Origin of the sequence: Pseudarthrobacter sp. H2, assembly GCF_050157045.1 — a bacterium.
In the GTDB taxonomy this organism is placed as follows: domain Bacteria; phylum Actinomycetota; class Actinomycetes; order Actinomycetales; family Micrococcaceae; genus Arthrobacter.
The window spans coordinates 1-56,619 of record NZ_CP189594.1 but is presented as its reverse complement, the minus strand read 5'-3'; the positions used below and the strand labels follow the sequence as shown (position 1 = coordinate 56,619).

The window sequence follows — 56,619 nt, the reverse complement described above, 5'->3', positions numbered from 1 at the left end:
TGTTCCCGGAGAACAAGCACCTGCACCGCTGGATCGACGCCGCGCAGGAACGGGTGGAGTTCGAAGGCCTGCCGGCCCGGATCTGCTGGCTGGGCTACGGCGACCGCGCCAAGGCCGGGCTGCTGTTCAACCGGCTCGTCGCCGAAGGAAAGGTCAAGGCCCCCATCGTGATCGGCCGCGACCACCTCGACTCCGGCTCCGTCGCGTCCCCGTACCGCGAGACCGAGGCCATGGCCGACGGCTCCGACGCGATCGCCGACTGGCCGCTGCTCAACGCCCTGCTCAACACCGCCTCCGGCGCCACCTGGGTCTCCCTCCACCACGGCGGCGGCGTCGGCATCGGCCGCTCCATCCACGCCGGCCAGGTCTCCGTCGCCGACGGCACGGACCTCGCCGCGCAGAAACTCGAACGGCTCCTCACCAACGACCCCGGCATGGGCGTCATCCGCCACGCCGACGCCGGCTACCCCCGCGCCGTCGACGTCGCCGCCGAACGCGGCGTCCGCATCCCCATGAACGAAACGAAGTAACAGCTGCGCTGTCGGGCTGACCGTGATCAAGCCGGTCAGTCCGACAGCTGGCTACCACCGACTGCCCCATCTGCCCGAAGGATTCGCATGAACGCCGCCGCCTCACCAATCCCCACGCTCGAGGGCGCATTGTTTGAGGAGATCCGCAAACCGTGAGCCGCCCGCCCCGCCATCGGCACGCCCAGCAGTGTGTGGCGGCTTCGCACCGATACCTGGGACTTCCTGGCCTACACCACCAGGCAACTGATCATCGCCACTGCTTCGGAAACAACCCGAGGGGGCCTGTTCACTGAAACCTTCAGGCTCCTGGACATCCTCGACTCCATCGAGATGTACTTCGCCGCCCCCGGGCTACAGCACATGGCGGATCTGCGCATGAGCCTGACGACGAAGGACTTCCGGCTCGCCGCGGAGCTCATAGAGGCGGCCCGCAGCCCGCTGGCAGACACCGCTGCCGCCAACGCCGAACCTCCCGCAGCATCCGGATCCCGGGACGCGGAGACCCCGCAGGTTCCTGCCGGGGAAACCAGACGGCGATTCGAAGTCCTGGTCATCGACGACATCTCCCCAACGGAGCGAGAGTCCTTAAAGTCTGGCCTGCTCAGCAGGCGTCGCAACGACGACGAATTTGTCTACGACGTCAATATCGTTCCCAGCTTCGAGGACGCCCTCATCGCGGTGCTGCTCAACCCGGAAATCCAGGCCTGCGTCATCCGCCCCGGCTTCACCGGCGTGACCCGGCAACACCTCGGACATGATCTGCGTGGCTTTCTGGACGCCTTCGCGGGCGACAGTCCGGGCCCGCTGCATCCTGTCCAGCGGATCCTGCGGCTGGCGAAGAAGCTTTCTGAGCTACGCCCCGAACTCGACCTGTATCTGATCGCCGGGGTCGCCATCGAAAAAGTCGCCGGATCCCTGACCAGCCACTTCCGCCGCATTTTCGCCCGCGAGGATGGCTTGGAAATACACCTCTCCCTCCTCCGCGGAATAGCCGCCCGCTACGACACCCCTTTCTTCACGGCCCTGCAGGAATACAGTAAACGGCCCGCAGGAGTGTTCCACGCGCTGCCCATATCGCGGGGCGGATCAGTGGTGAACTCCCGATGGATCAAGGACATGGCCGACTTCTACGGCCTGAACCTGCTGCTCGCGGAAACCTCCGCCACCTCCGGGGGCCTCGATTCGCTGCTGGACCCCCACGGCACCATCCGGGACGCGCAGAAACTCGCCGCACGGGCCTTCGGCGCCCAAAAGACATTCTTCGTCACCAACGGCACGTCAACAGCGAACAAGATCGTCCACCAGTCGATCATCGCACCCGGAGACGTCGTCCTGGTGGACCGGAACTGCCACAAATCCCACCACTACGCCCTCATGCTGGCCGGCGCCCGGGTCGCCTACCTGGACGCCTATCCCCTTGACGCGCACTCGTTCTACGGCGCAGTCCCGCTCCGGAGCATCAAGCAGACCCTGCTGGACTACCGCCGCGCCGGGCGCCTGCAGGACGTTAAAATGATCACCCTGACCAACTGCACCTTCGACGGAATCGTCTATGACGTGGAACGGGTCATGGCCGAATGCCTCGCCATCAAACCCGACCTCGTCTTCCTCTGGGACGAGGCATGGTTCGCCTTCGCCGGCTTCCACCCGCTCTACCGCCGGCGGACCGCCATGGCCGCCTCCCGGAAACTCGATCAGGACCTCCAAAACCCCGCCCACGCACGGAAGTACACCGCACAGGCCAGGGAACTCCACGACCCTGTAACCGGGGAACCAGCCCCGGACGCATCATGGCTGAACACCCGTCTCATCCCGGATCCCACCAAAGCGCGTCTCCGCGTCTACGCCACCCAATCAACCCACAAGACCCTGACATCCCTCCGGCAGGGGTCCATGATCCACGTCTACGACCAGGACTTCAGCCGCCACAACGAAGACGCGTTCCGAGAGGCGTACATGACCCACACCTCCACCTCCCCGAACTACCAGATCCTGGCCTCCTTGGACATCGGACGCCGCCAAGCCGAACTCGAAGGCTACGAGCTCGTCCAGCGTCAGGCCGACCTGGCGGTGAGCATCGCCCAGGCCGTCGCCCGCCACCCCCTGCTCCGGAAATACTTCAGAATCCTCACCACCGGGGACCTCATCCCTGCCCAGTATCGGGACACCGACCGCCCGATCCCCCTGCGGGACGGACTCTCAGCCATGGATGAGGCCTGGCGCAACGACGAATTTGTCGTCGATCCCTGCCGGCTGACCCTGGACATCGGACTAACCGCAATGCCGTTCGGTTAGGCGTTCGGGTCCAGGGTCAAGTCCCGTCGAATCGGCGTGTCCGTGGGGATATGGGTGTGGCTCCTGCTTGAGTAGTTCGGTCCACCAAGACTGATCCACCCCCACGGGAGCCACTATGCCCGATTCTGCCATCAATCACGCTCCGGGGGTATTCGCACCCGGGCATCTGGGCGAGCTGACCCGTGTCGTTCCCTTCGACATGGTTGATGCCGCGCTCGAGGCCGCCGGAGGCCGGGAACGCCGGGTGCGCAGGCTGCCCTCACGGGTGGTGATCTACCTGCTGCTCGCCGGGGTCCTGTTCGCCGACCAGGGCTGGAAGCAGGTCTTTTCACGCCTGGTCACGGGGCCGCCGGCACCGGTGAAGACACCTTCGGCCTCATCCTTGAGCCAGGCCATGCGCCGGGTGGGAACGGCCCCGCTGCGTGAGCTGTTCACCCTTCTCAAGGGCCCTGCGGTGTGCGGGTCCCGGCAGGTGACCCGGTTCGCTGGCCGGCTGGTCGTGGCCATCGACGGCACGCAGATGGCCGTGGCCGATACCGAGGCCAACCGGGCCAGGTACCCCAAGCCGCGCGGCGGCGTCAACGGGGAGGCCGGGTACCCGATGATCCGGCTGGTTGCGATCCTCACGGCCGGGACCCGTTCGGTGATCGACGCGGCCTTCGGCACCGACGCCGTGGGCGAGCTGACCTACGCCCGGCAGCTCATCTCCTGCCTGCAACCGGGCATGGTGCTGCTCGGGGACCGGAACTTCGCCACCTACGGCTTCTTCCGAAGAAGTGGCCGAAACGGGCGCGGACTTCCTTTTCCGCGCCAGGACCGGTCTCAGCGCCATGAAACTGCCGGTCCTTCAGCAGCTGGCCGACGGTTCCTACCTCTCCCATGCCGCCGGCCAACGCGTACGGGTCATCGACGCCGAACTCACGGTCACCACCGAGGCCAAAACGCTCACCGCCGAATACCGGCTGGTCACCACGTTGCTCGACCCGATCCAGGCTCCCGCCCTGGGACTGGTCAGGCTCTACCATGAGCGTTGGGAGATCGAAACGGCCTACTGCGAATTGAAATCACGCATCCTGAACGGCCGGGTGCTGCGCGGCCGGCACCCTGCCGCGGTCATCCAGGAGACCTGGGCGCTGCTGTCCTGCTACCAGGTGTTGCGCACCGCGATGACCGATGTGACGCTGCGGCATCCCGAGATCGATCCGGACCGCCTGTCCTTCACCATCGGACTGAGGTCCGCCCGCGACCAGGTGGTCCAGGCCCGCGGGATCCTCAGCGGAACCGTGGTGGACCTGGTCGGTCGCATCGGGGCGGCCATGCTGGCCGAACCGTTGCCCGCCCGCCGCATCCGCTCCCGGCCCCGGGTGGTCAAACGCGCGATCTCCAAGTACCGCGCCAAGGAACGGGATGTCGACCGTCGGACCTATCCCGCGACACTCGACACCAGGATCTTGACACCGGATCCCGGCCCCTAACCGAACGGCATTGGGACTAACCGGGGTCGACGGGGACACCTTCAAACACGTCCACCTCATGGACCGGTTCGGCATCCAGGTCAACAAGACCTCCCGCAACAGCGTCCTGCTCATGACCAACATCGGAACCTCCCGCAGCTCCGTCGCATACCTCATCGAAGTCCTCGTCAAACTCGCCGAAGCCTTCGAACATGACCGTACCTGCGGGAGCCCCGCTGACCAGGAAGCAGGCCGATCCAGGGTCAGGGCACTAACCACCGAACCTCCTCCGCTGCCGGACTTCAGCCACTTTGCCGAACGCTACCGCAGCGCCCCCGACACCCCTGACGGCGACCTCCGCACCGCCTACTTCGACACCTACCGGACTGACAACGTCAGCCACCTCTCCCCGGCCGAGCTCACCAGACGCGTCACCGCCGGGGAAGAAATCATCTCAGCCGGATTTGTCACGCCCTATCCGCCCGGATTCCCTGTGCTGGTCCCCGGCCAGGTCATCACCCACGCCATTCTGGCATTCATGGCAGCTCTGGACACCCGCGAGATTCACGGCTTCAACCGCCAGCACGGCTACAGGGTCATGGCCGGCCCGAAACGCCCATCCCTCACAAATAACCACCAGTCCGCGCGACAGCCCGGCTGAGCAAGGGCGCAGACACCGCTCCCCCACAATAAACGCGAAGACTCCAGCAGCATGCTCCCATCATTTTTCAACCACCTGAAGGAAAAGATGATCCCCTCCCCGACTGAGGCAACACACATCAGATCGCCCCGGAGCTACCTGCTCCCCGGAATCAGCCACGACCCACCCCGGCCACAGGGCCTCGCCGCAGAAACGTCCTGCCCCGACGATTGCCACTACTGCACCGGTCCTGAAACAGACTAAAACCCGCACACAAAGGAGATGTAATGACCACGCTAACTTCCGTAATCCATGCGACCTCCAAAGCCGATCTGGAACAACAACTCGACCGTGCCGTTGCATTGGCCCTGACTAAAGCCACAGAGCAGCGCCAGGGAATACTGGTAACGCGCCACAGTCACATCCGCTTCAGCGTGGCAGTCAGTTCCGAGGTCCCATACGGCGAAACCCACGAACGGGACGCCGCCTAGCGTTCCTTGGGGGTCAGAACTTTGATGTTTGTCTTGAGTTTTAGGCAGCCTTTTGGATTCGGGCATCGTCGATGTAGTTGTTGACGTGGCGGTCGATGGTTGCCAGGGCTTGGCGTAGTGGTGTTGGCGCGGGGACGTTGTCGGCTGCCAGGAGGGGTCGCAGGAGCCGGTTGTGGACCTTGGTGTAGAACAGGGCGACTCGTTGGCCGTCGGCGGTCAGGGTGTAGGTGTTGCTGTGAGGCCGGCGTTCGATGAGTCCATTGCGGCGAAGGCGTGCGAGGTCGTAGCTCATTTGGTTGCTGCTGTAGCCGGTGCCCAGCAGATGGTTCACCCGGGCACGCAGGCTCCGATGGGTGAATCCGAGGGCGGTAAGGCTGACACATAAGGCGCCGAGCAGGGCCATGACCCGGGGGTCGCCGAACCGCAAGGCCGGAGCCCTCTTCCCGTCCGCGGTAAGCGTGGGGAGCGCGACCCGCTCAAAGGCTGGGCTCGCAAGGACACAGCCCTGCCCGACACGTTCAGTATCGAGCAGCCTGCGGTTGATGTCACGGGCTTTGGTCTGCAGCTCGGGCAGATGTTCCAGACGGCGGTGGCAACGCAGGTCATCGGGCGAGTTCACGACGGTTTCGATACGCAGTGCACGGCCGTCTTTGAGGTACTGCTTCACGCGGGAGTGCTTGTAGAACGCGTTGACGGTGACGTCGGTATCCCGGGTGACAATCTTGGTCTTGCAGAGTCCGGGGACGGGCGGGCGTCCGGGACGGCTGTGGGGCGCATGACCGGTGAAGATGAGTTCGACGCTGTCGGGCCGGCCGATATCGAGGTTGTCCGCGACGAGTGCCTCAAAGAAGCCCCGGGCCCGGCGGGGAGCGTCAAAGACCAGGGTCCTCGAGATCTCGACCTGGCGCATGGACAGCTCCCACCAGTACCCGGCGTCCGCGTCGTGATCGGTCAGCGGCAACGGGAGCACGGCGAGCCAGCGTTGGAAGAAAACCTCGATGGTGCCCGGGCCGAGCCGGTCACAGATCTCCTGCAGCGCCTGCGGATCCTCGCAGGCTGCGAATCCGTTGGAGAGTTCAGTGAAGGCGATCCCGGCCTTCACGGCCTGGCGCTTGGCCCACTCGTGGCCATTGATCCAGACCTTGGCCGGATACGGGAAGTACGCGCAGACCTTGACGAACGCCGGGCCGAAGTCGGTATCCCAGAGATAGAAATAGAAGCACGTCACCCGCCGGTCTGCCTTATGGAAGCCAAAACACGGGATTCCATTGGTGCCCTGGCGCTGGGTGGAGGCGAAGACATTCTGGTATTCCTGGGCAACTCCGATCGCTGCGACCCCGGACCGGCCGGTCTTCGCTTGGGCGGCCAGGTACCGGCGCATGACGTCGATCTTCCGGTCCTCCTTGCCGAAGCGGATCAGAGGGACGTGGTTGATCTCGGAGAAGGAATTCACCGATCGGCGAAAGCTCGTACCGATCTTTTCCAGGATTGCCGGGGAAGGGATCCGATAGCCCAGATGCCTGGTCATGAACGAAACGACCTGACCGCTGACCTGCAGGGTCGGGACGTAGCCGTTGAGATAGATCCGGTCCAGGCACTGAATATCCAGGGCCACGTGGCCTTCGAGGAGATCATTGACATTAGCCACCACAATCACCGCGTCCCCTCTACGAGCCTCCGATACACCACCAGAATGCACCGCAGCGGACCGGCCGTCATCAGCGACAGCCAACCACCCACCTCGGCGGTCAGAGGCGAAGCCTCCCTGGGAGTCTGCTGAATTAGGGCGTTTTTGGCGGCGTTGTCCGGTTCCTTGGCTCGCGCGGGTGCGGATGCTTGCCCCTTTTGGCCCGGTTCCTGCGGTTTCCGTCCGCCGCCCGGGAAAGCCCGGCGGGGGTGCTGGCGGCCGTGGCTGCGGGCGGGGTGCTGGCCTCAGGGGCGGCTGGTCCTTCAGGCGAGTACCCAGTTCCCGTTGTTGTCCCGGAGGCCGAGGTTGAGGAGTCTGCGCAGGTTCAGTCCGGTGATCCGCAGCTGCAGCCGGGCGTTGTTCCTGCTGATGCCGCGGTGGGGCGCCCGTCGGTTGCGGCGGGTGAGCCAGGCGATGGACCGCTCGACCATGGGCGGGCTCGATGACGATGTGGGCCTTGAATCCGTCCTGCTGACGGGACTGGGCCTTGTGCGCGAGTGCCGGGTGTCCGGTCCACGGTGGAGATCATCCTGTCCGAAGCAACCTGGCGGGCGATCCGCCAGCGGCCGTCCGTTCCGTCAGAGCCTTCGGCAGGTTCAACGTCCTGCCCGGAAACGAGGGCCAGCAACGCGACCGCTTCGGCGGCCTTGCCTTCCAGCGTCCAGGCGTCGATGGCCGAGCAGCGCCAGAGCATCGGCGACCAGGGCTGAGACCAGCTGATCACGGGCATCCGGGTCATCCCACGCGATCGGCGGCTTGCCCGGGGCAGCATAGTCATGGCCGGTGCAGAGCCCGGCAATCAGGCCACTTCCACCGGGCACGTCCCGGCCGACACGCCGGATCGCCGGATCGCCGAGATCAGCTGCGTCACGGTGTCCTGCCGCGCCACCGCATCATCGAGGACTGTCGAATTCAGTGCCCGCCGCTTTTTTGCCCGCCAAACGCACCGGTGGGGCCACCACTTCGGCGACCGCTTCGAAGATGCGGTCCGGGCTGCTGCTTCCGGCCAGCCGCCGGCGCCAGTACGTCAGCGTCGAATGATGAAAGGCCTTGTCCGTGACCGCGAAACCGCAGGCTGCCTTCCAGCGAAGATCAAGGGTCACAGCCTCGGCCGCTTCCCGGTCCGAGAGCCCGTTCAGGGCCTGCAGCACCAGGACCGTCGCGACGACATCGGCCGGGATCTAGACAATATGAAGGGGTCCCGGTTTGGGGCTGGAACCTCCGGTTCAAATTGATGCGTGGGTTGCCGTGCGGACCGTGGTCTTGCCAACGGTAGAGCCACATTTGAAGGTGTGGAGGTTCCAGCTAAGGCCGAGGATACAAGGTTCGCGGGGTGTTGGGCAGGACGTTTGTTGCCCGGGTTCTGCCCTGCCGATGCGGTCATTGTCGCCGGGCCGGGTCCGGGGCGCCGGCAGGGGCGGGTGTTTGCCGCGGCCCGGTGGGACAGGCGGCGCCCCGGCCCCTTTTGCCCGGCGCTGATGGCCTTTATCGGCAGGGCGGAACGGTCTGCAGGTGTCCGCTGCCAGACTGGGTTTATCCATCATCGGCCGGTGGCCCAAGGAACCACCCCTCGGTTAAGAAGGTCCTGTCATGTTTGAGAGAACAAGCATCGGTTTGGACGTGCACGCCCGCTCGGTCGTCGGGTGCGCCATCGACGGGGACACGGGGGAAGTGTTCAGGCGGCGGCTCACCCCGGACTTCGGGGAGATCCTGGCCTGGATCCTGTCGTTGCCCGGTCCGGTGAAATCCGTCTACGAGGCCGGGCCGACGGGCTTTGGTCTCGCCAGGTTTTTGCTGGCTTCAGGGGTTGACTGTGTCGTCGCGGCCCCGTCGAAGCTGCAGCGGCCCTCGGGAGACCGGATCAAGACCGACGTGTTAACCGAACTAACCGGGTCCACCCGGGAGAACCGTAGGCGGTGCCGGTTTGCATCGGCTAGGTTCTGTTCTCATGGGCAACGAAGAGCATGTTCCGCGGGTGCTGTCCGGGTTGGTGGTGCCGCCCTCGGGTGCGCTGAAGGCCACCGGGAACCCCTTCGAACCGTATCGGCTGGTTGACGGCGCCGGGGAGACGATAAGGCCGGCGGCGGCATTCTTCGCCGAGCTGGTGGCGTGCGGGCGGCCAGCGACGACGCTGCGGTCATATGGCATGGACTTATTGCGCTGGTTTCGATTCCTCTCGGCCCTCGAGCTGGCGTGGGATCAGGCAACCCAGGTCGAAGCGCGTGATTTCTGCCGTTGGCTGCAGGTGGCGCTCAAGCCGGTGCGACCGCATTGGCGGTACCCCGATGGCGGCGGCCCGGGTTCCGACGCGGGGCACGGAGCGGATAGGGGGACTCCTGGGCCGGGCAAGGCCCCGGACGGCGACCGATATGCCGCGGTAACCGTTGCGCATTGCGAGAGCGTGCTGCGCGGCTTCTACGATTTCCACCTGGAAGCCGGCACCGGACCGATGCTCAACCCGTTCCCCCTGGCCCGCGCCCGTGGAGGCACCCGCGCGCGGGCGCATCACAACCCGATGGAACCGTTTTCCGGGCAGCGCCGCGGCCGCTATCGGCCCAAGGTCGTGACCCGGGCCCCACGGGCGATCCCCGATGACCAGTTCGATAAGTTGTTTGCGCAGCTGGGCTCGCACCGGGACCGGGCGCTGGTCGCGTTCTGGGTCTCGACAGGTGCCCGGGCCTCGGAGCTGCTGGGGGCCACGGTGGCTGACGTTGATCCCGGGCAGCAATTAATCACCGTGCTGCGCAAGGGCACCGGTGCGTTACAGCCATTGCCTGCCGCGCCGGACGCGTTCCTCTGGCTGCGTCTCTATCAAACACAAGTGTCGGACCTGGTTCCGCCGGGCAGGGACGAACCGTTGTGGTGGACGTTGCGGCGCCCGTTCCGTGCCTTGACCTATGACGCGGCGCGGGCGATGTTCGATCGGGCGAATGCATCGCTGGGCACGGACTGGTCCCTGCACGACCTTCGCCACATTATCTCTGCTTAGTTCCCGTGTTGCGATAAGCCTTTGAGGTGGGCGCTCCCTCGGTGTCTGGGCTTTGCGTCACGGTGTGTGGTGTTTCTATTGTCAGCTCTGTGATTATGAGTTTCTTCTCGTCGCGGGGCTGGGAGTCCTGGGATATCGAGTACAGGCCGGTGATCCCGGAGGGGATGCCGGTGCTGGTCGATGACGACTTGCTGTTCGAGGACGGTCCGGCTGCACCGCGGCCGGCTGCGGTGGTGAACCGGTGGCTGCGCGAGCTCCCGGTCAGCGGGGCCCCGGCACCGAGTTCATGGGAGAACTACGCGCGGGCGGTGAAGGAGTGGGCGGAGTTCCTCGCCGTGCACGGGATCGCGTTGTTCGACTCGCGGGAGCGGCTGAAGGCCGGGTTGAGCCGGTATGCCGAGCATCGGGCCGCGGGTCCGGTGAAGGGCAGGTTCGCGGCGACGACGTGGGGCCAGCATATGAGCATTCTGTCGCTGTTCTACCGGTGGGCGATCGATGAGGGGTATGCGGCCGCCGAGCCGTTCACCTACCGGTCGGCGCGGGCGTTGTTCGCCGGCACCGGACGGGAGGTGAAGGTGAACCTGGCGGTGCGGCGTACTCCGAAGCCGCACGTGACTATCAAGTACCTGGAGCCGGACTTCATCGAGCTGTTCCGCAACGGCCTGCGCGGGCTGGCACCGGACGGCTCGCCCGACACCGGCTTCGCTGGCCGGGAGATGCCGCGCAACGCCGCGATCGGCGACCTGGCGCTGGCCACCGGGCTGCGGCTGGCCGAGTTCACACACCTGCTGCCCTGGGAGATTCCCGCGCTGCCGCCGACACCGACGACTGTGCCGATCCCGTTCCCGGTGCCGGCCGGGATCACCAAGGGCCGCAAGCCGCGCACCACGTGGACCTCCTACGATGCGCTGGCATCCGTCCACGACTACATGGGCCTGGACCGGGAGGCCGCAACCGCCGGCTCGGCATGGCGTCCGCCGCGACGCTGGGGCGAGCCGCTGCTGGTGAGCGACCCCGACGAGCGGGGCGGCCGGATCAATGGCGTCCGCCGGCCGTGGGCGTCGCTGACACCGGCGGAGCGGCGACGTCTGGTCGCGCCCGGGGGCGGATCGTGCCTGCTGGCGGTCAAGAGCGGCGGCGGCCCGTTCACAGCCTGGGCCACGGTGTTCGAGCGGACCTCGGATCGGATCCGGGCCCGGTTCGAACCCAGGTTCCCCCACGTAAACCCCCATCGGCTTCGCCACAGCTTTGCCATGAGAACCCTCGAGTACCTGGTCAGCGGGCACTACCGGGCTGCCGCACGGCTGGCGAAGGACGCTGACGCCGACGCGGCGCTGGTGTTCTACCTGTCGAAGGCCGACCCGCTGCTGGTGCTGCGCGATCTCCTCGGCCACTCGACTGTCTTGACGACGGAGAAGTACCTCAAGCGCTTGGACACCACACGGATCTACCGGCACGCTTACGAGGCCGCCGGGGCGGAGGCGGGGATCCTCGACGCGGCCGCGGCCGAGCGTGAGTCCGATGCGGAGTTTGACGAGCAGGACCAAGCCTGATGCCCACGATGGTTCTCGATGATCCGCTGGGCGTGGTCTGCGTGTTCAGCGACGGTGACACGGCCGAGTTCTCGCTTGAGGGCCTGCCCAACCCGCGCCTGGCCAGGGACCTGGCGGTCGGCTTGGTGGAGCTGATCCATCCGCACGGCACCGTCGATTCGGCAGGCTCGGTCGTTCACTATGTCCGGGCTCTGCGGCGTATGGTCCTGGCCGTGGCAGAGGGGGGCTTCATCGGCGGTGCCGGTGACCTGCGCCGGGGCCAGTTGGCCAAGTTCTGGATGGCCGGTCCGACCCATCTGGAGGCGCAGACCCGGGCGTTGGTGGAGGGGTTCGCCCGCTCCGGCGGCGTCCTGGGCGAGGGGGTGCTGGAGTTGGCCGCGGGACGCCACTTCAACATCCAGCCGAACCGGCAGGCGTTGCCGCCCTACCCGGAGGCCGAGTGGGACCGGTTGGCCTCGGCATGCCGGACGCTGGTCGAGGAATCCTACGCCGCGCACCGCAGAGCCCTGCTGTCAGTGGCCGCAGGCCGACACCCGGCCGAAGGCGGTTGGACAGCGGAGAACTTCTGTTGGCTGCTGGCCCGCAGCGGCCCGATCAGCACGCCGGGCTTCGCCGCCGCGCTGGGCGTCACCTACGACGCTTTCCGCAGCCGCGGCGGCACTGTCCTGTTCCACCAGGCCGTACAGGCCGCGTTCCCGCACCTTGATGCACTCATCGCCTACCGACTGCTGTTCGGCGTCTACTCCGGGATCGTCCCGGACGGTATCGCGGACCTGGGCGTCGGGGATGTCGACTGGGCCGGTGACTCCACGGTGCTGCTGTCCTATGTCAAAGGCCGGACTTCGACGGAGAGCCTGAACCTGCCGCGGGCCGCGGTGCGGCTGCTGGAGCAGTGGCTCTCACACTCGGCGTTGCTGCGGGGCCTGGTTCCCGCCGCCGAGCGCGACAGGCTCTGGCTGGGAATGAGCCTGGTCGGCAATGCCCGCCTGGTCCGGGATGTTGACCGCGTCGCTATCCAGCGCTGGGTCCGCCGCCGGGAGGTCTTCGGCTCGGACGGGCAGCCGTTGAAGATCCACCGGTCGCGGATCCGCACCACCTACCACGCGGTGCGTGACAAGAGCACCTGGAGCGGCAGCGCCCGGGCCACGATCGATCCCAACCACACCCCGTCGGTCGAAGGCGACCACTACCTGACCGCCACGACGCCGGCGCAGCGGCACCTGGTCGAGACGATCGTGGAGGATGCCCAGCACGACATCCTGCGCCGTGCTCACCCGCCCACGGTGATCACCGAGGAGGACGCGGCTGCGCTGGCCAGGGACTACCCGCAGCTGATGGCCGGGCTCGGCCTGGGCGACGCCGCGATTTCCGAACTGGTCGGCGGAGCCCGGGACGTGTTCACCGCAGCCTGCGGCGACCAGCTCTCCGGGCTGCACGGCCCGGCGGGCAAACCGTGCCCGGCCCGTCCCTGGGTCTGCCTGCTCTGTCCGCTGGCGGTGTTCGCCCCGCGCCACGCGGCGAACCTGCTGCGCCTAAAGGCATTCTTCTCCCGCCAGTGGCAGCAGATGCCCACCGCCCAGTTCATGGCCGTTTTCGGCCCCTATGCCGTCCGGATCAGCCAGGTGCTGGACCGCTTCGACCCCGCGGTCGTGGCCGCCGCGGCAATCGCCGTGGCCGGCGCCGACGAGGAGATCCCGCTACGTCCCGAGGAGCGCACCACATGAGATCCGCCGTTTCCCCCATCCAGGCCGATGACCGCCGGGCCGCCCCGTTCACCGGCTCCGACATCTGCGGCGAGGCCGGCTTGACACTCCCGCCCGACACCTACCGTCCGGTGTTCGAGGAGGACCTCTGGGACTTCACCGACGTCGTCGGCCTCCCGGTCGACATGGCTCTGGCCAACCGGCGCTTTGACTTCGCCGCGATCACCGATCCGCGATGGCGCATGGTCGCCAAGGAACTCGTCCTGGCACTGCTGGCCCCGCGGCACGAGGCCGTCGCGCTGCTGCCACGGGCCTACCGCACGCCGCTGCACCTGCGCAGCTGCAACGGACGCCTGAAGGAAATCACCAGGTTCTTCGCCTGGCTCGCCCAGCGCGGGCTGCCCAGCCTGGAACACTTGGAGACCGCCGACTGCGAGGCCTACCTGGGGCATCGGCGCTACATCGTCGATGACGAAGGCGTCGTCGTCGGAGAGCAGAGCCACGGCATCCGACGCACCGCCGCCCAAGTCATCGTCGATCTGGTCAACTACCGGGAGCTGTTCACCGCCGACCGCGTCCGGACAGACCTGCGGCCCTGGGGCGGGGCCACGGCTTCGGCGGTCGCCGAGATGCCCTCGGGCCGGACAGGGAACGCCACAGAGCCGGTCCCCGACCACGTCCTGCAGCCGATACTCGCCGCGGCCCTGCACTTGGTCGGCGTGCTCGGCCCGCACGTGATCGAACTGCAACAGCAAGTACGCGCCGTCGACCGCGTCTCCTCGCTCAAGGCAGCCGGCCTGCGCCACAGCTCCCCGTCCTTCCCCGAGGACATCAAGGCCGTGCTGGCCCAGTACACATCCGCCGGCACGGGGCTCCCGATGATGGAAGACCACGACATCGCCGCCCGGATCGCCGACGGCTGGGCGGCCGAGGACCCGCTGCTGCCACTGGCCACCGGAGCGCTGGCCAGGACGGCCGGTTATAGCCAGTTCTGGGCCCGGTGGATCCCGACCATGCGGGGGCCACTGGAGCAGGCGGTGGCGTCGGTGGGGGTTGAGAAGGTGTTCGGACGCGACGCGGCCGACACCCCGGCCGCCGACGGCTCCGGCACGCTTCCCTGGACACTCCCGCTGCACCGGTCCCAGGCCGTCGCGCTGATCGGAACCGTCCGCACCGCTTCGATCATCGTCCTGGCCGCGGTCTCCGGGATGCGCGCCTCCGAGCTGATGGCCCTGCGCGTCGGCTGCCGCCGCCCGGTCGAGGAACCCATCCCCGGCCTGCACCGCTTCCGGATCGCCAGCAAGATCGTCAAAGGTCAGCCCCTGGGCGGCACCGACGACGAGTGGATCGTCATCGAACCGGCCTACCGGGCGGTCGAGCTCGCCGAACGGCTGCACGAGGACGCCCACGACGGGGCGCCGCTGTTCGGGCGCTTCGCCTTCTCGGTCCGCTACGCCTGGTTCCGGGCCTGGGTCAACTCCCCGGCCGGGGCACGGATCGGCCTGGACCCGATCCCGGAAGGCCGGGTGAACCTCAGAATGCTCAGGCGGACACTGTCCTTGGAGATGGCCTACCGGCCCGGCGGCGTCCTCGCCACCAAGATCCACCTGAAACACATCGCCGTCGCCACAACGGAGGGCTACAGCTCTCGCCCCGGCGGCGCCCAAGCCATGCTGTTAGCCGAGGTCAACAAGAATGAAGCCGACCGGAACCTGGAGCTGGTCCTGGCCGAGTTCCGAAACTACCAGCAGGGCATCCTGCCGGCAGGACCCGGCGCCCGGGCCCTGACAGAGTTCTTCGCCAGCATCGACGGCACCCCTAATGAGGGCTCCGCCCCGGCGCCGACGATCCAGCGCAACGACCGCGACATCCTCAACCTGTTGAGCAAGCGGGCGAAGGTGCTGCACCTGGGGCCGGCGAACTACTGCTGGTTCACCGACCCCTCCCGGGCGCTCTGCCTGAAGCTGGCCGGCACCCCTGCCGCGACGCGGCCGCTAGCCGGAATGTGTGACTCGGCCCGTTGCCCGCAGGCCACCCACCACCTGGCCCACCGCCCGGTATGGGCCGAGCACGCCGCAAGCACCAAGGCGTTCCTCGGCCAGCTCGGCAAGACCCGCACCGCCGAACGCACACGTCTGAGCGGCGACTACGACCGGGCCCTGCGCGTCATCGCCGAGATCGACGTCGCTTCGTCCCAGATCACGAAGGAGGACGACGCGTGAGGATTACTGCCGCGGCCCGCACCGAGAACGAGATGCGCATCCGCGCCGCCATGGACCGCCTGCTGCGCGGCGAGATCCCGCCCGGCGGGAACTGCGACATCAAGACCCTGGCCCGCGAATCCGGCGTCGACCGAACCGCCTTCTACGGCAGCCGCCCCTACGCCCACCTGCGCGCCGAGTTCGAGGACCGACTCAAGCGCCTTCAGGACACCGGGACCACCCCGACCCGAAGATCGCGCAGGTCGATCGACTCAAGACTGAGAACGCCAAGCTCAGGGACCGTCTCACACAGGCGGAACAGGCCATCGCAGAACTCGGCGACTTCCGCGGCAAGACCCTGGCCCGTCTGGCCGCGCAGCACGAGGAGATCATCCGACTCCGCGCCGTCGCCGACACATCGAGCCGCGTCGCCCGTCTCCCGGTACGCCGAGCGAAGACCCCATCGATCGGACCATGCTGAGCTGCCCAGCCGACCCGACAGCATCTGCGCGACAGCGACTCCGCGCCACACGGGTACTCACAACGCGTCCGCAATGTGATCTCTGTCATGGCGTCAGCGGTCGAATGCAACACGCTGGACGATCCACGTCACCATCACATCGTCCTTAACGAACCCGGACCAATGACCACACAAACCCGACCGCACACGGCCTCTGCGGACACAAGCCACACGGCCGCCTACCGGATGGCCCAGGATCCGAAGATGCCGTTGACCGACGTGCAATGGGTCCTGGGTCATGCATTTTTATCGACCACGCAGCGGTATCTGAACCCGGTGACCGAGGACGTGATTGCCGGAGTGCTTGCCTTTCATGCCCGGCAGCTCCTGCGTGACCCGGCGCCCCCGCCGGCACCCGGTTACCGGCCCGAAAGCCTGCGGATCCTCTTCGGAGGGAACCAGCCATGACGGGCAGCGAACAACTGCTCGCCCCGCCGGTGGCCAGCGGTGCGGTGACGGGCAACGCAGTGGGGCAAACCGGGGCGCAGCTGATGGCCGCGTTCCCCGCGCGCGGGGTCGGCCCGTCGTGGCCTTCGACCTGTGATGATCGTTCTGCGGTGCTGGCCCGCGTGCTCGCTGCACCGTTCAGTTTGGAGAATCCGAACAGCCAGCGGATCCGCCGCACGGGAGTGCTGGCTGTCCTGGGCTGGCTGGCCGATTTCCCCGGCGGGAACTGGCAGCAACGGTGGCAGGCCAGCGGCGCGGAGGCTGCGCCCGACTGGCGGGACTTGTTCATCGGCGAGGCCGCCGGCCGGGGGCGGAACGCTCCTGGTGAGCCGGCACCCCACCTGAGCATCGGCCTGATGGTGTTGATCTGCGCTGATGTGATCCGTCCGGGCCTGGACTGGCTGTTGCGTTTCGCCCCGGCGCGCCGGGGATTGGCCCCCGAGATGGCCCGCACCCGCGACAGCAAGGCGTTCGCCGACTTGAACCAGGCCTGCACCGACGCGCACCTGGAACCGCAAACCAGCCAACAGGCCCTGACCCGGATCGCAGTCATCATGGCCGCCAAGGGAGGCCCGATCTCGGCGGTGAGGGTCGGAGACTGCGTTGAGCTGCTTGCGACCGTCACCGGTATCGGCACCAGTACCCGGCTGCAGACAAACGCGCGCAGCCCGCTGTTCTATCAACTGCTGCGCCACCATGTCTGGGGCGAGGATGCGCCCGCCGCCATTGAAATGTTCTCCGGCAACGGCCAACCCACGTGCGAGCAGCTGATCGACCGCTACAACATCAAGTGCCGACCGGTCCGGGACGTGCTCGTGGATTACCTGCGGGAACGCCAGATGGCGATGGACTTCTCCTCATTGCAACGCACCGCCTACCTGCTGGGCAAATTGTTCTGGGCCGACCTGGAAGCCCACCAGCCAGGGATCGATTCACTGAAGTTCTCGTCCGAGGTCGCCGCGTCATGGAAAAAGCGGGTCATGACCCGTGCCCGCACCAGCACCTCTGCCAACGGGGAGCAGATCCAAAGGACGTCGGCACGGCTGGATGGACGCAGCGTCTTTTCTGCCGTGCGCGCCTTCTACCTGGATCTGGCCGAATGGGCCGATGACGACCCTGCACGGTGGGGTCCGTGGGCGGTGCGTTGCCCGGTCAGCGCCACCGATGTCTCCCACAAAAAGACCGGTTGGCCCGTAAATCACGCACGGACCAACGCACCCGCGAACGGCTGCCGGTGCTGCCGGCGCTGGTCTCGTGGGTGCAGGCCGAACGGGCACGCACCAGTGACCTGCTCGCCGCCGGCGAACGCACCACTGCCGGTGAACTTTTCACCGCTGCAGGCCAAACTTTGCGCCGCACGGCCATGAAGACCGAAGCCACAGGCCGGGTCTGGGCCGAGGACCCGGAGGGCGGACCACGCCGCGATCTGACCTTCGGAGAGCACCGTGGTTTCTGGACCTGGGCCATGGTCGAGGTGCTGCGCCACACGGGCATCCGCATCGAAGAGCTCGGTGAACTCTCACACCACAGCCTGATCCAATACCGGCTGCCCGACACGGGGGAACTGGTTCCTCTTCTGCAGATCGCCCCATCCAAGACCGACGCCGAGCGAATACTGGTCATCTCACCCGAACTCGCTGACGTGCTCTCCCAGATCGTCTCCCGGATCCGCGCCGGGCAACCGCATGTTTCGCCGGTAGTGTCCTACGACAAAAACGAACGCGTCTACAACCAGCCCCTGCCCCTGTTGTTCCAATGGCGGCGGCGTCTGGACAACCGGGCAGTTTCAGAAACCGCGTTACGCACATACCTGGACCACGCGCTGGAGGAACTCGGCATCAAGGACGGCGCCGGCAGCCCGATGCGCTACACCTTCCACGACTTCCGCCGGATCTTCATCACCGATGCGATCATGCACGGCATGCCACCGCACATCGCCCAACTCGTCGCCGGACACCGCGACATCAACACCACCATGGGATACAAGGCCGTCTACCCCGAAGAAGTCATCAACGGCCACCGTGAGTTCATCGCCCGCCGCCGCGCGCTGCGTCCGAGCCAGGAATACCGCACCCCCACCGACGAGGAATGGTCCGAGTTCATCGGCCACTTCGAACACCGGAAGGTTTCCATCGGTGACTGCGGCCGCTCCTACGACACGCCCTGCATCCACGAGCACAGCTGCCTGCGCTGCCCCCTGCTGCGGCCCGATCCCACGGCCAGACCCCGCCTGGCACAGATCCGCGATAACCTCATCGAGCGCATCGCCGAAGCCGAGTCCCACCGCTGGCTCGGAGAAGCCGAAGGCCTCAAAGTCAGCCTCGCAGGGGCCCGAGCCAAACTTGCCGAAATGGACCAAATAACCGAGCGCCGAAACACGACCCAACTCGGCATGCCCACCTTCACCCAAGCCGCCGGCCGCACCAACATCAGCCCACCCGGCCCCCGAAACGGACAGTAATATGGACGATTTCCCCGCAATTTCTTAGTTCGGAGAAGACAAGCTCGACGCGCTCTGGCTGGCCAAGCTGAACGAGCGGGGCATGCTGCGCCCCTCGTTTGTCCCGCCCGTCCAGTTCAGGCAACTGCGCGACTACACCCGCCTTCGGACGGACCTGACCGTCGAACGCTCCCGTCACGTCCAGCGCGTGGAGAAACTGCTGGAGGATGCGCTGATCAAGCTCTCGAGCGTGGCCACGGACATCATGGGCGTTTCCGCACGCGCGATGATCGAAGCGCTGATCAACGGCGAACGTGACCCCCATGTTCTTGCCGGCCTGGCCAGGGGCCGGCTGCGGGTCAAACACGCCGCGCTGGTCCAGGCACTCACCGGCCGGTTCGATGACCACCACGCGGACCTGGCCCGGGTCCTGCTGAGCCAGATCGATGCCCTGTCCGGTCAGATCGAGCACCTGAGCACACGGATAGAAGCACTGATCGCAGCAATCCCAGCAGCGCAGGGAGTCGACCCCGACGGCACCACCGGCCCGGACGCAGGCACCGGAGCCGACGCCGCCCTCCTGCCGGCCATCGCACGCCTTGACCAGATTCCCGGCATCGGACCCGGCGCCGCACAAACCATCATCGCCGAGATCGGCCTGGACATGACCCAGTTCCCCACCGCAGGACACCTGACCTCGTGGGCCAAGTTGAGTCCCCGCGCGAATCAGTCCGGCGCCAGGAACCGATCCGGTTCCCCGGGCAAGGGCAACCCCTACCTCAAAGGTGTCCTGGGCGAGGTCGCCTCCGCTGCTGCCAAGACCAACACCTTCCTGGGGCAACGGTACCGCCGCCTGGTCAAACGGCTGGGCAGGCTCAAGGCCCTGGTCGCTGTCGCCCGATCCATCCTGGTCATCATCTGGCACCTGCTCGTCGATCCCACAACCAGCTACATCGACCTCGGCCCCGATTTCTACGACACCCGCATCAACGCCAATCGGCAAAAGCGCAATAACATCCGCCAACTCGAAGCCCTCGGCTACAAAGTCACCCTCACACCCGCGGCCTGACACCCATCCGGCTTCATACCACCGCCAGGCCGCCGGACCACGACGGGGTGCAGCAGTGCGCCCGCCGCAGGCAGGTCACCTCCATTTTCCGATCAGACCAACACCTTCCTGGGGCAACGGTACCGCCGCCTGGTCAAACGGCTGGGCAGGCTCAAGGCCCTGGTCGCTGTCGCCCGATCCATCCTGGTCATCATCTGGCACCTGCTCGTCGATCCCACAACCAGCTACATCGACCTCGGCCCCGATTTCTACGACACCCGCATCAACGCCAATCGGCAAAAGCGCAATAACATCCGCCAACTCGAAGCCCTCGGCTACAAAGTCACCCTCACACCCGCGGCCTGACACCCATCCGGCTTCATACCACCGCCAGGCCGCCGGACCACGACGCGGTGCAGCAGTGCGCCCGCCGCAGGCAGGTCACCTCCATTTTCCGATCAGCGAGTCACGCCAGCACCAACGGGGGCGAAGCGGACAGCCTTCTATCAAGCCATCAGTGCGGGCAGGCTGCTCCCGGGCCCACCGGCCGGACAGGTCGTCTATAAGACACCGCCAGGGGGCGGGTCGATATGAAGGGATTCACGCCCGGCAGTCCCGGAAAGCAGTCTGCCAACCAGCCTCGGGCTGGTCACTACCTATTAAAGATATGACTGGCGGTGGGCCGGGTCCCTGACGAAGCGACTGGAACCCCGGATTCAAAGAGTTCGCGGGTTGCCCGTCCCGGGCCTTTTGCACGTAGATGCGGTCCTTGTTGTCTATGAAGCAGGACCGACGGGATCCGGATTGGCCCGGCTACTGGTAGGTGCGGGCATCGAGTGTCTGGTCGCGGCACCCTCGAAGCTACAGCGGCCGCCCGGAGACCGGGTGAAGACGACGTGCCCGCGATGCTGAGCATCCGGCCCTGTTGGCCCTGCTGGGGCAAATAACACGCCTTCAGCGCACGCTGACGCGCGGGCGGCGGGTGCCGACGCTCCTCAGCTGCTATTGCGTGATTGTCCATCCTCCGTCGACCGGCAGGAACACGCCGTTGATGTAGGAGCCGAGCGGCGAGAGCAGGAACAGTACCGCATAGGCGATGTCATCCGGGCTCGCCATGCGCGCGAGCGGGATGCGCTTGAGAACGGCGTGCCCGCGGTCACTCTCGACGAAGCCCTGCAATCGTGGGGTGTCCGTCATGCCTGGCGCCACGCCGTTGGAGCGGAACTCCGCCGCCCGGTGGGCGGCTGCGTGCCGCACATAACCCATCAGCGCAGCCTTTGAAGCCGAGTACCAGTCGACCTCTGTGCCGACGAGGTTGCCGGCGACCGATGTGGTCACCACCATCGCGGCACCGCTGGGGAGCCCGCCGGCCGCCCACGCCTCGGTGAGCCGGCGTACGCTGCCGACGCTGATGCGCAGCGCGTCGTCGAAAGGCAGTGGCGCGGCCGACGATGGGCCTGCGTTGTTGTGCAGGTATCGTAGCTCGCCCAGTGCGCCGTGCGCGGCCTCGAGGCCTTTCGCGACGACGGTTTCATCGGTGACGTCTCCGACCACCGTGTGCACGTCGCCGCCTGCGGCACGGATCAGCGCAGCAGTCTCCGCTAATCCGGCCGCGTTCAGGTCCCAGGCGCTCACGTGCAACCCGAGCTGGGTTGCCCGCAGCGCCGTCGCGCGGCCGATACCGCTTCCAGCGCCCGTGATTACGATGGCGTCGCCCGGATAGAATCCGAAGTCTGGTGCGGTCATGGGATGCTCCTTTGCATATGAACCAAGCATTTGCTTGCGTTTTACACTATACTCAGCATTGCCCCGTGGCACAGCGACCGCCTGGCCACCTGTGGTACTTCACGAAGGCGAGGAGCACACATGACGGCCGCCCCGACAGCAACTTCGAATGGCGAGAGACGCCCCCCGGCGCATCAGCACACACAACGGCTGAGCTACGCCGACACCGACCCCGCTGGAATCCTCTACTACGCAACCTGGTTCCCCCGCATGGAGGCGCTGCAAACCGAATGGCTGTTCCTTCACGGGTTCCGGCAAGACACGCTTTTGGAGCGATTCGGCTGGTGGACGGTCTCGCGTGCGACGCGCTGCGATTATCTCGAGGCGGCTCGACTCTTCGATGAGATCACGATCGAACTACGCGTTGGTGAGATCGGCACGTCCTCGGTCCGCTTCGACTTCGAGATGTGGCGCTGTGCCGACGACACGCTCGTTGCTACGGCCTCGAACTGGCTTGTCACGGTCTCACCCGATCAGCGACCCATTCGCATCCCCGAGATCCTGCGCGAGCGCCTGGCCGCCGAAGCCTGATGGCCCGGCCGGCGGCCAGGCGGTATTCGGCCCTGGATACATCGCGATCATATCGGTCGCTAGGTGCGTGGGTCAGTAGTGAGGGTGCCGGTTTTTAAAACGCCGGCAGATTAACCGGGGCCGGTTGGGGGTGGCTGGGAGAATCGGGGTATGGATACCGGTTCTTCCGCGCAGGATGGTTTGTTCGACGAGTCGCTCGTGGAGCGGGTCGGGCAGCCCACCGATGTGCCGATGGATGCCAACGGCGGGGTCAACAAACGCTTCAAGGCCTTCGAGCCCGATGCGGTGATGCTGGTCCCGCCGTCGCTGGATGAATGGTTGCCCCAGGGCCATCTGGCCCGGTTCATCGCCGAACTCGTCGACGGGGAACTGGACCTGACCCGGTTTTATGCTTCCTACGCCAAGGCCAAGGGCCAGCCGCCGTATGATCCGCGGCTGATGCTGCGGATCCTGCTCTACGGGTACTGCGTCGGGGTAAGGTCCTCGCGGGAACTGGAAAAATCCTGCACGGACGTGGTCGCGTTCCGCTGGCTGGCCGCCCAGCAGGCCCCGGATTTCCGGTCCATCGCCCGGTTCCGCGAACGCCACCTCGCGGCGCTGGCCAACGTGTTCCTCCAGGCCCTGGAGCTCTGCCGGGCCGCGGGCATGGTCTCGCTGGGCCATGTCGCACTGGACGGGACGAAGGTGCGTGCCAACGCCTCCCGGCACAAGGCCATGAGCTATGCCCGGCTGACGGAGAAACAGAAGGTCCTGGCCGATGAGATCAGCGACCTGATGGCGGAGGCCAAGACCGTGGACGCGGCCGAGGACGCCCGCTTCGGGCCGGGCAAACGCGGCGATGAACTCCCGGCCGAACTGGCCAACCGGGCCCGGCGCGCCGCCGCGATGAAGACCGCCCGGGCATCCATCGAGGCTGAAGCCGCGGACAAGGCGCGCCGTGAGGCCCAGGAGAAGGCCCGGTCCCGCGGGGACGATGACGGGGATGTCTCCGGCAAGGGCGATGCCGCCGCTGCCGCGGCGGTGCCCAAGCCCACCGCCCAGCGCAACTTCACCGACCCCGACGCGAGGATCATGAAGACCGCGGACGGTTCCTACCACTACTGCTACAACGCCCAGGGCGTCGTTGATAAAGATCACCAGGTCATCGTTGCCACCGAACTGACCAACACCGCGGTGGACGTCCAGCAACTGGTCCCGATGGTCAAGAACGCGCAGGACACCCTGGAAGCCATGCCCGGGAAGTGGAGCGCCGACGCCGGGTACTGCTCGGCAGCGAACCTGGAACACGTCAAAGACCTCGAAGCCGGCGCCGGCACCGAGTTCTTCATCTCCACCCGGCGGATGAAACACGGACGCCCGGTCCCGGACTCGCCCAGGGGCAGGATCCCGGCGGACGCGACCCTGGCCGAGCGGATGGCCCGGAAACTGAAAACGAAGAAGGGCAAAGCGGTCTATGCCCGGCGCAAAGCCATCGTCGAACCGGTCTTCGGACAGATCAACACCCGCCAGGGCAAGCATGTCCTGTTGCGCGGGCTGGAGAAGGCATCCGGGGAATGGAAGCTGATGGCCGGCTGCCACAACCTGCTCAAACTCTTCACCTACCGCACCGCCACGGCCTGAACACGGCCGGGACGATGCCCCGGGATCAAACCTGCAGCACCGGACCGCGCCCCGCGGGAGCCTCCCAGGCTTCCTTCCGCGAAAACGCCCGGAGACCGGCCCCCTTCCACGAAAAGGCGGCCGGCCTCTGGACCATCACGACTCAAACCAGCGGAACCGTCAAACCACTACCGACCCACGCACCTAGCCCATTCCGGACCAGCTCAAGGTGCATCTCGGTCTGATGAAGGGCCGAGTGCAAGAAAAAGCCTTCGAGGTGGTCCCAGCCGACGGTCCAGTGCAAGCGCCGCGCGAATTCCCACACCGGGGCGTCGCCCAGCTCCGCAAGCAAGGTCGCGACGGAACGCGTGCGGCGCAGGTGATGTCTGGCGATGGCATCCGCACGCGCGGCAAGACCCCGGAAGCGGAACTCGTGCCCGGGCAGAACCTCGTAGTCGGCGATCGGTCTCAGGGCCCGCAGCGAGCTGAGATAGTCACCGAGTGGCTCATCGCCGGGAAGAGTCCCAAGCCCGATCCCCGAGTAGATCTGCGGTAGAACGTGGTCACCGCTGTAAACGACGGCGCGCTCGTGGTCGACGAAGCACAGGTGCCCTCCCGTATGGCCGGGAGTCGCGACAGCATTCAGCCGGTGGCCGTGCAGCTCCAGCGTGTCGCCGTCGCCCAGGAGCAGGTCCGGCTCGATATCGGAGTACAGCGGGGCACGAGCAAAAGATGCAATGAGCTCCGCACGGCGCCCTTCGGGCACGCCCCAGGAGTCCAGCACCCGGGCGTAGTCCGCCGGATCGCGATGTTCCGGGCTGAGCTGGTGCGCGAGCACCGCGCGTTCCCTGCGGGAGAGCACGATCGTTGCTCCCGTGATGGCCCTGAGTCTGGCCGCGATTCCGAGATGATCGGGGTGGTGGTGAGTGACGATGATCGTCTCGAGCTGCTGCAGCGAGAGACCGATCGCCCCCAATGAGTGACGAAGCGCCTCCAAGTTCTCCGGCGAGTCCCAGCCCGGATCGACAAGGTGGAACCTCGAGCCGACGCCGATCAGAACGTAGCTCAGCGTGTGACTGATGCGCCCCTCGGGTATCGGCGCAGCAATTGCCCACACGTCATCCGCAACACGCTCAGGCCGGGGCAGTTCACCGGCCTGCAGCGCGGTCACCTGCGCGGTACTCGTCGGGCGGATGCCGCTTGCTACTTGGCTACTCATGTCAAGGACTCTAGCAAGCGCTTGGCCAAACCTCCTTAAACCTTTACCCTTTTCGTAGTAAACGCTTGTTCACCAAGGTCACTGAGACGATCGGAAACCACAACATGCCCGGGAACCGCCCCCTAAGCGCCCAGGGACTCGCCATCGCCATCCTCGCCGCGACTGGGATGCTCACCTCATTGCAGTTCACGCTGGTCGTGCCCTCTCTGCCCGCGATGGCCACCTCACTGGACATCTCCACCAATGACGCGGCCTGGCTGATAACGATCACGCTTCTCACGGCAACAGCCGGGACGCCCATTCTTACGAGGATGGCCGACATGTACGGGAGGCGCCGACTCCTCCTGATTTCGCTCACCCTGCTCGTGCTCGGCTCGGTGATCGCGGCCCTCGGGATGACGTTCCCAACCGCACTGATCGGGCGCGCCCTGCAGGGCTTCGCCACCTCGATCATTCCCATCGGCATCAGTCTGTTGCGCGATCAACTCTCGCCCGAGCGTGCAAGCTCGGCCATAGCGCTCATGAGTGCCACGCTCGGCATGGGATCGGCTGCAGGGCTGCTACTCTCTGGCCTGCTCAGCCAAAATCTCGGGATCGCGGCACTCTTCTGGTTCTCGGCGATCGCCGGAACGATCGCCAGCATCGGCGTACTACTCACCGTAAGCGAATCAGGTGCACACACCGGCGGCAGATTCGACCTCGTCGGGGCGATGATTCTGACGATCGCCCTCACCTGCATCCTGCTCGTCATCTCCAAAGGGCTAGTGTGGGGGTGGACCAGTGGCCGGTTCCTCTCGGTTGCCGCAGTGGGAATCGTGGCTCTCATCGTCTGGGTGCCACTGCAGCTGCGACATCCGAACGCCGTCATCGATCTGAGGACCTCGTTTCGACGCCCCGTATTGCAGACTAATCTAGCAACGTTCTTCGCCGCGGCCGGCATGTTCGGCAATCATCTACTCACCGTGCACGAGGTTCAGGCGCCGGTCGGTACCGGAGCCGGGCTCGCCCTGAGCCCGATCAACGCCGGACTCACAATGATCCCGGCGGCCATCGCCATGGTCGCGCTCGCCCCGGTGGCCGGACTGCTGTTGAAACGCTTCGGCGGGCGACCGGTGCTCGCACTGGGCTCGCTAATCATGTCACTGTCCTTCGTTTTCCGACTGCTCACTCATGACGAGCTGACGACCGTGATGACCGGGGCGACATTGGTGGGTGTCGGCACGGCGTTGAGCTTTGCAGCGATGCCCACCCTCATCATGAGTTACGTGCCCCCCACCGAATCAGCATCAGCCAATGGCATCAATTCACTCGTCCGCTCGCTCTCTGGAGCTGCGGCGAGCGCGGTCTTTGCATTACTCGTCTCGGTATTCGCCGTCAGCGCCGGCGGCGCCGAGTTCCTGAGCGATACCGGCCTCACCATCGCTTACACGGTGATTGCGGCGAGCTGCGGTATCGCCGCACTGCTGGCCATCCTGCTGCCGTCCACACGATCGGAATCAGGCAATGTCGCAACCTAGCCGGAGCAAACGCGCGGCCATCGTCGATGCGGCACGGCTGCTGTTCGCCGAGGGAGGCTTTCACGGGGTGACGATCCGCCAGATCGCCGCGGAGGCCCAGGTCTCGCCCGCTCTTGTGATTAAACTCTGCATGAGCAAGGCGGGGCTCTACGCCGAGGCAGGGCTCTCCGAAGTGCCGATTACCGATCTGGATCTGCCGCCCTCCCAACTCGGCGCCGCCTATGTGCGCCGGATCGAACAACGCAGGCGCAGTGGGGCGCCCGAACCCCGGATCAGCCCGTCCAACACGATTCGCAACGCAGAGAACCCTGCCGCCGAACGCGAGAGGATCAACAGCGATTGGGTAGGCGCGCTCGCGGCCCACATCGAGGATGGCACGGAAGACCGCGTTCATGCCGGGGCTATCGTCTGCCTGCTCGTCGGTTTCGCGGAAGGCCTGCGGACCATTGGAGTGGCCGAGAATGACGCGGCGGCCGATACACTCGCCGGGTACTACGGCGAGCTCGTGCAGCAGGCGATCGATCGCGCCGCGGGTGAGTAGTCAGCCGCGCTCCGCGCGGAAGTGCACCGGTGTGCGGGCGAGAAAGCCCTCACGCGCCTGGGCATACTCGGGCCGTGTGAGCAACTGCGACTGAGTCTCAAGCTCCCGTTGCGTGGCCGAGTGCAACGCAGAAGCCTCCGCCGCCCGCAGCAGATGCTTGGTCTCGGTCACCGCCGCTCGGGGTGCGGCGCGCAGCTGATCGGTCACCGCGTGGACACGAGCCACAAGAGTGGCATCAGGCACGACTTCGCCCACCAGTCCCCACTCCGCGGCGAGGGCTGCCGGAATCCGTTCCCCACCGAATGCCATCCGTGCAGCACGGATCCTACCGGCTCCCGCAACGACGGCGTGAGTCGCACCTCCGTCGGGAATCAGGCCAAGGGGCAGGAAGGGCAGTAGAAAGAATGCCGACTCCGCGGCCAACACCAGATCACAGGCGAAGGCGATTGACGCCCCGACGCCGGCGGCCGGGCCATTTACCGCCGCAATGACTGGCGCGGGAATCGCGGCGATCAACAGGACAAGCTCCCCCGCCGCGGCGACGGTCGCCGCGCTGACATCGGTGCTGAGATCGGCGCCGGTGCAGAAGGCACGTCCCACTCCGGTGATGACGATGGCGTCGGCTTCCCTAGCACCGTCAATCGCATCAGCGAGGGCTGCGATGGCGGCGGTTGAGAGCGCGTTGAGCGTGTCCGGTCGGTTGATGCGCAGCCAGGTGACACCCCGGCTGGACTCGATGTTGACATAGGCACCTGTGGATAACATGCGCTTTACCTCCGCTTCCGCTTCGTTGCTGGTTCAACAACGCTACCAAACTAATGCTTGGTATCATTGATCCCATGAACAATGACGTTGACCCTGTACAACCCGAGACCAGGGCACTCTTCGCGCCGCTTACAATTCGCGGCACGACGCTTCAGCACCGTGCGGGGGTCTCTCCCATGTGTATGTACGCGGCCGCCGACGGCATGGTCGATGACTTCCACCTCGCGCATCTAGGGCGTTTCGCCTTGGGCGGTGCTGGTCTCGTGATCGTCGAGGCGACGGCGATCGACCCGCGTGGCCGCATTTCACACCATGACCTGGGCCTCTGGAGTGACGCGCAGATCGACGGTATGCGGCGGATCGCCGGCTTCCTGAGCACGCACGGTGCGGTGCCGGGCATCCAGCTCGCCCATGCCGGCCGCCGCGCCTCGGTACGCGAGCCGTGGTTCGCCGGCGCCCCGTTGGACGAATCGGATGCCGCAGCGGGCCGGGCCCCGTGGCCGGTCATCGGCCCCTCGGCGATCCCGGCCGGGCCCGGGTGGCAGGTTCCGAGCGCACTTGACGCACACGAGATCGCCGAGTCCATTGGCCAGTGGGTTGCCGCCGCCGAGCGCGCTGTCGCAGCGGGTTTTCGCCTCATCGAGCTTCACGGCGCGCACGGATACCTCCTGCACTCCTTCCTCTCGCCGGTGTCGAACACACGCAGCGACGGGTATGGCGGCGATGCCGAGCGGCGCATGCATTACCCGCTCGAGGTGATCCGTGCGGTGCGTTCGGCGCTCCCCGAAAGCGTCATCCTCTCGTACAGGGTTTCGGCCGTCGACGGGGTATCGGAGGGTGGCTTGACCCTCGATGACGTCGCCGAATTCGCCCGGCACGCCGTTGCCGCCGGCGTTGACATTATCGATACCTCTTCGGGAGGTATCAGCGTCGATCGCTCCACTGATACCCGTGTGCGCCGCGGGTTCTCCTTCCACGCCGACTTCTCTCGTCAGCTCAAGGCGCGCACCGGCGCGATCGTCGCCTGCGTTGGCCTCATCGTCGACCCGGAGCAGGCCAGCCGCTTGATCGAGGCGGGCGACGCAGACATCGTGCTGCTCGGCCGCGAGATGCTGGACAACCCGAACTGGGTCCACCATGCGCGTCGCAGCCACGCTGCAGACGAATTCGACCATTGGGATCCGCGTTTCGGCAGCGCACTCGGGCCGAGACTGCGCACACTGCGCCGTCTCGCCGAGACAGGAGAGACTCCCCTGACACGCTTTGCGCAGCACGCGGGCCAATAAGTCGCCCGGACCGCAGCTGTGACTGAGGTCGTGACCATGGAGCAGTCTCCGCCTCAGAGGGCGAAGAGCTCGCGCGCCCATTCGCCGCCCGTAAGCAGGCGGTTATCCCGGCTGGCCACGCGCCAGCCGGCCTCGGTGCGCACAAGATTCCAGCGATTGGCGCTCACACGCTCAGCTACCCAGGTCTCGCTGCGGCGGACGAGCACGATGGAGTGATTCGCAGCGACGGCTGTGTCGCCCTGAATCCGTACCGAGGGCGCGCTGAGGACATGGGCGCAGCCGGCAGCCATCAGCCCGCGGTGTGATTCCAGCTCGACCAGGCCGGCGATGTCGGGATGCTGGAGCCTCGTCGCATCGAAGGTGTACGTTCCGCCATCGGCCCAGAGCGAGCCGATCCCCTCGCCGTTGCCGGCATCCGCGTACGGGCCATAGCTGGCAATGAGTTCGGCGATAGACGCCCGATCCTCCAGCGCCCGAATGCGCCTCTCGAGATCGCTCACCAGTCCTGCCACGGAATGATTGTGCGCAGCGCCGACGAGAAGAGTACCTCCCCCGCTTGCCGCGGGGCGTCGGGTTCGGCACTGATCCTGTGCTCTGCCCGCTGGATCGCCGCAGCGGTTCCAACCGGATCCTCATCGAGATAGAGCACGCGGATGCGCAACTCCCCTGGCTGTTCGGTCAGCGTGCCATCGAAAGGCAATGTGGTGTGCCGCTGCGGGTGACTGAACGAGAACGTCCAACCCCCCGCCACTCCATCGACCTCGAGCAGCTTAGGGATCAGCCGGGTGTCTTCCCAACCGAAGTAGCTGTGCGCGTCTTGTCCGTGCGGCTCTGCATAACGGGTGAGGGTGATGTGCAGCCCGCGGTTGGGCCGATACGGCAGAACATCTGGGTCCACCAGCACTCGGGGTGCCGCATAGCCCTTGACCGGGCGGAAGAAGGCGAGAAGCGAGCGCTGGACGCCGGGAATGATCGGTCCACGACCCCATTGGAAGGACGCCTCACCGAGACGGTCCCATGCCGCGACACTCTCGTCAACCGGAGAGCGGAACCAGTACATCGCCACGTAGTCGGTGCCCCCGAACGTGCCATCGCTCAGACTCTCCGCCTCGGGCCCTGCCAGGCGTGCCCACCGGTCTCCCCACGCCACACCGGGGAGCGCGAGGTTCTCCGGACGATGGTCAAGCTGGTGCCAGCGATTGTATGCACCGTGCTGGGAAGCATCGGCGAGTTCAACGAATGAGAAAAAGGCCAGGTCGGCGAGCATAGGAATCCTTTATCTAGCGCTTGTTTGGTTACTATAGCAAACCTCCATGGAGTCTCTCTGCCTCCGTCGTGTCTGCCCGCCGCGCCGCCTGGCTCGTCGACCGGGGCGACGGCGGCGCGGAGTCGGCACCACTCGTTGCTGCCTGGTGGCATGGGGAGGCCTGCGCGTCGTGCACGCGACCCAGCACTTGCACGGCATATCTGCACTTTTCAAGACGGGACTCAACGGCGGATTGCGGAAGCGCCTCGGTTCGGCGCATGCAGCTACTGACCAGGGGCCCGAATGATTCGTCGTTGGGTTGCAGCGGAGATGGCTGCGGTGCGGTTGTCCACGCCAAGTTTTCCGTAGATGTGCACCAGGTGGGTTTTAACGGTTGCCTCGGAGATGAAGGTCTGTTTTGCGATGGCCCGGTTGGACAGCCCGGTCGCGAGCAGCTCGAGCAATTGGATTTCCCGTGGGGTGAGTGCCGGAGCAGGATTCGCGATCCGGTCCATGAGCAGGGCCGCTATTTTGGGAGCCAGGGCAGTCTGGCCAGCGGCGGCCGATAGAACCGCCTGCCGGATCTGTTCGGGCGGTGCATCCTTGAGCATGTAGCCGCTGGCGCCTGCCTCCACAGCGGCCAAAATGTCCGCATCCGTGTCGTAGGTGGTCAGGATCAGGACCGGCGGGGCCAATTCCAGCAGCCTGATCTGGGAGGTCGCGGTGACTCCGTCCATGCCGGAACCCATTTGCAGGTCCATGAGCACGACATCGACCGGGTCGCCCAAGGTTTGCAGCCGTTTCAGTTCCTTGAGTGCTGCGTCGCCGTCAGCTGCTTCCGCTGCTACTGATATGCCCTCGAATTCGGTGAGCATCGCCCGCAGCCCGGCCCTGACCACGGGATGGTCATCAACCAGCAGAATGCGGATGTCGTTCATCGTTCTTTCCTCTCAGGCACGTCGTGCAGTGGCAGGCGGATAGCCACCACGATCCCTTCCCCATGTGCTGATTCGAGTTCGAGACTACCTTGCAGCTCGGTTACCCGTTCCTGCAGGGACGTTATCCCGAAACCGCTCCCGTCCGTCCGGGCATTCCTATGGGCGGCCAACCCTGCGGGGTCAAAGCCGACGCCATCATCATAGATATCCAGGGTGACTTCGCTGCCCAGAAATGCGACGGTCACGACGGCGTTGCTGGCTTTGGCGTGGTCCCTGACATTGGCGAGGCTGGCCTGGGCGGCCCGGAGCAGGGTCACTCGGTACGGTTGCGGCAGTCCAACGGGGTCACCGTCCAGTTCAAACCGGCACCGCAACCCTGAGCCCCGGGCCGCAGCGCTGGTTTCGGTACTCTCGCAGAGCCGGCGCAGGCTCTCCACCAGAGAGGATTCGTGCAGGTGCGGGGAGGAGAGTCCGCGGACAAAATTCCGGGCTTCGGCCAGGTTCTCCGACGCGGTCTGCTGCACCAGCGCGAAGCGTGCGGCAGCGGTGGCTGCATCTCCGTCGGCAAGCGATTTTTCCCCTGCGCGGGCCACCAGCACGATGCTGGACAGCCCTTGGGCGAGTGTGTCGTGGATTTCCCGTGCCAGCCGCCCGCGCTCGGCCAGGACGCCGGCTTCGTGCTGGGATGCTGCCAGCTCCGCGCGGGTCCGGCGGAGCTCATCGGCTGCACGGCGCTGGTTCTCCGCCTCGCGGTAGAGCGCGCGGTAGGCCAGTCCGGTAACGACAGAGAACGCCGCACCGAACAGGGGACCCAGAACGACTGCCAGATGCGGGACGGTCAGCCCGCTGACAGCCCACTGGGCGGCAATCACCGCCGCCGTCATCATCGCGATCGTCAGCAGCGCAATCCGTCGTGGGAGCAGGTGCAGGTGGAGGAAAAAGAGGGGGAAGGCCAGCCAGGCGAAATCGGCGCTCCCGGCCAGCAAGATGGCCCACAGTGCGGTGACGATTCCCAGCCACAGGACCCCGTAGCGGCCCGGATCGAAACCCGTGCTGCCGGCGGCGAAGCGCTTTTCCAGGATGGTGCCGGTCAGGTAGACCCCAGCCAGAACAAGCGCGGTCCCGGCCCAGACATACCGCAGGGGGTCCCCGCCACCGAATACCAGCAGCCTCAGGATAGCCACGCCCAGCAGGGCGGCGAAGCCGACGTGGAACGTCACTCTCAGGACGCGCAGGATCGCAACGGAAGGTGCAGCGTCCAGGCCGCCGAGCAGGGCGTCGTCGGGTCCTATGGGACCGGCCTTGTCTGGGGGACGGAGTGGTTCTGTGGCAGGCATTGGATCAGCTTATGCGTGCCCGGCCCGGGCTGGATCAACCAAATGGTTGACCCGGGGATCAACCATTCTTCCGCCGCCTATCAACCGACTGCGTGATGGCGCCGGCACCGGCCGGCGGAAAAGTGGATACAAGAGCCTTTCGGCCCGGCTTCACCCAGTGAAAGAAGAGAAAACGTGTTTCTTGCTATCCGCGACATCCGCTTTGCCAAGGGCAGGTTCGCCCTGATGGGCGGCGTCGTCGCCCTGATCACCCTGCTGCTCGTCATGCTCTCGGGACTCACAGCCGGCCTGGGCGACCAGTCAACCTCGGCCATTGACAAACTCGGCACCGTCAACGGCAGCGGCGTCCCGTCCAAGGCAGTGGACAGCATCGTCTTCGGCGCCCCCGGCACCAACGAGCCCAAGGCCTCCTTCACCGAAAGCGAAGTCACCGCCGCGCAGCTCGACAGCTGGAAGAACCGGGCCGGCGTCCAAAACGCCGAAGCCCTAGGCATCAGCCAAACCCGCTTCCAGGCCGTAGCCGGGGACACCGGATCGGGGACCGGCACCACCAACGTCGCCGTCTTCGGCGTCGCCCCGGACGGCCAGCTGGCACCCTCCCGCGTCACCGCCGACACCGTCGTGATCGGCAAAACCGTCGCGAAGGCCCTTTCCCTGAATACCGGGGACAAGGCCAGCGTCGGAGGAACCGAACTGACAGTCAGCGCCGTGGTCGAGGACCAGTGGTACTCCCACACCAGTGTCGTCTGGACCGCGCTTCCCACCTGGTCCAAGCTCGCCCACCTGACCGACCCGGAACAGCTCGGAACCGTCGCCGCCATCACCTACAAGGACGGCGCCACCGTGGACGAGGCCGCCGCCAACACCGCCGCCCACACCGTCAGCGCTTCCCGCACCGGATCCTTCCAGGCACTGGGCTCCTACAAGAGCGAGAACGGCTCCCTGACCCTGATGCAGGCCTTCCTCTACGGCATTTCCGCCCTGGTCATCGTGGCGTTCCTGACCGTCTGGACCGTCCAGCGGACCCGCGACATCGCGGTTCTCAAAGCCATGGGAGCCTCCGGCGGCTATGTCCTCCGCGATGCGATCACCCAGGCCGCGATCGTCCTGCTCGCAGGAGCCGGACTCGGCGGCGGGATCGGCGTCCTCGGCGGCTTCTTCGCAGCCCAGGCAGCCCCCTTCCTGGTCAACCCCGCAACAACACTCCTGCCCATCCTCGGAATCATCGCCCTTGGCCTGGCCGGCGCGGCCCTGGCCGTCCGCCGCGTCACCAAGGTCGACGCCCTCATCGCCCTCGGCGGCAACTAATCTCCAGCGGCCCGGCCCGGCCCGTCCCGTCCGCAGCCCCGCTACAGAATCCTCCCCGAGCACTTTCCGAAAGGAAACACCACCATGTCCTCCAGCCCCGGCCCCCTGAACCTCGTCAACGTCACCCTCGAATACCCGGACGGGGACGGAACCATCAAAGCCCTGGACACGGTGAACCTCACCGTCCGGGCCGGCCAGATGATCTCTCTCGTCGGGCCCTCCGGTTCCGGCAAATCCAGCCTGCTGGCCGCCGCCGCGACCCTCGTCCGCCCCACCCATGGACTGGTGCTCATCGGCGGCACCGACGCCACCGGGCTCGGCGACAAAGACCTCACCGCGCTGCGGCGCGAGAAAATCGGCATCATCTTCCAACAGCCGAACCTGCTCGCGTCCCTGACCGCCGCCGAACAACTCATCATCGGCGACCACCTGCGCGGAAAGTCCGTCAAAGCCGCCCGCGCCAAAGCTGCGGAGTTGCTTGACATCGTCGGACTCGGCTCCAGCGCGGACAAGCGACCGCACCAGCTCTCCGGCGGTCAGCGCCAGCGGGTCAACATCGCCCGCGCCCTGATGGGCGACCCCAAGGTCCTGCTCGTGGACGAACCTACCGCGGCCCTGGACCACGAACGTAGCGACTCCATCGTTCGGCTGCTGCGCCGCGTCACCGACGACTTCATGGTCGCCACTGTGATGGTCACCCACGACACCGAATTTGTCCCGCTGACCGACTCGGTGGCCACCATGCGCGACGGAAAACTCACCGCCCCCGTGCTGACGAAGGTCTGATACCCAGCATCCACCCCGACCTCGCGCAAGAACCGCGGCCCCTACCACGGGACCATCCCGGAAGCTCCCGCTTCCCACCGCCATCAAGCCAAGGACCACCTCATGAAAAAGATCTACTACGCCGCCCTTTCCTACATGATCGCCGGACTGGCATCCGGGCTGTTCTACCGTGAATTCACCAAAGCAAACGACTTCACCGGCGGCAGCCAGCTTTCCGTGGTCCACACCCACCTCCTTGCACTGGGCATGCTCTTCTTCCTCGCCCTCCTGGCACTGGACAAGCTCTTCAACCTCTCCGGCCTGCGCATGTTCAGCGTGTTCTTTTGGACCTACAACGCCGGCCTGGGCCTCACCACGGCGATGATGGTCCTCAGCGGCATCCTCACCGTCCAAGGCACTACACCCTCGGCAGCGATCGCGGGCATTTCCGGGCTAGGCCACATCGGCCTCACCACCGGCCTGATCCTCCTCTTCATCACCCTCGGCAGCGCGTCTCCGGCAAGGAAACCGCCTACGCCGAATTCACCCGCAGCAACTGACCTACTCAAGTGCGGGTGGCCGGGATGCCGAGATTGGTTGGGCCGAGCCGGACGATTCGTTGTGCGGCGGCGCGCTTGTCCTGGAGGAATCGGATGGTGAGGTCGATACCTTCGAGCTCCCCGAGCCAGCCTTTTGTTTGGGCGAGCTCGCGTCGCGCGATGAGATCCGTGTGGATCTCATCGAGGCGGCCGATCATGACAGGGTCCACCTGCAGCAGGTGGCATCGGATGCAGGCGTGTTCGTGTTCACAGGGAGTCGCGTATGGTCGTCCGCAGTTGCCGAGCTCGACTTTTCCGCTTATCGAAGTCTTCGAATTCGGCCCATTCGGTGGTGGTCGGGGTCCGGTATTCCCGGGCGGCCCGGGCCGCCCGGCGGTCGGCGAGGTGGGTCTGGTAGTGGCGGATGACGTCTTCCTGGAAGAGGGTCACGTAGCCGTGGGTGGTCTGCACGTCCAGATGCCCGAGGAGGGCTGCACCGATGTGGATTGGCAGGCCGTGGTTGACGAGGTCGGTGGCGAACATATGCGGAAGTCGTGCGGGGTAAACCGGCAACCGGCCAGCTCAGGCTGCTCGACTGCCAGGGCATCGCTGAGTTTGGCGAGTTCTACGCGCAGCGTCCCGGGATTGATGACCTCGGTGCGTTGCCCGATCGTGCGCTGGAACAGAAACGGCTGCGACGAAGTACTCTTCGACGGGATGACGCGCGAGTGGTTCCAGGACTCGATTGAGGCGAATGTCTGGAACGTCTGGGACTTCGCCATCGCCGTGATCCCGAGCATGCGCAGGCAGGGCGCGGCTGGATCGTCAACATCTCCTCCCGCCAATCCGGGCCACGCGTCGCCCCCCCCTTCGCCCCGCATCCTCTTGCCGGCTCCGTGCTCTACGGCGGCACCAAGGCGATGATCGACAGGATGACGACCGGCGCCGCCATGGAACTGCATGGCGACAGGATCGCGGTCAACTCGCCCGCACCCAACCGGGGCGTGGCGGCGGCTCACGCCGCGGCCGCCGTTCCCGGCCGGCCGTCCAAGCCGGAGGAGACCGTCGCCGAGGCGACCCTCGCACTGGTGACGGCCGATCCCTCGGTGCTCACCGGCCGGGTCGCGTACAGTCTGCCTCTGCCTAAAGAGCTCGGTCGTGCGGTGTACACAGCCGACGGGGCTGCCCTCCTGCCGGGCTGGCAGCCAGACGACCTCGACGAGTCGGACTTCCTGACCGATTATCTGCGATTCAATCCGCCCGGCAAGATCCCGGCGGAGCTGCTGAACCGGGGCGGCGCCGCGCCGCATCAGTGCCGGTGACGGGCGGGAGATGGTGATCGTCTCCGGTGACGGCAACGGCAGGGCCTTGGGTGCGGATCGCACCAAGCCGGACGTCCCGAAGGCATGGTTTTCGAGCTGTCATCGTGCAGAACACGATTGGGCGTGAATCGTCCCTGAGTTTCCCTAGGACACCAGGCACAAGAAGTGCTAACGTATCAAGCAATTGCTTGGTTAGTTATGGGGCCCTTCTCGGACCACGGCTGACCGCGCACTGCATGGAGCAACTGGAGACGAATGAACTGATCCCGCCCCTGGCTACTACGGGCCGGGCGAGCGGCCCATTGCCCCATCCGACGTAGCCTCAATCTGAACCGCGAGCAGAAGGAATCAACCTTGCCAGAAGCACGGATCGTCATCGTCGACGGAGCCCGAACCCCCATCGGCCGCTATGGCGGCAGCCTCGAGTCGATGCCGGCACACGACCTCGGTGCAATTGCCGCCCGTGCGGCCCTCGCGCGCAGCGGTGTCGAACCGGATGGGATCGACGAAGTGATCATGGGCTGCATCGGGCAGGTCGGGCCGGACGCCTACAACGCCCGCCGGGTGGCGATCTCCGCCGGGCTGCCGGTGCAGACACCCGCCTTCACCGTGAACCGCCTATGCGGTAGCGGGCTGCAGGCGATCTGGTCGGGTGCTCAGCAGCTTCAATGGGGCGGAGCGGACGCGATACTCGCGGGTGGCAACGAGTCAATGTCTCGGATGCCCTTTCTGGATTTCAACGCCCGCAATAACGGACGCCTCGGCGACCGGGCCCTCGTCGACGGCACTGTGGCTATGTTGACCGATCCGTTCAGCGGCCAGCACATGGGTGCGACCGCAGAGAACGTCGCCGTGAAATACGGCATCTCCCGACTCGAACAGGATCAGTTCGCGGCGGAAAGCCAACGTCGCGCCGGGACGGCGGAGGCGCGTGCCGCCTTCGCGGAAGAGATCACCCCGGTCGAGGTCGATGGCCGCAGACCGATGACGGTCACTCTCGATGAGCACCCACGCACGGACACGACGCTCGAAAGCCTCTCCGCTCTTCGACCTGCGTTCCATGAACAAGGCACCGTGACAGCAGGCAATTCATCAGGCATCAACGACGGCGCCGCGGCGGTCGTGCTAATGAAGGACGAACGCGTCCGGGAGCGTGGCCTCCGCGGTCTCGCAACACTCGAATACGTCACCACTGCAGCACTCGAGCCCGAACTCATGGGCTACGCCCCGACCATCGCTTTGCGGAAGCTGCTCGCCGAAACCGGCCTGACACCCGCAGACATCGGCACGGTCGAACTCAATGAGGCCTTCGCATCTCAGGCAGTCGCCGTCATCCGCGACACCGGCTTAGATCCCGAACGCACCAATCCATACGGGGGAGCCATCGCGCTCGGCCACCCGGTCGGTGCGACCGGCGCCATCCTACTGCTGCGTGCCGCGAAAGACCTACAGCGACGCAACCTCGACTATGGCATCGTGACGATGTGTATCGGCGGCGGACAGGCTCTCGCCGCCCTGATCAAACGGTTCGACGGATGAGGCGGGCGATCGACACGGTCGCCGTTGTCGGGAGCGGCGCGATGGGTCGCGGCATCGCCGAGGCCTGTCTGCGCAGGGGACTCACCGTCATACTCCACGACGCGAGTCCGACCGCGCTCGACACAGCGTGTAACGCGCTCGCGGCTTCACTCCAGCGAGCGGCAGCGAAGGGCCAACTCACCCCCGACGATGCAGCCCAGGTTCTTGAGCACTTGGTTCCCTCCGAGGAACTCGCGGGAATCCACGCGGCCAATCTCGTCATCGAAGCAGTTCCTGAACGACTGGAACTCAAGCTCGCTGTTCTCCGGAACATCGAGACTAGCGTCTCCGCTGAAACGATCATCGCGACCAATACCTCATCGATACCCATCACGAGACTCTCGCTACCCTTCGCGGATCCCTCACGATTCTTAGGACTGCACTTCTTTAATCCAGTTTCAAAGATGCCCCTGGTGGAGGTGATCTCGACAATGGAAACTGACGATAAAGTACAGAACACGATTGAGCTTTTTGTTCGTGACCAGCTCGGCAAAACGCCTCTGGTTGTCACAGACCGACCTGGATTTGTCGTCAACGCCCTCCTCATTCCATTCCTCCTGTCGGCAGCAAGAATGATGGACAGCGGCTACGCAAGCGCCGAAGCGATTGACGAGGGCATGACGCTCGGCTGCGGGCATCCGATGGGCCCACTCAAGCTGTCAGATCTGGTCGGCCTGGATGTCGTCTGTGAGGTCGCCGATGCCCTCTATGACGGGACAAAAGATGCAGCCCTGATCGTGCCGAATAACCTGCGGCGTCTTCTGGAGCGGGGCCACCTCGGGCAAAAGTCCGGACGAGGCTTCTATTCCTATACGTAGGTCGTCTATTCCGCGCTAGAAACAGGCTGCGTCCAGAACGGGCTGGACGAGAGATATACCGAATCATCCCTGAGTTTCCATAGGACACAAGAGACCAGCGCTGATCTCCCAATCAATGGCGTGGTTGGTCTGCCCTCCTCTCAGCACAACGGTTGGAGTTGGAATGAATATCACGGATCATGAGATGCCCGTCAACGCAAACACCGACCTTGGATAGCCAGTGCTCGATGTCGGAGATGCTCCTTGGGGCGGCCAAGTACCTCCGGGTGTAGAAGACGCTGCGGGTGCGGTGGGCGATCGCATAGATCCTCGCGTCGTCGTCACCGCGCGGCCCCCCAGCGGGTGATGAAGGATTCCAAGTCATCCCAGTGCGTGTACCTCCGGGCTATGCGGTTGCTTTCGACCTCGAGTCGGGTCATTAGCTCGCTGCGGTCCGGGGCGCTCCCGCCTTCCAACACCTGATCGATGAGGGAATTTCCCGAACGCCGCAGAGCCGCACCGGACCGCCGAGGGCCGCTGGGCACCAGCGTTATTCAGGATGGTGAGCAGCGTCAGGACCCCCGTTTTCAGCACCACGCCCCCGCGCGCGCGGCCGACTGCGGTGGTGAAGTCCCGCGCCGTCCACTGCGCAAGGACTCCGTTCAGGAGCTAGATCAGTGCCGCCTTCTGTTCCGCTGATTCCGCGTTCAAGCCTCGGTTCCGCCGTCTACTCGCAGCACGACGCCGGTGATGAAGGCGGCCTGTTCCGAAAGCAGGAAAGCGGTTGCGTTGGCAATGTCTTCAGGTTGTCCCAGGCGCTTCATCGGGATCTCAGCGGCGTAGGCGGACTTGGCCTCGGTAGGCAGGGAGGCCAGCGCGGCGGTTTCAATGGCGCCGGGGGCCACGGCGTTAACGCGGATGCCTTGTTCTGCGGTTTCCTTGGCGACGCTGCGGGTCAAGGAAACCACGCCGTGCTTTGCGGCGCCATAGGGGGTCAAATGCGGGGTGGCGCTGATGCCTGCCAGCGAGGCGATGTTCACGATGGAACCACGTCCCTGCACCAGGAAGTGGGCGATCTGGGTCTGCATGGCCAGAAAGGTGCCGCGCAGGGTCACGTTGATGGTGCGGTCCCAGTCCGCGGCGGTGATCTCCTGCACGGGCTTGGGCATGGCTCCTACACCGGCGTTGTTCACTGCCATGTCCAAGCGGCCGAAAGACTCGATGGCGAAGGGAACCAGCATTGCCGACTTTTTTCGGGAAGCTGAGAAACGCCAGTCAGTAGGGGAAATGCCGAATATCTTCGACAGCTCTGAGAGAAATACTCCCGGAGATGCTCTTGGAGGAAGTCTCCTCAATACTGTCCCCGGACGCCCAACCAGCGTTTATCAGGATGCAGTTCGCATTCTGCTCCTGATAGCGGCAGCAGCTGAACCTCTCGGGACACGCCGCCCCGAGGATGCGCCCGCCGAAGCGGTTGCCATGCTGCACTCTCAAGTCTTGCTCCAGAAGCTGGACTTCTGGCTCCGCAACCCTGATTATCTCGCTGACAAGCTTATTTCACGCTTCGAACGCGAAGGTAACCAAGAGGATCTCGATCTAGTGCGGTGACCTGAAACGTTAGGGGCAATGCCGTTCACTTAGAGTAGTTGTGTTAATCTTTCGGCATGGCGCGTAGCGGATGGGTGACTCCCGAGGGTCCTGAGCGGTTGAGTGACCACGTCTCGCTCGGTGTTTTGACGCGGGTTTTCCCGCCGGATGTCGTTGATGCGGTGATTGGGCGGACCGGGGCCCGTGAGCAGCGGAACCGGTTGCTGCCGTCGCGGTTGATGGTCTATTACGTGATGGCGCTGGCCTTGTTTTCGGCCGGTTCGTATGAGGAAGTGATGCGGTCCCTGCTGGCCGGCATGGAATGGATCACGGGCCGGTTCCGGGACTGGCAGATGCCGACGAAGGCCGCGATCTTCAAGGCCCGGACCCGCCTCGGTTCCGCCGTGATGGCCGAACTGTTCGCCGAGACCGCGAAGCCTCTGGCACTCCCGGGCGGTCCGGGATTCCACGGCTCCTGGCGGCTGGTGTCCGTGGACGGGACCTGCCTGGATCTGGCGGACACGGAGGCCAACGAGCGCGCGTATGGCAGGCCGGGCACGGCCACGGATCTGAAAAGCGCCTACCCGCAGGCGCGGGTGCTCGGCCTGGTCGAATGCGCCACGCACGCGGTGATCGGGGCCGTGGTCTCCGGCTTTTCCACGTCCGAGCACGACCTCTATCCGGGCCTGCTCCACCGGCTGGAGGCGGACATGCTGGCCATGGCCGACCGCGGGTTCTTCTCCTACACGGCCTGGAAGGACAGCTCCGGAACCGGTGCGCAACTGCTGTGGCGGGTCAAGGCCAACGCCGTGCTGCCCGTGCTCGAGGACCTGGCCGACGGCTCCTACCTCTCCGCCGTCTACGCGAACCCGAAGGCACGGCGGAACAACACGGACCCCATCCGGGTGCGCGTGATCGAATACACCGTCAGCACCGGCGACACGAGCAGCGAATTCCGGCTGATCACCACGATCCTTGACCCGCACGCCGCCTCCGCGGAGGACCTTGCCGAAGCCTACGCCAAACGCTGGGAAATCGAGTCCTGCTTCGATGAACTCAAAACCCACCAGCGCGGCCCCGGGACCGTGCTGCGCTCCAAAACCCCGACGGGGTCCTGCAGGAAATCTACGGATACCTCTGCGTGCACTACGCCATCCGGTCCCTCATCGGCGACGTCGCCCACCACTTCGAGGAAGACCCCCTGAGGTTCTCTTTCACCCGCACCCTCCGGGCAGTACGGCGTTCCCTCGCCGCGCGCCCGGCTTTTTCCCCCTGAGCGTCTGGCGGAGGCCTTCACGGTCTTCTGCCGCGAAATCCTGCATGAACTGCTGCCCCCGCGCCGGCCAAGAACCAACCCCCGCGTCATCAAAAGGAAAATGTCGAACTGGCCACTCAAGCGAATACCAAAAAAGCCTAAGTAAACAGTATTGACGTTAGGGGTGTTTTCTCATGCCGCTTTCGCGGTGTCGTGGCGGCCCCACCGGTGGCCCTTCTCGCTGCGGATGCGGGCGCGTTCGCGGCGTTGGGCTTCCAGCACGTCGGGGTGGCGGGCGTGGTCGTTGCGCCAGCGCAGGTATTCGTGCAGCCGCCGGGTCTGCACCACGTGGTTAGGGTGGACCGAGTTGGCCAGGGTGAATTGGCGCAGCACCCCGAAGTGCGCCTCGATCGGGTTGGCCCAGGACGCGTTGGTCGGTGTGAAACACAGCTCCACGCGGTGGCGGGCGGCCCAGCGCCGGATCCGCGGGGTTCCGTGGGCGGAGAGGTTGTCCAGGATCACGTACACCGGTTCCCCGTCCGGGAGGTGGCCCCGGATGCTCTGGAGCGCGGTGAGGCTGTTCGCCCCGCCCTTGTGCCGGTGGTTGATGCCCCACAGGGTGTCCTCCCCGACTGAGTAGCAGCCGTGGAAGTACGTCACGCCCTCGGTGCGGTGGTAGGTCGCCGGCAACCGGTCCGGCCGCCGTTCCGGGGCCCATCCGGTGCCGGGTGTGGGGCGGATCCCCAACGGGCCGAATTCGTCGAAGGCGAAGGTGCGTTCCGGGTGCTGGTCGAGCGCCTCCTCGATCCGCTCCAGTTTCGCCTCGATATCGGGGTCGGTGGAGTCCTTCCATGTCGAGGTGTGCTGGAAGGTGATCCGGTGCCGGTGCAGCAGGGTCCGCAACGACTCCCTCCCGATCCGGACCGGATGATCAGGATCTTCGCGCAGATACCCGGCGAGCTTGCGCACCGACCAGTGCGTGATGGGCGTGCCCGCCACGCACGGGCGGGACAGGGCCGTCGCGGCGACGAGATCCTCGTCGCCGTCATCGAGCAGGCGGGGACGGCCTCCCGCCCAGTCAGGGTCCAGGCAGTCCAGCCCGGACTCGAAAGAAGCGGTGGATCACCGCCCGCACGGTGTCCTCGTCCGCGGCAACCAGGCGGGCGATCACCGGCACCGTGTTTCCTCCCGCCGAGGCCAGGATCATCGTGGCACGCCGCCACCGGATCGCATTGCCTCCCTGCTTCGACTCACCCCGGCGCACGATCCGTAGCAGCCGCTCTCCCTCCGCCGGACTGAGCCGGCGCACCTTCACACGTTCAGCCATACTTCCAGCGTGGCACGACTTTAAACACCGTCAACCTTTGCGGTCACCGCACTAGCGCGCCAAATTCTGGAAAGCGACGAACCAGAAGTCCGTTCGTACCAGATGCTTCGCCACCTGTTCGGCGCCTACGAACCACTCGATGAAGCCTTATCGGTTCTGCGTACGCCCGGCCTTGTGGTTCGCCGCAAACGGGGTAATCCGGGACACACCACCCAACACGACTACTACCTCACGACGTCTGGAAGAGATACGACACAGAAGATCGTTGAAACGGTCCCAGAGTTGATCTATTACGTCGAACGGTCGAAACTCGTCGCCGACCTTGCTGCCGGTCGACGAGGCAGCGCACTTCGCGACATCCAGTACCTCCACCCTGAATACTCCGATGCCGAAATCGGGACAGTCATCGCTGGCATAACCGATCGGGCAAGAGAACGTCTGAGAGACGCCCTGCAAACTACTGAAGAAAGGAATAAGCAGTGAACGAAGGCACCCCGACGACCCTCGTAGAGCGAATTGCCGCATCGGCTTCGTGCCCGGTCCAAGCCGTCGAACAGACACTGAACGACTACAGCCTTAACCTCACAACCACTAACCGGCGGCACCGAAGCCTCCGCCTTGACCGTCTCCGCATCCGGGGTGACAAGGCTGGTGAAGTCGAGCCAGGCAGTATCGATGAGACCTTCATGTTCGACCTCGGCGTCACCGTCATCGCAGCCGGCAACCTCCGAGGCAAAACCGGCATCCTCGAAGTGCTTACGCTGGTGCTTCGGGGTGAAGGACGAAACCTCCAAGCAGACGTGCTCTCGTGGCTCAAAGCGATCTCACTTGACGTCCACATCAACGGCCAACCAATTGGCTTCCGGCTTTCACTCGACAACTCGGAGATCACGCAGGGCCTCATTCTGGCAGGAACGTCCGGGGACTTGGCCGCAAGCGACGACTCAACCGCAAGCAGCGCCAATGAACTAGCCCGGGGTTTTCATCAATGTTGGGCTGAGGGGTGTGTTTAAGAGACGAAAAGGTGCTCTGACAAGGGAAAATAGGGGTGTCTACGCCGTTATTTCCGTGTCTTGAAGGAGCACCTTTTCGATGCACCAGCCTACCAAGGTTTTCCCGTCCGTCCCGGTCACTTTCACCGGCCAGTCTCTGGTCTCCCATGCCGGAGGACGGATCCTGACGTCATTCATCGACGCCCTCGGGTTCCGGGATCTGTGCGAGGACCGGCTCGGGCAGTTCGTGCCCGCGATGGCCTCGCACCGGCCCGGGAGGCTGCTCGGGTCGCTGGCGGTGATGCTCGCCGCCGGCGGCGAGCATGCCTCCGACCTGGACATCCTGCGCTCCCAGCCCGGCGTGTTCGGCCAGGTGCCCTCGAACGCGACAGTCTCGCGGTTCTTCGAACGCACCGTGAAGAACCCGGACGTCTTCGATTACGGCTTTTCGACCCTGGCCAAGGAACTGCGGACCCGGGCCTGGGAAGCCGCAGGGGACCGCAGCCCCGCGGTGAAGGCGACGGCCGCGGACCCGCTGCTCATCGACCTCGACGCCACACTGGTGACCTCGCACTCGGAAAAGGAACAAGCCACCGGAAACTACAAGGGCGGGTTTGGATTCGCCCCGTTCACCGCCAGCATTGATTACGGTGCCGGCAGCGGCACCGGGGAGGAACTCGCGGTACTGCTGCGCCACGGCGGGGCAACCGCGAACAACGCCGAGGACCACATCCGCATCTTCGAGGCCGCCATCGCCGTCCTGCCCGACGCCCTCTACGGTGAGGACGAGGAACTGGACGGGGAGAAGATCCTGGTCCGCACCGACAGCGCCGGCGCGTCCCGGAAGTTCCTCTGGTACCTGCATTCGCGCGGCGTGCAGTTCTCCGCCTCGTACCCGGTTCCGGTCGGCAAGGCCCACATGATCGACTGGATCAACGACAAGAAATACTGGCAGCCGGCCCTGGACCAGGACGGGGTCGAACGCGACGACGCCTGGGTCATCAACGCCACCCAGGTGATCCCGCTCCAGGACTACCCGCCCGGGACGAAGATCTTCCTGCGCGCCGAACCGCTGCACCCCGGCGCGACACCGACCCTGCTCGACATCGACGGTCACCGTGTGACAGCGTTCCTGACGAATGCCCCGCGCTGGCACGGACCTTTTCTGGATGCCCGGCACCGGGCCCGCGGCCGGGCCGAGAACCGCATCAAAACCCTAAAGAACACCGGGCTCGGAAAGCTCCCCTTCTTCGATTTCGCCGCCAACCAGGCCTGGGCCAACCTCGCGGTCCTGGCCGCGAACCTGGTCTCCTGGCTCCAGCTCACCGCCCTGCCCGACGGCCACAAGGCACGGGGCTGGGACATCAAACGCTGGCGCTACCGGCTCTTCGCCACCGCCGGGAAGATCATCACCCGCGCCCGCCGGAACCACCTGCTGCTGCCCGCCGCCGCGCCGGAGCAACCCCTCATCGCCGCCCTGCTCGAAGCCATCAGCCGGATCGCCGCGGCCGCGAACCGCCCCGCACCCCTGCTGCGGACCTGACACCACAGCCCCCCGGACAATCACGAGCAGGAAAGAAGAACACCAACGGGATCAGTGGAAACCCGCGCACCGCCCGGCGCCCCCGGGCCTTCAGCCACGCCCGAAATCCGATTCAGCCCGCCGGGACGGCAAAAACCAGGCCCGGCGCCCCGACCGCCATCCGATGAAAAATCCGGGCTAGCGCGCGCACAAGGCACCAACGAGTGGGCAGCACAGGTGGGCGCATTCATGATGACCCAACTCGGGTTAGTCTTTGTAACCCCTTGCGGGGGCGCCGTGCCGGCGTGAAAATGGGGACGGTTGCCCGCCACGCCGGTGCTTCCTTGGCGCTTGAGCCCGTGGATCAGTCAGGTGTGGGGCTTTGTTGAAGGGCCGCGCACTGTTGCCTTGAGCACGCCGATCAGATTATCAGCTTCCCTTATCAGCCCCCGGGCAACCCTTCAATCGCAGAATCGGTATCGGGAGGGAACTCTGATGAGTCAGGAAGGGACGCTGATCGAGGTCGCTGATGACGATCAGCCCGTGCAGCGGGTGGCGGCAATCGACGTCGCCAAGGCCAGCGGCATGGTCTGCACCCGGGTCCCGCATGGGAGCATCCCGGGCAAACGGGTGACCCGGGTATGGCAGGTATCGGCCACCACCAATGACCTTCTGGCTCTGGCCGACCAACTGGCAGCGGAGGGCATCGAGCGCATCGTGCTCGAATCCACCAGCGACTACTGGCGCCCGTTCTTCTACCTGCTGGAGGCGCGAGAGCTGCAGGTGTGGCTGGTCAACGCCCGCGACGTCAAGAACGTCCCGGGAAGACCTAAAACCGACGTGTTAACCGAACTAACCGGGTCCACCCGGGAGAACCGTGGGCGGCGCCGGTTTGCATCGGCTAGGTTCTGTTCTCATGGGCAACGAAGAGAACGTTCCGCGGGTACTGTCCGGGCTGGTGGTGCCGCCGTCGGGTTCGCTGGAGGCAACCGGGAACCCCTTCGAACCGTATCGGCTGGTTGACGGCGCCGGAGAGACGATAAGGCCGGCGGCGGCATTCTTCGCCGAGCTGGTGGCGTGCGGGCGGCCAGCGACGACGCTGCGGTCATATGGCATGGACTTGTTGCGTTGGTTTCGATTCCTGGCGGCCCTTGAGATGGTGTGGGATCAGGCAACCCGGGTCGAGGCGCGTGATTTCTGCCGTTGGCTGCAGGTGGCGCTCAAGCCGGTGCGACCGCATTGGCGGTACCCCGATGGTGGGGGGCCGGGTTCCGACGCGGGGCACGGAGCGGATAGGGGGACTCCTGGGCCGGGCAAGGCCCCGGACGGCGACCGGTATGCCGCGGTAACGGTTGCGCATTGCGAGAGCGTTTTGCGTGGCTTCTACGATTTCCACCTGGAAGCGGGCACCGGACCGATGCTCAACCCGTTTCCCCTGGCCCGCGCCCGTGGAGGCACCCGCGCGCGGGCGCATCACAACCCGATGGAACCGTTTTCCGGGCAGCGCCGCGGCCGCTATCGGCCCAAGGTCGTGACCCGGGCCCCACGGGCGATCCCCGATGACCAGTTCGATAAGTTGTTCGCGCAGCTGGGCTCGCACCGGGACCGGGCGCTGGTCGCGTTCTGGGTCTCGACAGGTGCCCGGGCCTCGGAGCTGCTTGGGGCCACGGTGGCTGACGTTGATCCCGGGCAGCAATTAATCACCGTGCTGCGCAAGGGCACCGGTGCGTTACAGCCATTGCCTGCCGCGCCGGACGCGTTCCTCTGGCTGCGTCTCTATCAAACACAAGTGTCGGACCTGGTTCCGCCGGGCAGGGACGAACCGTTGTGGTGGACGTTGCGGCGCCCGTTCCGTGCCTTGACCTATGACGCGGCGCGGGCGATGTTCGATCGGGCGAATGCATCGCTGGGCACGGACTGGTCCCTGCACGACCTTCGCCACATTATCTCTGCTTAGTTCCCGTGTTGCGATAAGCCTTTGAGGTGGGCGCTCCCTCGGTGTCTGGGCTTTGCGTCACGGTGTGTGGTGTTTCTATTGTCAGCTCTGTGATTATGAGTTTCTTCTCGTCGCGGGGCTGGGAGTCCTGGGATATCGAGTACAGGCCGGTGATCCCGGAGGGGATGCCGGTGCTGGTCGATGACGACTTGCTGTTCGAGGACGGTCCGGCTGCACCGCGGCCGGCTGCGGTGGTGAACCGGTGGCTGCGCGAGCTCCCGGTCAGCGGGGCCCCGGCACCGAGTTCATGGGAGAACTACGCGCGGGCGGTGAAGGAGTGGGCGGAGTTCCTCGCCGTGCACGGGATCGCGTTGTTCGACTCGCGGGAGCGGCTGAAGGCCGGGTTGAGCCGGTATGCCGAGCATCGGGCCGCGGGTCCGGTGAAGGGCAGGTTCGCGGCGACGACGTGGGGCCAGCATATGAGCATTCTGTCGCTGTTCTACCGGTGGGCGATCGATGAGGGGTATGCGGCCGCCGAGCCGTTCACCTACCGGTCGGCGCGGGCGTTGTTCGCCGGCACCGGACGGGAGGTGAAGGTGAACCTGGCGGTGCGGCGTACTCCGAAGCCGCACGTGACTATCAAGTACCTGGAGCCGGACTTCATCGAGCTGTTCCGCAACGGCCTGCGCGGGCTGGCACCGGACGGCTCGCCCGACACCGGCTTCGCTGGCCGGGAGATGCCGCGCAACGCCGCGATCGGCGACCTGGCGCTGGCCACCGGGCTGCGGCTGGCCGAGTTCACACACCTGCTGCCCTGGGAGATTCCCGCGCTGCCGCCGACACCGACGACTGTGCCGATCCCGTTCCCGGTGCCGGCCGGGATCACCAAGGGCCGCAAGCCGCGCACCACGTGGACCTCCTACGATGCGCTGGCATCCGTCCACGACTACATGGGCCTGGACCGGGAGGCCGCAACCGCCGGCTCGGCATGGCGTCCGCCGCGACGCTGGGGCGAGCCGCTGCTGGTGAGCGACCCCGACGAGCGGGGCGGCCGGATCAATGGCGTCCGCCGGCCGTGGGCGTCGCTGACACCGGCGGAGCGGCGACGTCTGGTCGCGCCCGGGGGCGGATCGTGCCTGCTGGCGGTCAAGAGCGGCGGCGGCCCGTTCACAGCCTGGGCCACGGTGTTCGAGCGGACCTCGGATCGGATCCGGGCCCGGTTCGAACCCAGGTTCCCCCACGTAAACCCCCATCGGCTTCGCCACAGCTTTGCCATGAGAACCCTCGAGTACCTGGTCAGCGGGCACTACCGGGCTGCCGCACGGCTGGCGAAGGACGCTGACGCCGACGCGGCGCTGGTGTTCTACCTGTCGAAGGCCGACCCGCTGCTGGTGCTGCGCGATCTCCTCGGCCACTCGACTGTCTTGACGACGGAGAAGTACCTCAAGCGCTTGGACACCACACGGATCTACCGGCACGCTTACGAGGCCGCCGGGGCGGAGGCGGGGATCCTCGACGCGGCCGCGGCCGAGCGTGAGTCCGATGCGGAGTTTGACGAGCAGGACCAAGCCTGATGCCCACGATGGTTCTCGATGATCCGCTGGGCGTGGTCTGCGTGTTCAGCGACGGTGACACGGCCGAGTTCTCGCTTGAGGGCCTGCCCAACCCGCGCCTGGCCAGGGACCTGGCGGTCGGCTTGGTGGAGCTGATCCATCCGCACGGCACCGTCGATTCGGCAGGCTCGGTCGTTCACTATGTCCGGGCTCTGCGGCGTATGGTCCTGGCCGTGGCAGAGGGGGGCTTCATCGGCGGTGCCGGTGACCTGCGCCGGGGCCAGTTGGCCAAGTTCTGGATGGCCGGTCCGACCCATCTGGAGGCGCAGACCCGGGCGTTGGTGGAGGGGTTCGCCCGCTCCGGCGGCGTCCTGGGCGAGGGGGTGCTGGAGTTGGCCGCGGGACGCCACTTCAACATCCAGCCGAACCGGCAGGCGTTGCCGCCCTACCCGGAGGCCGAGTGGGACCGGTTGGCCTCGGCATGCCGGACGCTGGTCGAGGAATCCTACGCCGCGCACCGCAGAGCCCTGCTGTCAGTGGCCGCAGGCCGACACCCGGCCGAAGGCGGTTGGACAGCGGAGAACTTCTGTTGGCTGCTGGCCCGCAGCGGCCCGATCAGCACGCCGGGCTTCGCCGCCGCGCTGGGCGTCACCTACGACGCTTTCCGCAGCCGCGGCGGCACTGTCCTGTTCCACCAGGCCGTACAGGCCGCGTTCCCGCACCTTGATGCACTCATCGCCTACCGACTGCTGTTCGGCGTCTACTCCGGGATCGTCCCGGACGGTATCGCGGACCTGGGCGTCGGGGATGTCGACTGGGCCGGTGACTCCACGGTGCTGCTGTCCTATGTCAAAGGCCGGACTTCGACGGAGAGCCTGAACCTGCCGCGGGCCGCGGTGCGGCTGCTGGAGCAGTGGCTCTCACACTCGGCGTTGCTGCGGGGCCTGGTTCCCGCCGCCGAGCGCGACAGGCTCTGGCTGGGAATGAGCCTGGTCGGCAATGCCCGCCTGGTCCGGGATGTTGACCGCGTCGCTATCCAGCGCTGGGTCCGCCGCCGGGAGGTCTTCGGCTCGGACGGGCAGCCGTTGAAGATCCACCGGTCGCGGATCCGCACCACCTACCACGCGGTGCGTGACAAGAGCACCTGGAGCGGCAGCGCCCGGGCCACGATCGATCCCAACCACACCCCGTCGGTCGAAGGCGACCACTACCTGACCGCCACGACGCCGGCGCAGCGGCACCTGGTCGAGACGATCGTGGAGGATGCCCAGCACGACATCCTGCGCCGTGCTCACCCGCCCACGGTGATCACCGAGGAGGACGCGGCTGCGCTGGCCAGGGACTACCCGCAGCTGATGGCCGGGCTCGGCCTGGGCGACGCCGCGATTTCCGAACTGGTCGGCGGAGCCCGGGACGTGTTCACCGCAGCCTGCGGCGACCAGCTCTCCGGGCTGCACGGCCCGGCGGGCAAACCGTGCCCGGCCCGTCCCTGGGTCTGCCTGCTCTGTCCGCTGGCGGTGTTCGCCCCGCGCCACGCGGCGAACCTGCTGCGCCTAAAGGCATTCTTCTCCCGCCAGTGGCAGCAGATGCCCGCCGCCCAGTTCATGGCCGTTTTCGGCCCCTATGCCGTCCGGATCAGCCAGGTGCTGGACCGCTTCGACCCCGCGGTCGTGGCCGCCGCGGCAATCGCCGTGGCCGGCGCCGACGAGGAGATCCCGCTACGTCCCGAGGAGCGCACCACATGAGATCCGCCGTTTCCCCCATCCAGGCCGATGACCGCCGGGCCGCCCCGTTCACCGGCTCCGACATCTGCGGCGAGGCCGGCTTGACACTCCCGCCCGACACCTACCGTCCGGTGTTCGAGGAGGACCTCTGGGACTTCACCGACGTCGTCGGCCTCCCGGTCGACATGGCTCTGGCCAACCGGCGCTTTGACTTCGCCGCGATCACCGATCCGCGATGGCGCATGGTCGCCAAGGAACTCGTCCTGGCACTGCTGGCCCCGCGGCACGAGGCCGTCGCGCTGCTGCCACGGGCCTACCGCACGCCGCTGCACCTGCGCAGCTGCAACGGACGCCTGAAGGAAATCACCAGGTTCTTCGCCTGGCTCGCCCAGCGCGGGCTGCCCAGCCTGGAACACTTGGAGACCGCCGACTGCGAGGCCTACCTGGGGCATCGGCGCTACATCGTCGATGACGAAGGCGTCGTCGTCGGAGAGCAGAGCCACGGCATCCGACGCACCGCCGCCCAAGTCATCGTCGATCTGGTCAACTACCGGGAGCTGTTCACCGCCGACCGCGTCCGGACAGACCTGCGGCCCTGGGGCGGGGCCACGGCTTCGGCGGTCGCCGAGATGCCCTCGGGCCGGACAGGGAACGCCACAGAGCCGGTCCCCGACCACGTCCTGCAGCCGATACTCGCCGCGGCCCTGCACTTGGTCGGCGTGCTCGGCCCGCACGTGATCGAACTGCAACAGCAAGTACGCGCCGTCGACCGCGTCTCCTCGCTCAAGGCAGCCGGCCTGCGCCACAGCTCCCCGTCCTTCCCCGAGGACATCAAGGCCGTGCTGGCCCAGTACACATCCGCCGGCACGGGGCTCCCGATGATGGAAGACCACGACATCGCCGCCCGGATCGCCGACGGCTGGGCGGCCGAGGACCCGCTGCTGCCACTGGCCACCGGAGCGCTGGCCAGGACGGCCGGTTATAGCCAGTTCTGGGCCCGGTGGATCCCGACCATGCGGGGGCCACTGGAGCAGGCGGTGGCGTCGGTGGGGGTTGAGAAGGTGTTCGGACGCGACGCGGCCGACACCCCGGCCGCCGACGGCTCCGGCACGCTTCCCTGGACACTCCCGCTGCACCGGTCCCAGGCCGTCGCGCTGATCGGAACCGTCCGCACCGCTTCGATCATCGTCCTGGCCGCGGTCTCCGGGATGCGCGCCTCCGAGCTGATGGCCCTGCGCGTCGGCTGCCGCCGCCCGGTCGAGGAACCCATCCCCGGCCTGCACCGCTTCCGGATCGCCAGCAAGATCGTCAAAGGTCAGCCCCTGGGCGGCACCGACGACGAGTGGATCGTCATCGAACCGGCCTACCGGGCGGTCGAGCTCGCCGAACGGCTGCACGAGGACGCCCACGACGGGGCGCCGCTGTTCGGGCGCTTCGCCTTCTCGGTCCGCTACGCCTGGTTCCGGGCCTGGGTCAACTCCCCGGCCGGGGCACGGATCGGCCTGGACCCGATCCCGGAAGGCCGGGTGAACCTCAGAATGCTCAGGCGGACACTGTCCTTGGAGATGGCCTACCGGCCCGGCGGCGTCCTCGCCACCAAGATCCACCTGAAACACATCGCCGTCGCCACAACGGAGGGCTACAGCTCTCGCCCCGGCGGCGCCCAAGCCATGCTGTTAGCCGAGGTCAACAAGAATGAAGCCGACCGGAACCTGGAGCTGGTCCTGGCCGAGTTCCGAAACTACCAGCAGGGCATCCTGCCGGCAGGACCCGGCGCCCGGGCCCTGACAGAGTTCTTCGCCAGCATCGACGGCACCCCTAATGAGGGCTCCGCCCCGGCGCCGACGATCCAGCGCAACGACCGCGACATCCTCAACCTGTTGAGCAAGCGGGCGAAGGTGCTGCACCTGGGGCCGGCGAACTACTGCTGGTTCACCGACCCCTCCCGGGCGCTCTGCCTGAAGCTGGCCGGCACCCCTGCCGCGACGCGGCCGCTAGCCGGAATGTGTGACTCGGCCCGTTGCCCGCAGGCCACCCACCACCTGGCCCACCGCCCGGTATGGGCCGAGCACGCCGCAAGCACCAAGGCGTTCCTCGGCCAGCTCGGCAAGACCCGCACCGCCGAACGCACACGTCTGAGCGGCGACTACGACCGGGCCCTGCGCGTCATCGCCGAGATCGACGTCGCTTCGTCCCAGATCACGAAGGAGGACGACGCGTGAGGATTACTGCCGCGGCCCGCACCGAGAACGAGATGCGCATCCGCGCCGCCATGGACCGCCTGCTGCGCGGCGAGATCCCGCCCGGCGGGAACTGCGACATCAAGACCCTGGCCCGCGAATCCGGCGTCGACCGAACCGCCTTCTACGGCAGCCGCCCCTACGCCCACCTGCGCGCCGAGTTCGAGGACCGACTCAAGCGCCTTCAGGACACCGGGACCACCCCGACCCGAAGATCGCGCAGGTCGATCGACTCAAGACTGAGAACGCCAAGCTCAGGGACCGTCTCACACAGGCGGAACAGGCCATCGCAGAACTCGGCGACTTCCGCGGCAAGACCCTGGCCCGTCTGGCCGCGCAGCACGAGGAGATCATCCGACTCCGCGCCGTCGCCGACACATCGAGCCGCGTCGCCCGTCTCCCGGTACGCCGGCGAAGACCCCATCGATCGGACCATGCTGAGCTGCCCAGCCGACCCGACAGCATCTGCGCGACAGCGACTCCGCGCCACACGGGTACTCACAACGCGTCCGCAATGTGATCTCTGTCATGGCGTCAGCGGTCGAATGCAACACGCTGGACGATCCACGTCACCATCACATCGTCCTTAACGAACCCGGACCAATGACCACACAAACCCGACCGCACACGGCCTCTGCGGACACAAGCCACACGGCCGCCTACCGGATGGCCCAGGATCCGAAGATGCCGTTGACCGACGTGCAATGGGTCCTGGGTCATGCATTTTTATCGACCACGCAGCGGTATCTGAACCCGGTGACCGAGGACGTGATTGCCGGAGTGCTTGCCTTTCATGCCCGGCAGCTCCTGCGTGACCCGGCGCCCCCGCCGGCACCCGGTTACCGGCCCGAAAGCCTGCGGATCCTCTTCGGAGGGAACCAGCCATGACGGGCAGCGAACAATTACTCGCCCCGCCGGTGGCCAGCGGTGCGGTGACGGGCAACGCAGTGGGGCAAACCGGGGCGCAGCTGATGGCCGCGTTCCCCGCCCGCGAGGTCGGCCCGTCGTGGCCTTCGACCTGTGATGATCGTTCTGCGGTGCTGGCCCGCGTGCTCGCTGCACCGTTCAGTTTGGAGAATCCGAACAGCCAGCGGATTCGCCGGACGGGAGTGCTGGCTGTCCTGGGCTGGCTGGCCGATTTCCCCGGCGGGAACTGGCAGCAACGGTGGCAGGCCAGCGGCGCGGAGGCTGCGCCCGACTGGCGGGACTTGTTCATCGGCGAGGCCGCCGGCCGGGGGCGGAACGCTCCTGGTGAGCCGGCACCCCACCTGAGCATCGGCCTGATGGTGTTGATCTGCGCTGATGTGATCCGTCCGGGCCTGGACTGGCTGTTGCGTTTCGCCCCGGCGCGCCGGGGATTGGCCCCCGAGATGGCCCGCACCCGCGACAGCAAGGCGTTCGCCGACTTGAACCAGGCCTGCACCGACGCGCACCTGGAACCGCAAACCAGCCAACAGGCCCTGACTCGGATCGCAGTCATCATGGCCGCCAAGGGAGGCCCGATCTCGGCGGTGAGGGTCGGAGACTGCGTTGAGCTGCTTGCGACCGTCACCGGTATCGGCACCAGTACCCGGCTGCAGACAAACGCGCGCAGCCCGCTGTTCTATCAACTGCTGCGCCACCATGTCTGGGGCGAGGATGCGCCCGCCGCCATTGAAATGTTTTCCGGCAACGGGCAACCGACGTGCGAGCAGCTGATCGACCGCTACAACATCAAGTGCCGACCGGTCCGGGACGTGCTCGTGGATTACCTGCGGGAACGCCAGATGGCGATGGACTTCTCCTCATTGCAACGCACCGCCTACCTGCTGGGCAAATTGTTCTGGGCCGACCTGGAAGCCCACCAGCCAGGGATCGATTCACTGAAGTTCTCGTCCGAGGTCGCCGCGTCATGGAAAAAGCGGGTCATGACCCGTGCCCGCACCAGCACCTCTGCCAACGGGGAGCAGATCCAAAGGACGTCGGCACGGCTGGATGGACGCAGCGTCTTTTCTGCCGTGCGCGCCTTCTACCTGGATCTGGCCGAATGGGCCGATGACGACCCTGCACGGTGGGGTCCGTGGGCGGTGCGTTGCCCGGTCAGCGCCACCGATGTCTCCCACAAAAAAGACCGGTTGGCCCGTAAATCACGCACGGACCAACGCACCCGCGAACGGCTGCCGGTGCTGCCGGCGCTGGTCTCGTGGGTGCAGGCCGAACGGGCACGCACCAGTGACCTGCTCGCCGCCGGCGAACGCACCACTGCCGGTGAACTTTTCACCGCTGCAGGCCAAACTTTGCGCCGCACGGCCATGAAGACCGAAGCCACAGGCCGGGTCTGGGCCGAGGACCCGGAGGGCGGACCACGCCGCGATCTGACCTTCGGAGAGCACCGTGGTTTCTGGACCTGGGCCATGGTCGAGGTGCTGCGCCACACGGGCATCCGCATCGAAGAGCTCGGTGAACTCTCACACCACAGCCTGATCCAATACCGGCTGCCCGACACGGGGGAACTGGTTCCTCTTCTGCAGATCGCCCCATCCAAGACCGACGCCGAGCGAATACTGGTCATCTCACCCGAACTCGCTGACGTGCTCTCCCAGATCGTCTCCCGGATCCGCGCCGGGCAACCGCATGTTTCGCCGGTAGTGTCCTACGACAAAAACGAACGCGTCTACAACCAGCCCCTGCCCCTGTTGTTCCAATGGCGGCGGCGTCTGGACAACCGGGCAGTTTCAGAAACCGCGTTACGCACATACCTGGACCACGCGCTGGAGGAACTCGGCATCAAGGACGGCGCCGGCAGCCCGATGCGCTACACCTTCCACGACTTCCGCCGAATCTTCATCACCGATGCGATCATGCACGGCATGCCACCGCACATCGCCCAACTCGTCGCCGGACACCGCGACATCAACACCACCATGGGATACAAGGCCGTCTACCCCGAAGAAGTCATCAACGGCCACCGTGAGTTCATCGCCCGCCGCCGCGCGCTGCGTCCGAGCCAGGAATACCGCACCCCCACCGACGAGGAATGGTCCGAGTTCATCGGCCACTTCGAACACCGGAAGGTTTCCATCGGTGACTGCGGCCGCTCCTACGACACGCCCTGCATCCACGAGCACAGCTGCCTGCGCTGCCCCCTGCTGCGGCCCGATCCCACGGCCAGACCCCGCCTGGCACAGATCCGCGACAACCTCATCGACCGCATCGCCGAAGCCGAGTCCCACCGCTGGCTCGGAGAAGCCGAAGGCCTCAAAGTCAGCCTCGCAGGGGCCCGAGCCAAACTTGCCGAAATGGACCAAATAACCGAGCGCCGAAACACGACCCAACTCGGCATGCCCACCTTCACCCAAGCCGCCGGCCGCACCAACATCAGCCCACCCGACCCCAGAAACGGCCCGTAATACGGGCGATTTTCCTGGAATTT

General features: G+C 66.1%; 50 protein-coding genes and 5 pseudogenes (1 of these 55 only partly in view). 38 read left to right on the top strand and 17 right to left on the bottom strand.

What is annotated here, in order from left to right; genetic code table 11:
- The 6 genes and pseudogenes from ACQCSZ_RS00275 to ACQCSZ_RS00250 all read left to right on the top strand — a co-directional run.
- On the top strand, positions 1-530 hold the 3' end of the coding sequence (locus ACQCSZ_RS00275; RefSeq protein WP_427006173.1) for a urocanate hydratase. It extends 1,168 nt beyond the left edge of the window; the window shows 530 of its 1,698 coding nt (coding positions 1,169-1,698); the start codon falls outside the window, past its left edge; the stop codon is at positions 528-530.
- A gap of 189 nt (positions 531-719) precedes the next feature.
- Positions 720-2,825 carry an ornithine decarboxylase gene (locus ACQCSZ_RS00270; protein ID WP_427006172.1) on the top strand — a complete coding sequence of 702 codons (2,106 nt, stop codon included), beginning with the start codon at positions 720-722 and terminating at the stop codon, positions 2,823-2,825.
- 115 nt (positions 2,826-2,940) lie between these two features.
- A pseudogene (locus tag ACQCSZ_RS00265) lies at positions 2,941-3,540 on the top strand (transposase domain-containing protein); the annotation flags it as partial.
- A gap of 61 nt (positions 3,541-3,601) precedes the next feature.
- A complete protein-coding gene (locus ACQCSZ_RS00260; protein ID WP_427006171.1) occupies positions 3,602-4,300 on the top strand; it encodes a transposase in 699 nt (232 codons plus the stop codon).
- A gap of 10 nt (positions 4,301-4,310) precedes the next feature.
- Complete coding sequence (locus ACQCSZ_RS00255) at positions 4,311-4,940, top strand: hypothetical protein (protein WP_427006170.1); 630 nt, start codon at positions 4,311-4,313, stop codon at positions 4,938-4,940.
- 266 nt (positions 4,941-5,206) lie between these two features.
- Positions 5,207-5,410, top strand: a complete 204-nt coding sequence (locus ACQCSZ_RS00250; protein WP_427006169.1) for a hypothetical protein — start codon at positions 5,207-5,209, stop codon at positions 5,408-5,410.
- Between the two features lie 40 nt (positions 5,411-5,450).
- On the opposite strand, the gene ACQCSZ_RS00245 is transcribed toward ACQCSZ_RS00250, so the two are convergent.
- The 3 genes and pseudogenes from ACQCSZ_RS00245 to ACQCSZ_RS00235 form a co-directional block, all read right to left on the bottom strand.
- Positions 5,451-7,058 carry a hypothetical protein gene (locus ACQCSZ_RS00245; RefSeq protein ID WP_427004195.1) on the bottom strand — a complete coding sequence of 536 codons (1,608 nt, stop codon included), beginning with the start codon at positions 7,056-7,058 and terminating at the stop codon, positions 5,451-5,453.
- Between the two features lie 302 nt (positions 7,059-7,360).
- Positions 7,361-7,528: a hypothetical protein gene (locus ACQCSZ_RS00240; RefSeq protein WP_427006168.1), complete on the bottom strand. Its 168-nt coding sequence runs from the start codon at positions 7,526-7,528 to the stop codon at positions 7,361-7,363.
- Positions 7,524-8,278: pseudogene (locus tag ACQCSZ_RS00235) on the bottom strand (transposase); the annotation flags it as partial. The gene ACQCSZ_RS00240 and the pseudogene ACQCSZ_RS00235, both read right to left, overlap by 5 nt.
- A 409-nt stretch (positions 8,279-8,687) precedes the next feature.
- Between ACQCSZ_RS00235 and ACQCSZ_RS00230 the strand changes: the two are divergent.
- The 5 genes and pseudogenes from ACQCSZ_RS00230 to ACQCSZ_RS00210 form a co-directional block, all read left to right on the top strand.
- Positions 8,688-8,969: pseudogene (locus tag ACQCSZ_RS00230) on the top strand (IS110 family transposase); the annotation flags it as partial.
- A gap of 76 nt (positions 8,970-9,045) precedes the next feature.
- On the top strand, positions 9,046-10,086 hold the full coding sequence (locus tag ACQCSZ_RS00225) for a tyrosine-type recombinase/integrase (protein ID WP_427006167.1): 1,041 nt from the start codon (positions 9,046-9,048) through the stop codon (positions 10,084-10,086).
- Positions 10,087-10,181: 95 nt separating this feature from the next.
- Positions 10,182-11,639 (top strand): tyrosine-type recombinase/integrase, encoded by a 1,458-nt coding sequence (locus tag ACQCSZ_RS00220; RefSeq protein WP_427004859.1) that lies wholly within the window; start codon positions 10,182-10,184, stop codon positions 11,637-11,639.
- The gene (locus ACQCSZ_RS00215; protein ID WP_427006166.1) at positions 11,639-13,363 is read left to right on the top strand and encodes a hypothetical protein; all 1,725 of its coding nucleotides are present in this window, start codon (positions 11,639-11,641) and stop codon (positions 13,361-13,363) included. Before ACQCSZ_RS00220 ends, ACQCSZ_RS00215 begins: the two co-directional genes overlap by 1 nt.
- Positions 13,360-15,564: a hypothetical protein gene (locus ACQCSZ_RS00210; RefSeq protein ID WP_427006136.1), complete on the top strand. Its 2,205-nt coding sequence runs from the start codon at positions 13,360-13,362 to the stop codon at positions 15,562-15,564. Before ACQCSZ_RS00215 ends, ACQCSZ_RS00210 begins: the two co-directional genes overlap by 4 nt.
- Before the next feature lie 202 nt (positions 15,565-15,766).
- On the opposite strand, the gene ACQCSZ_RS00205 is transcribed toward ACQCSZ_RS00210, so the two are convergent.
- Positions 15,767-15,925: a hypothetical protein gene (locus ACQCSZ_RS00205; RefSeq protein ID WP_427006165.1), complete on the bottom strand. Its 159-nt coding sequence runs from the start codon at positions 15,923-15,925 to the stop codon at positions 15,767-15,769.
- Positions 15,926-16,186: 261 nt separating this feature from the next.
- On the opposite strand from ACQCSZ_RS00205, the gene ACQCSZ_RS00200 reads away from it, so the two are divergent.
- From ACQCSZ_RS00200 to ACQCSZ_RS00185, 4 genes and pseudogenes are all read left to right on the top strand, one after another.
- Positions 16,187-16,471 (top strand): hypothetical protein, encoded by a 285-nt coding sequence (locus ACQCSZ_RS00200; RefSeq protein WP_427004864.1) that lies wholly within the window; start codon positions 16,187-16,189, stop codon positions 16,469-16,471.
- An 83-nt stretch (positions 16,472-16,554) separates the two neighbouring features.
- Complete coding sequence (locus tag ACQCSZ_RS00195; protein ID WP_427006164.1) at positions 16,555-17,877, top strand: hypothetical protein; 1,323 nt, start codon at positions 16,555-16,557, stop codon at positions 17,875-17,877.
- On the top strand, positions 17,874-18,971 hold the full coding sequence (locus tag ACQCSZ_RS00190; protein WP_427006163.1) for a tyrosine-type recombinase/integrase: 1,098 nt from the start codon (positions 17,874-17,876) through the stop codon (positions 18,969-18,971). The genes ACQCSZ_RS00195 and ACQCSZ_RS00190 overlap by 4 nt, the downstream gene beginning before the upstream one ends.
- Before the next feature lie 49 nt (positions 18,972-19,020).
- A pseudogene (locus tag ACQCSZ_RS00185) lies at positions 19,021-20,019 on the top strand (IS110 family transposase); the annotation flags it as partial.
- Between the two features lie 75 nt (positions 20,020-20,094).
- Here ACQCSZ_RS00185 and ACQCSZ_RS00180 read toward each other — a convergent pair.
- Positions 20,095-20,319 (bottom strand): hypothetical protein, encoded by a 225-nt coding sequence (locus tag ACQCSZ_RS00180; protein ID WP_427006162.1) that lies wholly within the window; start codon positions 20,317-20,319, stop codon positions 20,095-20,097.
- 681 nt (positions 20,320-21,000) lie between these two features.
- Positions 21,001-21,744: an SDR family NAD(P)-dependent oxidoreductase gene (locus ACQCSZ_RS00175; protein ID WP_427006161.1), complete on the bottom strand. Its 744-nt coding sequence runs from the start codon at positions 21,742-21,744 to the stop codon at positions 21,001-21,003.
- Positions 21,745-21,864: 120 nt separating this feature from the next.
- On the opposite strand from ACQCSZ_RS00175, the gene ACQCSZ_RS00170 reads away from it, so the two are divergent.
- Entirely contained in the window at positions 21,865-22,314 is a 450-nt protein-coding gene (locus ACQCSZ_RS00170; RefSeq protein WP_427006160.1) for an acyl-CoA thioesterase, read from the top strand.
- A gap of 231 nt (positions 22,315-22,545) precedes the next feature.
- Positions 22,546-23,934, top strand: coding sequence for an IS1182 family transposase (locus ACQCSZ_RS00165; protein WP_427008449.1), 1,389 nt, complete (start codon positions 22,546-22,548; stop codon positions 23,932-23,934).
- A gap of 142 nt (positions 23,935-24,076) precedes the next feature.
- Here the strand turns inward: ACQCSZ_RS00165 and ACQCSZ_RS00160 are convergent, their stop codons facing one another.
- The gene (locus ACQCSZ_RS00160) at positions 24,077-25,132 is read right to left on the bottom strand and encodes an MBL fold metallo-hydrolase (protein WP_427006159.1); all 1,056 of its coding nucleotides are present in this window, start codon (positions 25,130-25,132) and stop codon (positions 24,077-24,079) included.
- 65 nt (positions 25,133-25,197) lie between these two features.
- Between ACQCSZ_RS00160 and ACQCSZ_RS00155 the strand changes: the two genes are divergently transcribed.
- Together ACQCSZ_RS00155 and ACQCSZ_RS00150 are read left to right on the top strand one after the other, a co-directional pair.
- Positions 25,198-26,649, top strand: coding sequence for an MFS transporter (locus ACQCSZ_RS00155; RefSeq protein ID WP_427006158.1), 1,452 nt, complete (start codon positions 25,198-25,200; stop codon positions 26,647-26,649).
- Positions 26,636-27,190, top strand: coding sequence for a TetR/AcrR family transcriptional regulator (locus tag ACQCSZ_RS00150; protein WP_427006157.1), 555 nt, complete (start codon positions 26,636-26,638; stop codon positions 27,188-27,190). Before ACQCSZ_RS00155 ends, ACQCSZ_RS00150 begins: the two co-directional genes overlap by 14 nt.
- On the opposite strand, the gene ACQCSZ_RS00145 is transcribed toward ACQCSZ_RS00150, so the two are convergent.
- The gene (locus tag ACQCSZ_RS00145) at positions 27,191-27,955 is read right to left on the bottom strand and encodes an enoyl-CoA hydratase-related protein (RefSeq protein ID WP_427006156.1); all 765 of its coding nucleotides are present in this window, start codon (positions 27,953-27,955) and stop codon (positions 27,191-27,193) included.
- A gap of 74 nt (positions 27,956-28,029) precedes the next feature.
- Here ACQCSZ_RS00145 and ACQCSZ_RS00140 point away from each other — a divergent pair, with 74 nt between their 5' ends.
- Positions 28,030-29,241, top strand: coding sequence for an NADH:flavin oxidoreductase/NADH oxidase (locus tag ACQCSZ_RS00140; RefSeq protein ID WP_427006155.1), 1,212 nt, complete (start codon positions 28,030-28,032; stop codon positions 29,239-29,241).
- Positions 29,242-29,294: 53 nt separating this feature from the next.
- Here the strand turns inward: ACQCSZ_RS00140 and ACQCSZ_RS00135 are convergent, their stop codons facing one another.
- The 4 genes from ACQCSZ_RS00135 to ACQCSZ_RS00120 all read right to left on the bottom strand — a co-directional run bounded on the left by ACQCSZ_RS00135 (position 29,295) and on the right by ACQCSZ_RS00120 (position 32,762).
- On the bottom strand, positions 29,295-29,741 hold the full coding sequence (locus tag ACQCSZ_RS00135; protein WP_427006154.1) for a nuclear transport factor 2 family protein: 447 nt from the start codon (positions 29,739-29,741) through the stop codon (positions 29,295-29,297).
- Complete coding sequence (locus ACQCSZ_RS00130) at positions 29,738-30,508, bottom strand: hypothetical protein (RefSeq protein WP_427006153.1); 771 nt, start codon at positions 30,506-30,508, stop codon at positions 29,738-29,740. The genes ACQCSZ_RS00135 and ACQCSZ_RS00130 overlap by 4 nt, the downstream gene beginning before the upstream one ends.
- Before the next feature lie 263 nt (positions 30,509-30,771).
- A complete protein-coding gene (locus ACQCSZ_RS00125) occupies positions 30,772-31,425 on the bottom strand; it encodes a response regulator (RefSeq protein ID WP_427006152.1) in 654 nt (217 codons plus the stop codon).
- Entirely contained in the window at positions 31,422-32,762 is a 1,341-nt protein-coding gene (locus ACQCSZ_RS00120) for a sensor histidine kinase (RefSeq protein ID WP_427006151.1), read from the bottom strand. Before ACQCSZ_RS00120 ends, ACQCSZ_RS00125 begins: the two co-directional genes overlap by 4 nt.
- A 174-nt stretch (positions 32,763-32,936) precedes the next feature.
- Here ACQCSZ_RS00120 and ACQCSZ_RS00115 point away from each other — a divergent pair, with 174 nt between their 5' ends.
- The 3 genes from ACQCSZ_RS00115 to ACQCSZ_RS00105 all read left to right on the top strand — a co-directional run bounded on the left by ACQCSZ_RS00115 (position 32,937) and on the right by ACQCSZ_RS00105 (position 35,495).
- Positions 32,937-34,070, top strand: coding sequence for an ABC transporter permease (locus tag ACQCSZ_RS00115; RefSeq protein WP_427006150.1), 1,134 nt, complete (start codon positions 32,937-32,939; stop codon positions 34,068-34,070).
- Positions 34,071-34,154: 84 nt separating this feature from the next.
- Positions 34,155-34,856 (top strand): ABC transporter ATP-binding protein, encoded by a 702-nt coding sequence (locus ACQCSZ_RS00110; RefSeq protein WP_427006149.1) that lies wholly within the window; start codon positions 34,155-34,157, stop codon positions 34,854-34,856.
- 102 nt (positions 34,857-34,958) lie between these two features.
- Positions 34,959-35,495 (top strand): DUF2871 domain-containing protein, encoded by a 537-nt coding sequence (locus tag ACQCSZ_RS00105; protein WP_427006148.1) that lies wholly within the window; start codon positions 34,959-34,961, stop codon positions 35,493-35,495.
- Positions 35,496-35,641: 146 nt separating this feature from the next.
- Here the strand turns inward: ACQCSZ_RS00105 and ACQCSZ_RS00100 are convergent, their stop codons facing one another.
- Entirely contained in the window at positions 35,642-35,917 is a 276-nt protein-coding gene (locus ACQCSZ_RS00100; RefSeq protein ID WP_427006147.1) for a hypothetical protein, read from the bottom strand.
- Positions 35,918-36,270: 353 nt separating this feature from the next.
- Here ACQCSZ_RS00100 and ACQCSZ_RS00095 point away from each other — a divergent pair, with 353 nt between their 5' ends.
- The 3 genes from ACQCSZ_RS00095 (at position 36,271) to ACQCSZ_RS00085 (ending at position 39,092) form a co-directional block, all read left to right on the top strand.
- Entirely contained in the window at positions 36,271-36,696 is a 426-nt protein-coding gene (locus ACQCSZ_RS00095; RefSeq protein ID WP_427006146.1) for a hypothetical protein, read from the top strand.
- A gap of 354 nt (positions 36,697-37,050) precedes the next feature.
- Complete coding sequence (locus ACQCSZ_RS00090; protein WP_427006145.1) at positions 37,051-38,235, top strand: thiolase family protein; 1,185 nt, start codon at positions 37,051-37,053, stop codon at positions 38,233-38,235.
- The gene (locus tag ACQCSZ_RS00085) at positions 38,232-39,092 is read left to right on the top strand and encodes a 3-hydroxyacyl-CoA dehydrogenase family protein (RefSeq protein WP_427006144.1); all 861 of its coding nucleotides are present in this window, start codon (positions 38,232-38,234) and stop codon (positions 39,090-39,092) included. Before ACQCSZ_RS00090 ends, ACQCSZ_RS00085 begins: the two co-directional genes overlap by 4 nt.
- A gap of 686 nt (positions 39,093-39,778) precedes the next feature.
- On the opposite strand, the gene ACQCSZ_RS00080 is transcribed toward ACQCSZ_RS00085, so the two are convergent.
- The gene (locus ACQCSZ_RS00080; RefSeq protein ID WP_427008448.1) at positions 39,779-40,270 is read right to left on the bottom strand and encodes an SDR family NAD(P)-dependent oxidoreductase; all 492 of its coding nucleotides are present in this window, start codon (positions 40,268-40,270) and stop codon (positions 39,779-39,781) included.
- 22 nt (positions 40,271-40,292) lie between these two features.
- Between ACQCSZ_RS00080 and ACQCSZ_RS00075 the strand changes: the two genes are divergently transcribed.
- Together ACQCSZ_RS00075 and ACQCSZ_RS00070 are read left to right on the top strand one after the other, a co-directional pair.
- The gene (locus tag ACQCSZ_RS00075) at positions 40,293-40,679 is read left to right on the top strand and encodes a hypothetical protein (protein ID WP_427006143.1); all 387 of its coding nucleotides are present in this window, start codon (positions 40,293-40,295) and stop codon (positions 40,677-40,679) included.
- A 56-nt stretch (positions 40,680-40,735) separates the two neighbouring features.
- A pseudogene (locus tag ACQCSZ_RS00070) lies at positions 40,736-41,934 on the top strand (IS4 family transposase).
- 171 nt (positions 41,935-42,105) lie between these two features.
- Here ACQCSZ_RS00070 and ACQCSZ_RS00065 read toward each other — a convergent pair.
- The gene (locus ACQCSZ_RS00065; RefSeq protein ID WP_427008447.1) at positions 42,106-42,969 is read right to left on the bottom strand and encodes an IS630 family transposase; all 864 of its coding nucleotides are present in this window, start codon (positions 42,967-42,969) and stop codon (positions 42,106-42,108) included.
- 22 nt (positions 42,970-42,991) lie between these two features.
- Entirely contained in the window at positions 42,992-43,240 is a 249-nt protein-coding gene (locus ACQCSZ_RS00060) for a hypothetical protein (protein ID WP_427006142.1), read from the bottom strand.
- Positions 43,241-43,342: 102 nt separating this feature from the next.
- Between ACQCSZ_RS00060 and ACQCSZ_RS00055 the strand changes: the two genes are divergently transcribed.
- The 8 genes from ACQCSZ_RS00055 (at position 43,343) to ACQCSZ_RS00020 (ending at position 53,189) form a co-directional block, all read left to right on the top strand.
- A complete protein-coding gene (locus ACQCSZ_RS00055; RefSeq protein ID WP_427006141.1) occupies positions 43,343-43,723 on the top strand; it encodes a hypothetical protein in 381 nt (126 codons plus the stop codon).
- Entirely contained in the window at positions 43,720-44,253 is a 534-nt protein-coding gene (locus ACQCSZ_RS00050; protein ID WP_427006140.1) for a hypothetical protein, read from the top strand. Before ACQCSZ_RS00055 ends, ACQCSZ_RS00050 begins: the two co-directional genes overlap by 4 nt.
- A 79-nt stretch (positions 44,254-44,332) precedes the next feature.
- Positions 44,333-45,775 carry an IS1380 family transposase gene (locus tag ACQCSZ_RS00045; protein WP_427006139.1) on the top strand — a complete coding sequence of 481 codons (1,443 nt, stop codon included), beginning with the start codon at positions 44,333-44,335 and terminating at the stop codon, positions 45,773-45,775.
- Between the two features lie 474 nt (positions 45,776-46,249).
- On the top strand, positions 46,250-46,777 hold the full coding sequence (locus tag ACQCSZ_RS00040) for an IS110 family transposase (protein WP_427006138.1): 528 nt from the start codon (positions 46,250-46,252) through the stop codon (positions 46,775-46,777).
- Positions 46,671-47,711, top strand: coding sequence for a tyrosine-type recombinase/integrase (locus ACQCSZ_RS00035; protein ID WP_427006137.1), 1,041 nt, complete (start codon positions 46,671-46,673; stop codon positions 47,709-47,711). The genes ACQCSZ_RS00040 and ACQCSZ_RS00035 overlap by 107 nt, the downstream gene beginning before the upstream one ends.
- 95 nt (positions 47,712-47,806) lie before the next feature.
- Positions 47,807-49,264, top strand: a complete 1,458-nt coding sequence (locus ACQCSZ_RS00030) for a tyrosine-type recombinase/integrase (protein WP_427004859.1) — start codon at positions 47,807-47,809, stop codon at positions 49,262-49,264.
- Complete coding sequence (locus ACQCSZ_RS00025) at positions 49,264-50,988, top strand: hypothetical protein (protein ID WP_427004860.1); 1,725 nt, start codon at positions 49,264-49,266, stop codon at positions 50,986-50,988. The genes ACQCSZ_RS00030 and ACQCSZ_RS00025 overlap by 1 nt, the downstream gene beginning before the upstream one ends.
- Entirely contained in the window at positions 50,985-53,189 is a 2,205-nt protein-coding gene (locus ACQCSZ_RS00020; protein ID WP_427006136.1) for a hypothetical protein, read from the top strand. The genes ACQCSZ_RS00025 and ACQCSZ_RS00020 overlap by 4 nt, the downstream gene beginning before the upstream one ends.
- 202 nt (positions 53,190-53,391) lie before the next feature.
- Here ACQCSZ_RS00020 and ACQCSZ_RS00015 read toward each other — a convergent pair whose 3' ends face one another.
- Positions 53,392-53,631: a hypothetical protein gene (locus ACQCSZ_RS00015; RefSeq protein ID WP_427006135.1), complete on the bottom strand. Its 240-nt coding sequence runs from the start codon at positions 53,629-53,631 to the stop codon at positions 53,392-53,394.
- Positions 53,632-53,810: 179 nt separating this feature from the next.
- Here ACQCSZ_RS00015 and ACQCSZ_RS00010 point away from each other — a divergent pair, with 179 nt between their 5' ends.
- Entirely contained in the window at positions 53,811-54,095 is a 285-nt protein-coding gene (locus ACQCSZ_RS00010; protein WP_427004864.1) for a hypothetical protein, read from the top strand.
- Positions 54,092-56,596, top strand: a complete 2,505-nt coding sequence (locus tag ACQCSZ_RS00005; protein WP_427006134.1) for a tyrosine-type recombinase/integrase — start codon at positions 54,092-54,094, stop codon at positions 56,594-56,596. The genes ACQCSZ_RS00010 and ACQCSZ_RS00005 overlap by 4 nt, the downstream gene beginning before the upstream one ends.
- Positions 56,597-56,619: the final 23 nt, after the last annotated feature.

Excerpts from the sequence above, each read along its gene's own strand:
- ACQCSZ_RS00110 (WP_427006149.1), top strand. The coding sequence starts at position 34,155 with ATGTCCTCCAGCCCCGGCCCCCTGAACCTCGTCAACGTCACCCTCGAA.
- ACQCSZ_RS00040 (WP_427006138.1), top strand. The coding sequence starts at position 46,250 with ATGAGTCAGGAAGGGACGCTGATCGAGGTCGCTGATGACGATCAGCCC.
- ACQCSZ_RS00195 (WP_427006164.1), top strand. The coding sequence starts at position 16,555 with ATGGCCGCGTTCCCCGCGCGCGGGGTCGGCCCGTCGTGGCCTTCGACC.
- ACQCSZ_RS00030 (WP_427004859.1), top strand. The coding sequence starts at position 47,807 with ATGAGTTTCTTCTCGTCGCGGGGCTGGGAGTCCTGGGATATCGAGTAC.
- ACQCSZ_RS00100 (WP_427006147.1), bottom strand. The coding sequence starts at position 35,917 with ATGTTCGCCACCGACCTCGTCAACCACGGCCTGCCAATCCACATCGGT.
- ACQCSZ_RS00210 (WP_427006136.1), top strand. The coding sequence starts at position 13,360 with ATGAGATCCGCCGTTTCCCCCATCCAGGCCGATGACCGCCGGGCCGCC.
- ACQCSZ_RS00010 (WP_427004864.1), top strand. The coding sequence starts at position 53,811 with ATGACCACACAAACCCGACCGCACACGGCCTCTGCGGACACAAGCCAC.
- ACQCSZ_RS00105 (WP_427006148.1), top strand. The coding sequence starts at position 34,959 with ATGAAAAAGATCTACTACGCCGCCCTTTCCTACATGATCGCCGGACTG.
- ACQCSZ_RS00250 (WP_427006169.1), top strand. The coding sequence starts at position 5,207 with ATGACCACGCTAACTTCCGTAATCCATGCGACCTCCAAAGCCGATCTG.
- ACQCSZ_RS00045 (WP_427006139.1), top strand. The coding sequence starts at position 44,333 with ATGCACCAGCCTACCAAGGTTTTCCCGTCCGTCCCGGTCACTTTCACC.
- ACQCSZ_RS00055 (WP_427006141.1), top strand. The coding sequence starts at position 43,343 with ATGCTTCGCCACCTGTTCGGCGCCTACGAACCACTCGATGAAGCCTTA.
- ACQCSZ_RS00060 (WP_427006142.1), bottom strand. The coding sequence starts at position 43,240 with ATGGCTGAACGTGTGAAGGTGCGCCGGCTCAGTCCGGCGGAGGGAGAG.
- ACQCSZ_RS00145 (WP_427006156.1), bottom strand. The coding sequence starts at position 27,955 with ATGTTATCCACAGGTGCCTATGTCAACATCGAGTCCAGCCGGGGTGTC.
- ACQCSZ_RS00015 (WP_427006135.1), bottom strand. The coding sequence starts at position 53,631 with ATGGGGTCTTCGCCGGCGTACCGGGAGACGGGCGACGCGGCTCGATGT.
- ACQCSZ_RS00160 (WP_427006159.1), bottom strand. The coding sequence starts at position 25,132 with ATGAGTAGCCAAGTAGCAAGCGGCATCCGCCCGACGAGTACCGCGCAG.
- ACQCSZ_RS00225 (WP_427006167.1), top strand. The coding sequence starts at position 9,046 with ATGGGCAACGAAGAGCATGTTCCGCGGGTGCTGTCCGGGTTGGTGGTG.
- ACQCSZ_RS00240 (WP_427006168.1), bottom strand. The coding sequence starts at position 7,528 with ATGGTCGAGCGGTCCATCGCCTGGCTCACCCGCCGCAACCGACGGGCG.
- ACQCSZ_RS00165 (WP_427008449.1), top strand. The coding sequence starts at position 22,546 with ATGGATGCCAACGGCGGGGTCAACAAACGCTTCAAGGCCTTCGAGCCC.
- ACQCSZ_RS00035 (WP_427006137.1), top strand. The coding sequence starts at position 46,671 with ATGGGCAACGAAGAGAACGTTCCGCGGGTACTGTCCGGGCTGGTGGTG.
- ACQCSZ_RS00025 (WP_427004860.1), top strand. The coding sequence starts at position 49,264 with ATGCCCACGATGGTTCTCGATGATCCGCTGGGCGTGGTCTGCGTGTTC.
- ACQCSZ_RS00080 (WP_427008448.1), bottom strand. The coding sequence starts at position 40,270 with ATGGCAGTGAACAACGCCGGTGTAGGAGCCATGCCCAAGCCCGTGCAG.
- ACQCSZ_RS00005 (WP_427006134.1), top strand. The coding sequence starts at position 54,092 with ATGACGGGCAGCGAACAATTACTCGCCCCGCCGGTGGCCAGCGGTGCG.
- ACQCSZ_RS00140 (WP_427006155.1), top strand. The coding sequence starts at position 28,030 with ATGAACAATGACGTTGACCCTGTACAACCCGAGACCAGGGCACTCTTC.
- ACQCSZ_RS00175 (WP_427006161.1), bottom strand. The coding sequence starts at position 21,744 with ATGACCGCACCAGACTTCGGATTCTATCCGGGCGACGCCATCGTAATC.
- ACQCSZ_RS00085 (WP_427006144.1), top strand. The coding sequence starts at position 38,232 with ATGAGGCGGGCGATCGACACGGTCGCCGTTGTCGGGAGCGGCGCGATG.
- ACQCSZ_RS00190 (WP_427006163.1), top strand. The coding sequence starts at position 17,874 with ATGAAGACCGAAGCCACAGGCCGGGTCTGGGCCGAGGACCCGGAGGGC.
- ACQCSZ_RS00120 (WP_427006151.1), bottom strand. The coding sequence starts at position 32,762 with ATGCCTGCCACAGAACCACTCCGTCCCCCAGACAAGGCCGGTCCCATA.
- ACQCSZ_RS00075 (WP_427006143.1), top strand. The coding sequence starts at position 40,293 with ATGGCGAAGGGAACCAGCATTGCCGACTTTTTTCGGGAAGCTGAGAAA.
- ACQCSZ_RS00170 (WP_427006160.1), top strand. The coding sequence starts at position 21,865 with ATGACGGCCGCCCCGACAGCAACTTCGAATGGCGAGAGACGCCCCCCG.
- ACQCSZ_RS00125 (WP_427006152.1), bottom strand. The coding sequence starts at position 31,425 with ATGAACGACATCCGCATTCTGCTGGTTGATGACCATCCCGTGGTCAGG.
- ACQCSZ_RS00150 (WP_427006157.1), top strand. The coding sequence starts at position 26,636 with ATGTCGCAACCTAGCCGGAGCAAACGCGCGGCCATCGTCGATGCGGCA.
- ACQCSZ_RS00130 (WP_427006153.1), bottom strand. The coding sequence starts at position 30,508 with ATGCTCGCCGACCTGGCCTTTTTCTCATTCGTTGAACTCGCCGATGCT.
- ACQCSZ_RS00020 (WP_427006136.1), top strand. The coding sequence starts at position 50,985 with ATGAGATCCGCCGTTTCCCCCATCCAGGCCGATGACCGCCGGGCCGCC.
- ACQCSZ_RS00215 (WP_427006166.1), top strand. The coding sequence starts at position 11,639 with ATGCCCACGATGGTTCTCGATGATCCGCTGGGCGTGGTCTGCGTGTTC.
- ACQCSZ_RS00200 (WP_427004864.1), top strand. The coding sequence starts at position 16,187 with ATGACCACACAAACCCGACCGCACACGGCCTCTGCGGACACAAGCCAC.
- ACQCSZ_RS00220 (WP_427004859.1), top strand. The coding sequence starts at position 10,182 with ATGAGTTTCTTCTCGTCGCGGGGCTGGGAGTCCTGGGATATCGAGTAC.